Origin of the sequence: Caballeronia sp. LZ008 (genome assembly GCF_031451435.1) — a bacterium.
Lineage (GTDB): Bacteria > Pseudomonadota > Gammaproteobacteria > Burkholderiales > Burkholderiaceae > Caballeronia > Caballeronia zhejiangensis.
Map to the genome: position 1 here is coordinate 56776 of NZ_JARUXK010000003.1, position 56203 is coordinate 112978.

Below are 56203 nucleotides of genomic sequence, written 5' to 3' on the forward strand. Positions count from 1 at the left end.
GGATTCATTCTTGCCAATGCGCGCTCATATGTCCAATATATGAAAGTATGCCCCCCGATATCTTTTAGCACTGGCTCGATCGTGTTCATGCAAAAGGAAAAAGAAAATGGAGCTTCGGCATCTGCGTTATTTCCTGGCCGTGGCCGAAACCGCGAATTTCACGAAGGCCGCCGAGATGCTCGGCATCGGCCAGCCGCCTCTTTCCCAGCAAGTGAAAGCGCTGGAGCAGGAACTCGATGTCGTGTTGTTCAAGCGCACCGCGCGCGGCGCGGAACTGACGCTGGCCGGACGCGTGTTCGCCGACGAAGCGCGCCGCGTGCTCGACGACGCGCAACGCGCAGCGCGAGCGGCCCAACGCGCGGCGCGGGGTGAAACCGGACATTTGCGCGTCGGGTTCACGGGCACGGCGGCGTTCAACGAGCGCGTGTCGGCGCTGATCCGCAAATTTCGCGAAGCGTATCCCGATGCGGAACTGACGCTGCACGAAGCCGCTTCCGGCGTGCTGCTGGACGAGATCGAAGCGGGGCAGCTCGATGTCGCCATCGTTCGTCCGGAGCGTCGCGTCGCGGACGTCGTGCAGCAGCATGACTGGGACGACGAGCCGATGTTCGTCGCCTTGCCTGTCGGTCATCGGCTGGCTTCGCGCCGGCGCATCGAGTTGGCGGAACTGATCGACGAACCCTTCGTGCAAGTGCCGCGCGCGGCGGGCGGCACGCTGTTCGACGACATCGTTGCCGCATGCGCCGCGGCGGGTTTCGAGCCGCGTCTCGCGCAACCCGCGCCGCAGATGGCGTCGGCGGTGACGCTCGTGGCGGCGGGGCTCGGCATATCGATCGTGCCGAAGGCGATCACGCAGGTGCGCGTCGCGGGCGTCGTCTACCGTCCGATCGTCGCGCGAGGCTTGCGCGCGCGGCTCGCGCTGGCGTCGCGGCGCGACGATCCATCGGCGGTGGTGCGCAATTTCCTCGCGCTTGCGTAGTTCAGTTCGTCAACAGTCCGCGCGCCTGTTCGAGCAACGCGGCGGCGGCGAGAAATTCCTTGCGGCCCGCCATCGTGAGCGCGGCGATCGCCGTGTCCTTGAAAAGCTCGTCGTTCGACGTGACGAGCGCGCCCGCTTCCCCGATTCGTCCCTGACGCAGCCGATAAAACGCCAGCATCTCGAACGCCTGCGCGCGCCGATCTTTATCCGCGCCCGACGCAACCAGTTGCGCCGCGCCGACCAGTTGTGCCAGCGCGCTTTCGTAGTCTGCCCGTTCCATCGTCGCGTTTCTCCCGAATCGTTGCCAATAATTCTCGCGCGTTTTGCTTCAAACTATCGCATCCGATACCGAACCGAAACAACGAAGGAGACGACGCATGGCAGTAAGCGAAGCAGTGATGGCATTGCGTGAAGCGCTCGGCGCACAGGTCGTGGCGCTGCCCGACGAATTCGGCGACCGGCGCGTCGCCGACTGGAGCGGCATGCCCGGCGCGACGCCGCTCGCGATCATCCGTCCGCGCGATACGAATGAAGTCGCGCAGGCGCTCGCCATCTGCTCGGCGCACAAGCAGCCGGTCGTCACGCAAGGCGGATTGACCGGACTCGTCGGCGGCGCGAATCTGCTCGGCGGCGAAGTGAGCCTGAGTCTCGACCGCATGAACCGCATCGTCGAGATCGACGCAATCTCGGGGACGATGACCGTCGAAGCCGGCACGCCGCTGCAAGTCGTGCAGGAAGCGGCGAGCGCGGCGGGCTTCTACTTTCCGCTCGATCTCGGCGCGCGCGGCAGTTGTTCCATCGGCGGCAATCTCGCGACGAACGCGGGCGGCAACCGCGTCATCAAGTACGGGATGATGCGCGATCAGGTGCTCGGCGTCGAAGCGGTGCTCGCGAGCGGCGAGATCGTCGGCGGGCTCAACAAGATGATCAAGAACAACAGCGGTTACGACTTGCGCCATCTTCTGATCGGCAGCGAAGGCACGCTCGCCGTCATCACGCGGGTCGTGCTGCGCTTGCGTCCAAAGCCCACGGCGACCGCGACCGCATGGTGCGGCCTGCCCGATTTCGCCGCGGTGACGACGCTGCTCACGCGCGCGCAGGCGAGCCTCGCGCCGGGCGTGTCCGCGTTCGAAGTGATGTGGGCCGGCTATCACGATACGGTCATCGCGAATCTGAAAAACCTGCGCGCGCCGCTCGCCGATGCGCATCCGTTCTACGTGCTGCTGGAAAGCGTCGGCACCGATCCCGCGCGGCACGGCGAGGCGTTCGAGGAATTTCTCGGCGGCATGCTCGAAGCGGGCATCGTGACGGACGCGGCCATTGCATCGAACGAAGCGCACGCGCGCGATTTCTGGGCGATCCGCGATGCGCCCGGCGAATACGATCGCTTCATCCCGAACTACGCGGCGTACGACGTGAGCTTTTCGATCGCGCAAGTCGGCGATGCGGCCGCGCAATGCGAAGCGCGTCTGCGCGCGCGCTGGCCGGGCGCCATCGTGATGACCTACGGCCATCTCGGCGACGGCAACATTCACATCGTCGTGGATATTCCCGGCCGGGGAAAGCAGGATCACGACGATGTCGATGCCGTCATTTACGACGTCACGCGCGAGTTCGAAGGATCGATTTCGGCGGAGCACGGCATCGGCGTGAAGAAGCGCGAATACCTTCATCTCGCGCGCCGCGCAGCCGATATCGCGGCGATGCGCGCGATCAAGGCATCGCTCGATCCGCACGGCCTGCTCAATCCCGGCAAGGTGTTCTAGCCGCGCTTGTGCGAATGCCGGTGGTGAATGTCGGGGAAGTGCGCGTGCGAGTGCGTGATCGGCAGATGCGCGTGCGGATGCGTGTGCGGTTCGTCGCCGGAATACGGAAAGTCGTGCGTATGCCGATGATGCTCGTCATGCACATGCCGATGCGTATGTTCCAGGCGCTCGTGCGTGTGCTCGTGCTCGTGCCGTTCGCGTACGTGCAGCCACACGCCGAGCGTCATCAGCGCGGCGGCGATCCAGAACGGCATGCCCGGCGTTTGCGGCCAGATCGCGAGGGAGAGCGCGACGCCGAACACCGGCGCGACCGAGAAGTACGCGCCGGTGCGCGCCGTTCCGAGATGCCGTAACGCGATCACGAACAGCACGAGGCTCACGCCGTAGCCGCCGAAGCCCGTCGCCATCGCGGCGATGACGATAGGCGGCGCGGGCAAGTGCGCGCCCATCGCGAATGCGATGCCGAGATTCGTCGCGCCCGCGACGAGCCCTTTCGCGCAGGCGATGACCATTGCGTCGGCGGTCGAGATCTTGCGCGTCAGATTGTTGTCGATGGCCCAGCACAGGCACGCCAGGGCGATCAGGATCGCGCCGGTCGTCGCATGGGCGGCGCCCGGTTCCCACGCGAGCACGACGCCGCCCGCGACGATCGCGGCCATGCCGACAAACACGGATACATCGACGTTTTCCCGAAAGACGATCCACGCGATCGCCGCCGTCAGCACGCCTTCGAGATTGAGCAAGAGCGAGCTCGTCGCGGCGGGCGTGCTGGTCAGGCCCAGCATCAGCAAGGCCGGCCCGGCGACGCCGCCGAACGCGATCGCGCCGCACAGCCATGCGATTTCCCGAGCGCGCATGCCTTCGGTTTTTTCGCGCCAGATTCCGCGCGCGAGCAGAATCGCGCCGAGGCCGACGCCGCTGCCGAGATAGAACAGGCCCGCGACCATGAACGGCGGCATCGGGCCGAGCAGCGCTTTCGCGATGGGCGTGGTCGCGCCGAAGAGCGCGGCCGCGGTGAGGGCGACGAGAATCGCGGTGAATCGGCTTTGCATGAAGGGACCGTGGAACGCATCGTGACGTCTCGAAAGTGTAGTTCACATGGTCTGACGCCCGCCGCGCTCTCATTCTTTGCTCATTTTCGCCGCGCAGAATGCCTCCATCGACGAACAACGCAGCGCGGGAGACGAGAAATGAAGACGATCCGACATGTGATGGTGGGCGTGAAACTCCTTGGCCTCGTGACGGTGGCGCAGGCGCATCCGTTCATCGGCGTGGGCATTGTGGGCGGGCCGCTGTTCCCGGTCGCATCGAGCGCGCAGAGTGCGCCGCCGCTGCCGGTCTATGCGCACGCGACGGATTCCGGCCCCGCGCCGCTGCCGCCCGATGCGCCGCCGGTGCGGTACGCGCAACCGGCCATCGGCAATATCTCGGCGATCATGGGGCACGCGAACGCGGCAGGCGTGTGAATCGCGCTCACATGAAAGTCAAAACGATTCGTTTGTGCCGATTCGCGCGCGGCGTTAGCCTGAAACGATGAACAGCACAATCGACTACGCAGCCATCGCCGATGCCGCGCGCGATGGCTACATGAATCGCGTCATCGCGAACGTCAACGATCACGACGTCCATATCAGCGTGATGGACGCGCCGTATCGATGGCACTTTCATCCGAACTCCGACGAGACTTTCGTGGCGGTCGAAGGCACGCTCGTCATCGAGTTCGAGGAAGGCGCCGTCGAATTGCGCGCCGGGCAATTGCTGACCGTGCCCGCGGGCAAGCCGCATTGCACGCGCCCGGGCGGCGCGCGTTCGGTGAATCTGACGATCGAGAAAAAGGACACGCAAACCGTGTTCTGCGACGCGCCCGCCTAACGCGCCGCACGCGTTTCGAGATGCTCGACGAGCCGCCTCGCGGCCGGCTGCAAGGCGTCGAAGTCGCGAAAACATACGACGAAGCGGCGCTTCGCGAACGCATCGGAGAGCGGCACGGCTTCGATGCCGAGCGCCTGCCGATACGTTCCGGCGACTTCCATCGGCACGACGCTGATGCCGAGCCCCGCCGCGACGACGCGAAACGCCGCATCGAAACTCGACACGATCACGCGATACGACATCGACTTGCCCGCTTGCGCCGCCGCGCGCTGGAGCATCGTATGCACGGCGGTCGCGGGCGGCAGACCGACGTGCTCGAATTCCAGCGATTCCTCGAAGCTCACCGAACGCCGCTTCGCGAACGGATGATCCGCCGGCACCGCGAGCGCGAGCCGGTCGTGCCGATAAGCGCGATGTTGCAGCCCGTGCAGATCGACGCTGTCCCAGCACACGCCCACCGACGCCACGCCTTCGCGCAACTGCCGCACGAGATCGTTCGATAGCCGTTCTTCGACATCGACCTTGATGTTCTTGTTGGACGGCTCGCGCATGAACGACGCGATATCGTCGAGCAACGCTTCCGCAATCGCCGATGCCGACGCGCAAATGCTCACGCGCCCCATGAGACCGCCGCCGAACGCGGCGACGTCGTTGGCGATGCGTTCCATCGTGAACAGCACGCTGCGCGCGTGTTCGAGCAGCGCGATGCCCGCGGGCGTCGGTTCGACGCCGCGCCGCGAGCGCGACAACAACGGCACGCCGAGCGATGTTTCCAGTTGCGCGATGCGCTTGCTGATCGCGGATGGTTCGATATGCGCCTCGTGCGCCGCGCGCGCGATGTTCTGGTGCTCGCAGACCGTCACGAAGAGACGCAGCGTTTTCAAATCGATATCGCGCATGTGACCGGATTCCTCTGACGTTCCGAACGGGAAGCACGAGCCTTCCAAATTACCGCTTTTAGGCCATTTGCGGAATCTCTAAAGTCGAGACCATACACATAAGACCGGAGACAAAGCCATGCCCGCGTTCCCGCAGAACGCCGTAATCCGCGAAGTCGGCCTGCGCGACGGCCTGCAGAGCATTCGCACGATCGTGCCGACCGAACGCAAGATCGAATGGATCGGCGATGCCTACGCCGCCGGTCAGCGCGAAATCGAAGTCGGTTCGTTCGTGCCCGCGCGCCTTCTGCCGCAACTCGCCGATACCGCCGAACTCGTCGCCTACGCAACGACGCTGCCGGGCCTGCTGGTTTCGGTGCTCGTCCCGAATCTGAAAGGCGCGGAGCGCGCCATCGAAGCGCACGCCGATCTGATGCTCGTGCCGCTTTCCGCGAGCCGCGCGCACAGTCTCGCCAATCTGCGCAAGACGCCCGAGGAAGTCGTCGATGAAGTCGCGCGCATGCGTGCGGCGCGCGATGCGTCGGGCGCGAAGACGCTGATCGAGGGCGGCATCGGCACGGCGTTCGGCTGCACGATTCAGGGCCGCGTCGATCACGCCGATGTGCTGCGCTACATGCAGGCGCTGCTCGATGCGGGCGCGGACCGCGTGAGCATCGCCGATACGGTTGGATACGCCGGTCCGCGTGCGGTGCGCGAGCTCTTCGAGAAGGCGCGCGACATCGCCGGCGAGCGCTTCTGGTGCGGCCACTTTCACGACACGCGCGGCCTCGCGCTCGCCAATGTCTACGCCGCGCTCGAAACCGGCGTCGCGCGTTTCGATGCGACGCTCGCGGGCATCGGCGGCTGTCCGCATGCGCCGGGCGCGAGCGGCAACGCGTCGAGCGAAGACCTCGCGTTCATGCTCGCCGATATGGGCATCGAGACCGGCATCGATATTTCAGCGTTGCTGGACTTGCGCGCGAAACTCTCGCGCTGGCTCGACGGCGAAACGCTGCACGGCGCGCTCGCGCTCGCGGGCTTGCCGGTCAATCACGAATCGAAAACTGCAATCGAAGCCTGAGGACGTCATGAGTCATTCAACCCTGCCGCTCGAAGGCGTGCGCGTGATCGAGTTCACGCATATGGTGATGGGCCCGACCTGCGGCATGATCCTCGCGGATCTCGGCGCGGAAGTCATCAAGATCGAGCCGCCCGGCGGCGACAAGACGCGCAATCTGCCGGGTCTCGGCATCGGCTTCTTTCGCTCGTTCAATCGGAACAAGAAGAGCGTCGTCATCGACATCAACACGGAAGAAGGGCGTGACAGCGCGCTCGAACTGATCGGCGCATGCGATGTGCTGCTCGAAAATTTCCGCCCCGGCCTCATGACGAAGCTCGGTCTCGACTACGAAACCTTGTCGAAGGCGCATCCGAAACTGATCTACGTGTCGCACAAGGGCTTTTTGCCGGGGCCGTACGAGAAGCGTCTCGCGCTCGATGAAGTCGTGCAGATGATGGGCGGCCTCGCCTACATGACCGGTCCGGCGGGCAGGCCGCTGCGCGCGGGAACGTCGGTGAACGACATCATGGGCGGCATGTTCGGCGCGATCGGCGTGCTCGCCGCGCTGCGCGAACGCGATCTCACCGGACGCGGCCAGGAAGTGCAGAGCGCGCTCTTCGAGAACTGCGTGTTTCTCTCCGCGCAACACATGCAGCAATACGCGATGACGCGCGAAGCGCCGCCGCCGATGCCGTCGCGCGTATCGGCATGGAGCGTGTACGACGTATTCACGCTGGCCGAAGGCGAGCAGTTGTTCATCGGCGCGGTGAGCGACAAGCAATTCGTTACGCTTTGCGATGTGCTCGAACGTCCCGATCTCGCGCAAGCGCCCGAGCTCGCGACCAATGCGATGCGCGTCGCGGTGCGGCCGCAATTGCTCGCGCGGCTCGGCGAGATTCTCGCGGATCACCGCGCCCACGAGCTCGCGCCGAAGCTCGAAGCGGCCGGCATTCCCTACGCGCCGATCATGCGCCCCGAACAGTTGCTCGACGATCCGCATCTGAAAGCGAGCGGCGGACTCGTGCCGATGCAGACCGACGACGGCGGCACGACCGACGTGGTTTTGCTCCCGCTCACGATGGGCGGACGCCGCCCCGGCGTGCGGCAGCCGCTCGCGCGCGTCGGCGAGCACACGGACGAAGTGCTCGGGCAACTGACGAAACGCGTCACGGCATGAGGCATTGCGACAGGCGCATATAAAAACACGCGCCGTCGCCAACACAGGAGACAGGACAATGCAGCCCACTTTCAGCGCGGTCGCCGAGCCGCTCGCAACGCCCGACGTTCGCGTCGCCACGACGCCCGGCGCGCAAATCTCCGCGCGCATGGATCGACTGCCGATCACGCGGCATCTCTGGATGCTCGTGTTGCTCATCTCGCTCGGCGGCTTTTTCGAAATCTACGATCTGATCTTCACCGGCTATATCGCGCCGGGCATGGCGAAGAGCGGACTTTTGCAGACGACGACGCATGCGTTCTTCGGCTTCACCGGCATTGCGGGATTCATCGCGGCGACGTTCGCGGGCTTGTTCATCGGCACGTTCTTCTTCGGCTGGCTGCCGGACCGCTACGGGCGGCGCAGCGTGTTCACGTTCTCGCTGCTGTGGTACTCGATCGGCTCCGCGATCATGGCGTTCCAGACGAGCCCCGAAGGCGTGATCTTCTGGCGCTTCGTGACGGGCATCGGGGTGGGCATCGAAATCATTACGATCGACAGTTACGTGACGGAACTCGTGCCGCAGCACATGCGCGGCCGCGCGATGGCCTTCAATCAGATGGTGATGTTCGCGGCGGCGCCCGTCGCCGCGCTGCTTTCATACTGGCTCGTGCCGGAAACCGTGTTCGGTCTCGATGGATGGCGCGTCGTCGTGCTCGCCGGTTCGGTCGGCGCGGTGATCGTGTGGTTCATCCGGCGCGCGGTGCCGGAAAGCCCGCGCTGGCTCGCGATGCATGGCCGGCTCGAGGAGAGCGAACGCGTCGTCGGCGACATCGAGCGCGTGGTCGAGCGCGAATCGGGCGCCGCATTGCCGCCGCCCGCGCCTGTCGTCGAGCAGCCGGCGCATCGGCGGGCGTCGCTCGGCGAGCTGTTCGTCGCGCCGTATCGCTCGCGTCTCGTGATGCTCATCGTCTTCAACTTCTGTCAGGCGATCGGGTATTACGGCTTCGCGAACTGGGTGCCGACGCTCTTGATCGGGCAGGGCATCACCGTGACGAAGAGCCTGCTGTATTCGTTCATCATCGCGTTCGCGCTGCCGCTCGGACCGCTCTTCGCGATGTTCTACGCCGACCGCGTGCAGCGGAAGTATCTGATCGTCGGCGGTGCGCTCGTCGTGATCGCGAGCGGTCTCGCGTTCGGGCAGATGAAATCGCCCGTTGCGCTCATCGCGCTCGGCGTGCTGATCTCGCTCGCCGGCCAGACGATCTCGGTCTGCTATCACGCGTATCAGACCGAGCTTTTTCCCACGGCCGTGCGCTGCCGGGCGAGCGGAATCGTCTACTCGGCGAGCCGCGCGGGTGCGATGATGTCGGGCTTCATCATCGCGTCGCTGCTGAAGGATTTCGGCGTGCCGGGCGTGTTCATCGGCATTACGGTTTGCATGCTGCTCGTGGCGCTGGCAATCGGCCTGTTCGGTCCGAAGACCAACGGGCTGCGGCTCGAGGAGCTGAACCGGTGATCAGGTGACGCGCGCGCGTGCGTTCGAAACGCAGTGCAATCGGACATACGTTCGGGGTCGCGGCATCCTATGCTGAAGCGGGATCAATTCCTGCTGCGCGTCGCTCCAGGCGAGCGACGCGGGCTTGAGTCAAATGAACACGCAACTCAGTGAACAATGCAGGGCGCGGCTGTATCGGCTGAAGTTCGAGACGCCTCTGGAAAGCGTCGCTTTCGTGCTCGCCGATAGCCGCGAGGCCGCTTGGCGCATCGGCAAGACGGTGATGGCGGTAGTGCACGGCGTCGGCATACAGAACGTCTCGCTGCACGATATTCGATCGTTTCGCGAACTCGTGAGCGCAGGCGTCAGCGATGACCAGGACATGCGTATCTTCGAGTTGGCCGTCGCGGGCGGAAAGGTCGCCCATTGGACGCACGCGCCTTACTTCTTCACCGACGACGCCACGCTGCTCGGCAAATGGGCCGAACTGCGCGCCGATCTCGCCGCTGACATTGCGCGCACGGCGCTTCGACGCGCGAAGTAGCAGCGCTTCGAACGGGTATATCTCATGCTGGAAGCACGTCATATCCACGGCGCGTACGGGGTGTCCGGATGATACGGTCGTACAACCACAAGGGCTTCGTGCTCGAAGTCGCGATCGAAACGAGCAGCCGGCTCGTGCCGCCGCCGGGCGAATTGCGCTATCTGGCGATCGTGACGATCAGCCGTTCCGGAAGGCCGGTCACTGCGTTCTCGCCACTCCTGATCGAGAACACACGCTATTCGAATTTCGCATCCGCCGAGGACGCGCTGATGAGCGCGCACACGCAGGCGCGCACGCTGGTCGACGAATGGGTGCGGGCGGCACTATAAATTAGCGCCGCGCGACGAACCCGGATCAGGCAGCGACGCGCCGGTTCTGTTGCCCTTCCTGCGCGTCGGCAGCGGTGGCGAGCGCGTTGTCGAGTAACGCGAGTTTGCGTTGAAGCGATGCTACACGCTGACTTTGCGACGGGACGAGGTCGTACTCCGCGTCCAGTTGCGAAATCCGCATATCCCAATAGCTGGCGGGAAGGCGATCGGAAGCCGAGTTCCCTTCGACGACACTCGAGAGAATCATTTCCAGATGGAGAAGCTCGCGTTCAGCGAGCTGAGCGGGCCGCCGCTGTCGAAATGCTGGGACGGTCGTGGCATTGGCGCTTCTTTTCATGTGGCTATATCCGGCTAGATTTTACAGAGGCCTCTATTAAAGCAAGCAGCGTTCCGCAGAGGCGATTCAAGCTCCTTCAGATTGTTTCGAAATGAAACGAGCAGAACGCCCGGTCCCGTTCTGTGCGGTAGCAAACGTTTGCGCGACGGTTACATTTAGTGAAGAACTTGTTCCCGAATTTCCGAAATTTGCCGTCACAGGACGTAATTTCGTCGCCTGATTTGCCCGTCTATCTCGCGCAAAATTTTCAAAACGTCGAGATATATAGAGAAACATATCGCGTTACTCGTTGATTCGATTCATCTAAATGCGATTCGTTCCGTTCGCGGTGGGCGCGTAACCTTTACGGTCGGCATCAAGAATCGGGAAAATCGTTCGGGTACTTCGGGTAACTGAGTGATTTCGACGGCCGCTGTTCTGAGACCGTCTAAAGCGCTCGGATTAATCGCCGCGTCGGGAATAAAAACGGAGCGGCTCCCTCTCGCGAAACCGCTCCGTGTCCTCGAGATATCTGCGTGGAGATCTTCAGACCCGGGAAGCTTAGCAAAACGCCTCGGCCGCTATAAACCGCATGCGACGCAATGGACTTCTCCAGAATGCGCAGTAATAACGTCGTCGATGTGCAACAGCCATTTGGATTATCTGAGCGCCGAATCGCCGCTAAGCACTTGACCTTAAAAGATTATGAAGGGATCTGCACGCCGGTTCGCAGAATCAGCAAATGATTATTGCGCCGGATACGCGGTCACATTCAAGCGCCCGTCGCATACAGTGTGTCCCAGTTTCCCGGGCTCTTTCAGTCCCCGGAAGCTTTCGCATTAAACAGGACACAGAGAACCATGAAAAAAACCCTTCTCATCGCGGGCATTCTCGGCACCTTCGCAGCAGCAGCCCACGCTCAGAGCAGCGTCACGTTGTACGGCACGCTGGATGCCGGTCTCGTCTATACGAACAACGCCGGTGGCCATAACAATTGGCAGCAAGGCAGCGGCGCGGTTTCGGATACTTACTTCGGCCTGAAAGGCAGTGAAGATCTCGGCGGCGGGTTGCACGCGCTCTTCAAGCTGGAGAGCGGCTTCAACCTCAATAACGGCCGCTATACCGAAAACAGCACGATGTTCAACCGTCAGGCATATGTCGGCCTTCAGCACGATCAATTCGGTACGATCACGCTCGGCCGTCAATATGATTCGATGGTCGATTATCTGTCGCCGCTCGCCGAAGCAGGCGCGGGCTATGGCAATAACCTGACGGCGCATCCGTTCGACAACGACAATCTCGATCACTCGTTCTCGATCCGCAATTCGGTGAAGTATCAGAGCGCGAATTACGCGGGCTTCAAGTTCGGCGGCCTGTATGGCTTCTCGAACGACGCAGGCCAGTTCGCGAACAACCGCGCATGGAGCGCCGGCGCGTCGTACGGCAACGGCCCGCTGAACTTCGCCGCGGCCTACTTGCAGACGAACAACTCGCGCAACAACGCGAACACGGGCGGCGCGGTGTCGGCGGGTCAGGGCAACAACGCGAATCTGACGGCTGAACTGCAGCGCACGTTCGGCGCGGGCGTGAACTACACGTACGGCCCGGCGACGGTCGGCTTCGTGTGGACCAACACGCACTACGATAACCTGCTCGCCGCATCGCAAGGCGGCACGACGTTCGCGCTGCCGGGCAACTCGAACCTGCACATGAACAACTTCGAGCTGAACGGCCGCTATCTCGTGACGCCGGCATTGAGCCTCGACGCCGCGTATACGTACACGGACGGCAAGGTGACGGGCGCGAACGGCTCGGGCGATCCGAAGTGGCACACCGTTTCGCTGCAGGCTGACTACTCGCTCTCGAAGCGCACCGATGTGTACGTCGAAGGCGTGTACCAGCATGCGTCGGGCGAGCTGGGCAATGCGGGCGCCAACGTCGCGATGATCAACACGCTGTCGCCGTCGTCGACGCAGAATCAGGTCGCGGCGACCGTGGGCCTGCGTCACCGCTTCTAAGCGCAGTCGTAGGAAAAAGAACGGCCGCGATCCACAAGATCGCGGCCGTTTTGCATTGCGCGTTACTTCTTGTCCTGCTCCGAACGTTTGATGAGCTGGCCGATGTCGTGCCCCGCGCCGCCCGTGCCCGCGGCGAGCCGCGCCAGCGCGGTCGCGGCCGTATCGCGCCGCACGCCGCTTTCGGGGCGGAACTGCTTCGGCAGGGCCATATAGAAGGTCGCCCCGCCATCGGGCGCGCCTTCCGCCCATGCCTTGCCGCCATGCCGCTCGATGATGCGCCGCACGTTCGCGAGCCCGATGCCGGTGCCGTCGAACTTCTCGTTGACGTGCAGACGCTGGAACACGCCGAAGAGCTTGTCGACATAACGCATATCGAAACCGATGCCGTTGTCGCGCACGAAATAGACGACATGCCCGATCAGCTCGCCGACGCCATCGTGCGCGCCGACCTCGATCGTCGGCTCTTCGCGTTGCGCGCTGAACTTCACCGCGTTCGACATCACGTTCGCGAACGCGACATGCAGAAACACGTGATCCGCTTCGACGCGCGGCAACGCGTCCACCTTCCAATGCACGCGTGCGGACGATTGTTCGTCGATATCGTTCTGAATCACCGTATGCACCAGCGCGTGGACGTCGACCGTGTGCGGACGCAGCGCCGCGCGGCCGAGTTGCGCGAACGACAGCAGATCGTCGACGAGACGCCCGCCGAAACGCGCCGACGTCACGATGCGCTCCAGATAGCCGCGCCCGCGCTCCGACAGCTTTTCGCCGTCCATCTGCTTTAGCAGGTCCGCGAAACTCACGATATGCCGCAGCGGCGCGCGCAGATCGTGCGACACCGTGTATGAAAATCCTTCGAGTTCGTGATTCGCGCGCCCGAGTTCCGTCGCGAGCTGCGCAATTTCCTCCGCGCGCCGCAACACGATGCCGAGAACGGCGGCGCGAAATTCCAGCGCGATCTCGCGCTCGGCGGGTCGCCACGGCAGCGAGCGGCCGCGCACGACATCGGTCCAGGTATCGAAGCTCACGCGCGGCGAAAGCGACGCGGCGAGGCCCGTCAGCTTCGCGCGCGGATCGCCCGCCCATTCGATCGTCTGCACGACTTCGCGGCGAAACCAGATCACGTAATTGCGGTAGATCTTCGAGATCGACACCGCGAGAAAGCCCGCGACTTCGGGCGAATCCGCGAGCGCGGGGCAATCCTGCGAAGCGCGGTCGGACATCACGGCGTCCTCGCTCTGATTGTCGAGCCAGTCGACGAGCGCCGTGACGCTGTGCGCGCTCGGCGTCACGCCGATGAGCGACGTGCGTCCTTCGAAAATCACCGCCGCGCCCGACGAGCGCGTGAAGCCGAGCAGATCGGAGGCGTCGCTGACGAGCGCTTCGACGAAGCTGTCCGTGTTCGCCATCGACGACAGCAGCTTCGAAAGCATGCGGCGCAGTTCGAGCCGGTAATGCGCTTCGGCCTGCGTCTCCCGCGCTTCGATCTGCAGCGAGACGATCTGCGCGACGTGCTCGCACGCAGTGCGGACTTCGAACGGCGGCAGACGCGGCGTCGCGTGATGACAGGAAATGAGGCCCCAGAGCTTGTCGTCGACGAGAATCGACATGGACATCGACGCGAGTGTGCCCATGTTGCGCATGTATTGCAGATGCACGGGCGACACGCTGCGCAAGGACGCGTACGTGAGGTCGGTCGGGCGGCCCGTCGCCGGATGCAGCGCGGGCACGAGCGGCGCGGCTTCGTAGTTCGCGTTCGATATGAGCCGAATGCGATTCTTGCGATACAGCTCGCGCGCCTGCGCGGGAATGTCCGATGCCGGAAAGTGCTGCTTCAGATACGACGGATAGCCCGGCTCGACGCTTTCCGCGAGCACGTTGCCGTTGCCTTCCTCGTCGAACTGATAGACGAGCGTGCGGCCGAAACCCGTGATGCGCGCGATCTCGTTCGCGGCGAACTGGCAAATCTGCTCGACGGTGTGCATCGATTGGACATCGCTCACGAAGGAGCGCACGAGCGGATACATCGTCGAGAAGACGTCGGCGGTGTCGCGCGCCGGCTCCACTTCGACGAACAACAGCCCGTCATGCCGATGCACGACGATCGCGACGGGACCGTCCGGCGTCCATCCGTCGAGCACGACGTTGCCGACGTGGATCGCCGCGCCGTCGCGCGTGAGTTGCTTCAGTCCCGCGCTCGCACGTTCGGCCGCGTGCTGGCCGAGCACCGTCGAGAGCGCGCGGCCGAGACACGCTTCGGGCGCGATGTGCGCGAGCTGCGCGACGTTGGCGCTCGCCTGCAGGATGTGGCAATGCGCGTCGACGCTGAAGAGCACGCCGTGAGGCTGAATGCCGCCGGGAATGTGGATCGGCTCGCGCGCGCATTGCGCGTAGACCGATGCATCGAGCGAAGCGGAATCGGTGATTTCTGCGTTGGAGGTTTTGTCCATCCTCGTCCTGACAATGCGGTTCGGCTGCTCATCGCGCCGATCATCTCCGAATCATAGATGCGTTGCGCGGTCGGAAGAAAGGCCAATGTCGCTGCGGTGTTTTCTACTGGCTCGGCCGTTCACGTCGAGTCATTTCTACGCGCGTTCGCGACGCTAACAGGTACGGTGCGAGCATCTTTCTCTCGCGACTGGTCATGCGCGCCCGACGCATGAAACGTTCCGCTCCGTGCGCTGATAACATGCGGGGCCAACCTACGCGGCCGGCGCCGAGGAGACATGATTTGAACCGCACACGCGTCGCCGCGACGGTGCTATCGACCGCGATCGCCTGCATCGTTGCCGAACGCGACGCCGCCGCGCAGTCGTATCGCGATGTCGCGCCGATTGCGCCGCCCGCCGAGCAGCGTCCGCGCGCGTCGCCGTCGCCGCCCGAGCCGAGCGACGACTCGCACAGAATCGCGCTTCAGGATCTGCGCGGCATCGCGTTCGTGCGTGCGGATGCTACATCAGATGCGACGCAATCGGGCGCGAACGGCGCGATAACATCGGCGGGCGCGCCTTTTCTCACGCCCGATTTTCTCGACAGCTTCTCCGCCGATCTCCACAAGCCGCTGACCTTCGCGCGTCTCGCGGAAATCCGGCGCGCCGTCGTGCAACGTTATCGCGCGGCGGGCCAGCCGCTCGTCGATGTGTACGTGCCCGAGCAGGACGTGAGCAATGGCGTCGTGAAGATCGCCATCGCGGAGTTTCGCGCGGGGCGCGTGATGCCGAAGGGCAACCGCCATTTCTCCGATGCGCTGCTCGCCCGCGAGATGCCGCTCGCGCGCGGCGAGCCGATCCGCGAAGCCGATGTCGCCGCGGGACTCGCGTTGCTCAACGCGAATCCGTATCGGCGCGTGGACGTGATTTATGCGCCCGGCACCGCGCCCGATACGACCGACGTCGTGCTGCAAACCGAAGACCGCTTTCCGTTCCGCATTTACGGCGGCTATAACAACGACGGCGTGCGCGACCTCGGCCGCGATCGCATTCTCGCGGGATTCGATTACGGCAATCTGTTCGGCATCGATGCGCGCATCGGCTATCAGATGACCGCGAGTAACGATCTGTTGAGCGGCAATCCGGATATCGAAGGGCGGCCCGATCGTCCGCGCTACATCGCGCACGCGTTCAATGCCGTTGCGCCGTTGCCGTGGCTCGATCGCATCGAGTTGTTCGGCGTGTTCGCGCAAAGCACGCCGCGTTTGCCCGACAGTTACGGACAAACGGGTCTCAGCGCGCAGCTCAGTTTTCGTTACGACTGGCGTCTGCCGCCGCTCGACAACGCGGGCGCGTGGCAACAGCAAGTGCAGCTCGGCTACGACTTCAAGCGCTCGAACAACGATCTCGAGTTCGGCGGCTTTCAGGTGTTCAATGCGAACACGCATATCCATCAGTTCGTGATCGCCTACGATCTTTCGAATAGCGATGCATCGGGCGATACGCATCTGAACGCAGCGCTCTTCGCGAGTCCCGGTTACTTCGACAGCAACAGCAACGACGAAGCCTACGATGCCGCTCGTCTCGGCGCGAAGCCGCGCTATCAGTACATGCAGTTGTCGGCGCAGCGTGACATGCCGCTCGGCAAGTCGGGATTCTCGATATCGGCGCGCGGATTGTTGCAGTGGACGGGCAGCACGCTATTGCCGAGCGAGGAACTCGGACTTGGCGGCGATGCCACCGTGCGCGGCTACGAGCCGTATTCCGCGCAGGGCGATCGCGGATGGAACCTGCAAACCGAATTGCGTGCGCCGGCGATATCGGCGGGAAGCGCGGGACTCGCGGGACTCGCGGGATTGGCGGCGATGCAGCCGTTCGTGTTCTTCGATGCGGGTCACGTGTGGAATCGCATCGCGGAATTCGGCGAAGTGAACAATGCTTCGCTGGCGAGCGTCGGTGTGGGCGTGCGTGTGCAGGTCGGAAGGTTCGTCAGCTTTCGCGGAACGTATGGGTTTCCGTTGAAGGCGGTCGTGCCGAACGGATCGAAGGCGCCGGTGGGGGAGATATTCCTCGTGATCGGAAGCTGACGATCCGCTCGGCACGCCCCTCAAGGCTGCGCCTGCTGCCACTGCAAAACGGGATGCGTCGCGCCGGTAGGCATCGCCCAGACGCCGCCCGACGGAATGCCCCAATCGAGGAAATTCGACGCATTGCTCATCTGCGCGGTCGTGAGCCCGTTCGCGTCCGGCGGCGTCGTGCCCGAGTTCGAACCGGCCGCGCTCGTGCGGATCGTCGTCTCCTTGTTCCAGTAGACGTTGTTGTGAATCGCGCCCTCGTTGTACGCCGCGATACCGCCGTATGCGTCGCCCGGAGGCCCGCCGCCGCCGACTTGCCCCACGGCGAAGGACTCGTTGATGACACCCGTCGCGCCGTTGTCGAACACGAGCCCGCCGCCGCCGAAGCCGCCCACGCCGCCCGTCGCATACGACTGCGTGATCAGTCCGTTGTTGTACGCGACGAGCCCGGCGGTCTGGCCGTGATTTCCGGCGTACGTCGTGCCGGTCGCATACGACTGCACGATGGTGCCGTTATTCACGCCGACGAGCCCGCCCGCAGGAATCTGATAGCCGACATCCGCCGTGCTCGACGAGCGCTCGATGATCCCGTTGTTCACGCCGACGAGCCCGCCCGCGCCCGCGCCGCCGAAGCCGTTCTGTCCGACGCCGCCCGTCGTGTTGACGTACGTGACGAGGCCGTCGTTCTGGCCCGCGAGCAAACCGTACGCGCCCGACGCGTAGCCGCCCGTGCTCGAGTTCGTGAGATTCAGATCGCGCACGACGCCGTTCGCGCCGATCACGCCGAACAGGCCCTGACGGTCGTCGTTGAGATTGGGCGTCGACGCGAGCCTGTCGATCGTGTGGCCGAAGCCGTCGAACTGTCCGGTGAACGGCGTCGTCTTGGAGCCGATCGCCGTGAAATAGTTCGGATACGACGTCGCGCTCGCGTCGATATCCTTGCCGAGCGCGTAGTTGCCCGCGAGATCCTGCGTCACGTTCGAGAGATCCGCGAGATTGTTCACGAGCCGGTACGCGGTCGCCTGCGTGCGCACGCCGCTGTACGGCGCGGCGGTCCATCCGCTGTTCGTGAGCAGCGTGCCCGGCGCATAGCTGCCGTTCATGTCGTAAAGCGCGCTGACGATGCCGCCGCTCTTCGACCAGTCGATCGTGCCGCTGTTCGCCACGCCGCCGCCGTTGTCGATGCCGCCCGAATCCGCGCGCAGCGTGAGATTGCCGTTGCCCGTGTTGCCGATGGTCGCGCCCGCGCCGATGGCCACGCTGTGCGCCGCGCCGAGCGTCAGCGACGCGTTGCCGTTCCACTGGACGTTGCCGCCGACGTTCAGATCGCCGGTGCTCGCTTCGACATCCACCGATGTGCCGTTGGCAAGGCCGCGCGCGAGGGAATCCGCGTTCGCCTGATCGACGGTGAACGACGGCGCGCCGAGTTTCCATGTACGCGCCGTCACGTTCGCGCCCGCGACATCGAGCGTATTCGCGCGCGTTTCGACCGTGCCGCCGCTGCCGTCTGCGTTCGTCGCGGCGAGCGTGCCGTTCGCGTGGACCGCGCCCTGATCGGCGACGAGCCAGACGTGGCCATCGCGCGTCGCGGTGCCGGTCGCGCGGATCGCGCTGCTGTTGCCGGCGAGCGCGTACACGTTGCCATCGGCGGCTTGGAGACTCGCCTGCGCCGCCCGAATCACGCCGCCGTTCATCGCCGTGCCGCCGCTGCCAGTCTGCACGAAAACCTGCTGTCCACCGGATGAATCCTGCAGAAGCACCTGATTGCCGCTCGCGATTTCGACCGTGCCCTGCGGCGCGTTGATGCTGCCGCCATTCACCGCCGCCGTGCGCGACACGAGGAACACGTCGCCGCCGCTCGATCCGATCGTGCCCAGATTGATGACCATGCCGTTGCCGCCGCCCGAAAGCGTGAGCGGGCCGCCCTGCATGAACGCATCGTTGCCGATGTCGAGCGCCGACGCAACGAAGCGCCCGCCCGTCGCGACGACGCCGCCCGGCCCGACCAGCACGCCCTGCGGATTGACGAGATACACGCTGCCCGTCGCGTTGAGCTGGCCGAGAATGACCGAAGCATTGCCGCCGGTCACGCGATTGAGCGTCGCGCCGCTGCCGTTGTTGAACGTGACCTGCCTTCCGCTGCCGATGGAAAAGCTGTTCCAGTCGATGACACCGCGCGTCGTCGTCTGATTGATGGTGAGCGTCGAACCGGTGCCGCCGCCGCTGATCGCGCCGCTGCCCGCGACGAACTGGCCGCCGGCGGGCAGCGGCGGCGCGGCATCGGCGATGCTCGCGCAAGTCAGGCCCGCGACGATCGGCACGAGGATCGCGAGCGGGCGCAGGCGCGCACGACGAATCGCGGTTTGAGAAACAAGCGGACGAATGCTGCGCTGCATGGCGACCTCCAGTCGGTGTCGATTGTTGTCATCGTTTTTGGCCGCTGACGGTGTAGCCGCTTTTCAGCCCGGCGATTGGGGACATCGGCGGGAGGCGCGAACATCGACGTGCGAGCAGGCGCGCCGATGGTATCGCCGCGCCCTGAGCGCCAATGTGGGGTTCCGCACATTCCGCCAGCGCAAAAAAATGTCCGTGCCCGCGCGCGAGACGCGCCAAGGCACGCGCGCGGCGCGGCACGGAAATTGATCGGAGGAACGCGTTACTGCGACGGCTTTCGTCCGCTCGACAGCTCGATCCAGCACTCGTGATAGATGCGCTGCACGAGCACGCTTTCGTAGTCGAGATCCTCGCCTTCGAGAATGCGTTCGATGTCGCTGCGCGAGGCGTCGGCGTCAAGCATCGTCGAGAAGCGCGCGGCGAGCGCGTGCGCCGCCACCGAAAGCCGCGCGGTCTCGATCCAGTCGGCCGCGCGATGATGCCGGTCGAGCCAGCGATGCGCGGCGCGCACCTGAAACGACGTATCGGGCCATTCGCCTTCGATGTAGTACGCGCCGAGCAATCCGCACGTGAGCCAGCAGAGCAGATGCACGCGGTCATCGGGGCCGAGGGGATAGCGCACTTGACTCATGATGGCGGCATCGGAATGCCACGTCGGAATGACGCATCGACGATAGCACGCCGCGCGTGCGCCGGACACGCGCGGGCGCGTATGGTCCGGCGCGTCGTGCATGTCGCTTCGGGCAGCCGACGCCTTCAGATCGTGACGGTCACGACGAGCCCGCGCGGCGCGGCATCCGCGAGTTCGATCGTCGCGCCGATGCGCGCCGCGATCGTGCCGACGATCGAGAGCCCGAGGCCCGAGCCGTTCGCGTCGCCGCCGAGCACGCGATAGAACGGATCGAAGACGCGCGCGCGTTCCTCGGGCGCGATGCCCGGCCCGCTGTCCGCCACGCGAATCCACGGCCGCGCATTCGAAACGCCCGCCGCGAGATCGACGCGGCCGGCCGCCGGCGTATAGCGAATCGCGTTGTCGACGAGATTTTTCACCATGATGGTGAGATCGGCTTGCGGCGCGTGGATGAACACGTCGTCGCTCGTCGATACGCCGATGTCGATGTCCTTCGTCTCCGCGAGCGGCATCAGATCTTCGAGAACATTGCGGAAGACGTCCTGCACGCGCAAACGCGCGGTATCGGCGTCGGTGCGTTGCTGCAGGCGCGCGAGCGTCAACAGTTGATGCAGCAGCGAGCGCGTGCGCGCAAGGCCGCGCCGCAGCGCGTCGAGCCGTTCGCGCGCGCTGTCGGGCAACTCGGCGGCGTCGAGGCGCTCGGCCTGCAGCGACAGCGCGGTCAGCGGCGAGCGCAGTTCATGCGCGGCATCGGCGACGAAGCGGCGCTGCAGCGCCACCGACGCCTCCACGCGCGCGAGCAGCCGGTTGATCGCGACGACGAAGGGCGCGATCTCGCTCGGCAGCGCGTCGCGGGAAAGCGCGGAGAGATCGTGTTCGGGCCGTGTGTCGAGACTCGCCGACAGCGCGCTCAACGGCCGGAACTGGCGGCGCACGATCAGATGCAGCGCCGCGAGCAGCACGAGCGCGAGCGCGGCGAAGGGCATCACGGTGGCGAGCGCGCCGTTGCGGGCGATCTCGTCGCGGCCCGCCGTCTGCTGGCCGATCACGACGCGCGTGCCGTCATCGAGCGTCTTCACGACGAGTCGCCAGCGCGTGCCTTGGACGATGGCGTTCTGCAGGCCGTCGCGCAGATCGGACGCGACCGGCAGCGGCGCTCGCTCGCCGATCGTCTGGATGACGAGCTTCGACTCAGGATCCGCGCCGTCGACGCGGCCGAGCGCTTCACGCTGCATCGTCGCGAGCGTGCGCGGCGTGACGAGCGCGGCGACCTGCTTCAACTGGCCGTCCTGCAATTCGTTGGCCTCGTGGAAAGCCGTCTGGAACGCGATGACGCCGCCCGCCGCCGCGATCGCGACGATCAGCGCCGACAGCCAGGCCGACAGCCTGAACTGAAGCGAACGCGTCATGGCTGCTTCGAGACCATCCAGCCGACGCCGCGCACGTTCTTGATGGCCGTGGCGCCGAGCTTCTTGCGCAGCGAATGGATCAGGAATTCGACGGCGTTGCTTTCCACTTCCTCGTTCCAGCCGTAGATGCGGTCTTCGATTTCCGCGCGCGAGAGAATCGCGCCGGGGCGGATCATCAGCGCTTGCAGCAGCGCGAATTCGCGGCTGGAAAGTCGGATCGCGATGTCGCCGGAGGTGGCTTCGCGCGTGGCCGGATCGAGCGTGAGCACGCCGTTCGACATGATCGGCGCGGCCTGCCCGCCGCGGCGGCGGATCACCGCGCGCATGCGCGCTTTGAGCTCGGAGATGTCGAAGGGCTTGATGAGGTAATCGTCGGCGCCTTCGTCGAGTCCGCGAATGCGTTCATCGACGGAATCGCGCGCGGTGACGATGATGAGCGGCACGTGATTCGCCCCGCTGCGCACGGCGCGCAGCACCGCGAAGCCATCGGCGCCGGGCAAGCCGAGATCGAGCAGGATCGCGTCGTAGACGTGCGTGGTGAGCGTCGTGAGCGCGAGCTTGCCGTCGCGCACCCAGTCGACCGCGTAGCCGCCGTCGCGCAGTTCGTTCTGAACCGATTCGCCGATCATGCGATCGTCTTCGACGAGCAATACCCTCATGGCGTGTCTCCGGGCAGTCATGGCGTCCGACGGCGGCGCGCGGGGGCTGGGGCGAGCGTGTGATTCATCTTGCGGCGTCTTGGCGTTCGGGAAAGCCGCAAGATTAGAAGACGAAAGCTTAGGAAATGCTTAGGAATTTTCTGTCCGCGTTTAATACGCGGACAGCGATTTCATCGATTCGACCGTCAGAACGCGTGCCGCAACGCGACGCGCGCGACGAACTGCTCCGAATTCGACGACACACCCTGCGTGCCGGGAATGAACGCCTGATCCATCACCGAACCGGTCGAACTGCCCGCGATCTTCTGATAGACGCCCTGCACGTACACGTCGGTGCGCTTGGAGAGGAAGTAATCCGCCATCAGACCGGCCGAATGGATGTGCGGCTTCACGGTGCCGGCGGTCGAGTCGTACGTTTCCATCGAATAGACGTACTGACCGCCGACGAAGAACGCCGGCGTGAACTGATACTTCCCGTTCACTTCGAAGTTCTGATAGCGCAGGTTGTTGAGCGTGTTGCCCGCCGATGCCAGCGACCCGCCGATATAGCCGTTCGTCACCGGATCGCGATAACTCGAGTTCGTGTACGCGAAGCCCGCCGTCGCCTTGCCGAACGTGTAGTTCACGCCCGCGCCGAAAATCTGCATGCGCTGCGCGATGAAGCTCGCGTCGTTCGTGGCGATTGCGCCGTTCGCGTTCATGCCGACGCCATCCGCGCGCAAGTAAGCCGCGCCGATCAGAAGGCCGCTGTTCGCATACGACGCGCCGATGCTGTACTGCCGGTTGTTCGCGAAGTTCGTGTCGTTGCTGAAGCTGTACGTGCCGCCGAACCTGAAGCCGCCGAACGACGGGCTCGCGTACTTGACCGTGTTGTTCACGCGGAACGAGTTGTCGGTGTTGTCGTTGTCGAACGGATGCGCGAAGAGATAGCCGGCGAAGTTGCCGTTGGCCGTCGTCGGCGCGAGATAGTCGACCACCGAATCGTACTGACGGCCGAGCGTGACCGAGCCGAGACGGTTATCGGTGACGCCGACGTAGGCCTGCCGCCCGAACATGCGTCCGCCCTGGCCCGCCGCGCCGTTGCTCAAATTGATGCCGCTTTCGAGCTGGAACACGGCCTTCGTGCCGCCGCCCAGATCTTCGACGCCGCGCAGGCCCCAGCGGCTTCCCGACGCATAGCCGCTCGTCAGCTCATAGACACGATTCCCGCCGACATTGCTCGTGTAGTCGAAGCCTTCATCGAGGACGCCAAACAGGGTGACACTGCTTTGAGCATGAGCTGAAGTCACGATACAGGCGAGCGAGGCGAGGGCGATTACTTTGATTCTCATGAAAGTCTCAAGTCTTTTACTTATTCGTCAAGAAGTCCTAGCCATGAGGCTCGGCGAGGACGGCGAGCGACGGATTGTGCGCGATTAAAGGGACGCCGCAAAAGGATTTAGTCGAACAGCGAGCGCGAGTTTTTTGAATGTTTTTCCAGCGAATTCTTCGCTTGTCGTTGCAGCGCGAGGCACGAAAGAATGGCCCGCAAATGCGTTGCCTTGTCGCAGCGGTCGTCCGATTTCCCGGCGGCCGGGCGTCGTGGCGCGCAGCGATCAAGGAAACCGCCACATGAAGCCAGAACGCAATTTTGTGAACGGACGTTTCATCGAGCCCGTGAGCGATGACGTCACCGCCGTCCTGAATCCCGCGACCGAAGAGGTGCTGGGCCACGTTCACAATGCGTCGCGCGAGCAGGCGCTGCTCGCCGTCGATCAGGCCGCCGACGCGCAACGTCTGTGGCGCGCGATGCCTGCCGCGGAGCGCGGCGCGCATATGCAGCGCCTCGCGGATGCCATCGTCGAAGCCTCCGCCGATATCGGCGCGGCGCTCGCGGCCGAGTCCGGCAAGAGCCTGCTCGACGCGACCAACGAAGCCGTCTACGCCGCGCAGATCACGCGCTATCACGCGGAATGGGCGCGCCGCATCGAAGGCGAAGTCATTCCGAGCGATACGCCGAACGAAAATCTCGTGCTGCATCGCGAGCCGATCGGCGTTGTCGCGTGCCTGATTCCGTTCAACTTCCCCATCTACACGCTGATGCGCAAGGTCGCGCCGGCGCTGATCGCGGGCAACACGGTCGTCGTGCGTCCGAGCAACAACACGCCGCTGTCGGCGTTCGAACTGGCGCGCGCCGTCGAGCGTGCGGCCTTGCCCGCCGGCGTCATCAATGTGCTCGCGATGGATCACGCGACCGCCGGGGTCGTCTGCACGCATCCGAAGGTCGGCATGATTACCTTGACGGGCAGCGTCAACGCGGGCCGCGAGGTGCTCGAATACTGCAAGGCGAACATCGCTAAACCTTCGCTGGAACTGGGCGGCAAGACGCCCGCGATCGTCGAGCCGGACGCCGATCTGCAGAAGGCCGCGCGCGAACTCGTCGCATCGAAGCTCACGCACAGCGGTCAGCTTTGCACGGCGATCGAACGCGTCTATGTGCACGAGCGCATCCACGACGAATTCGTCGGCCTGCTGCGCGAGCAGATGAAGGCGAAGGCGATCGGCGATCGCTACGAGGACGCGAGCCACATGGGTCCGCTCGTGAACAAGGCATCGCGCGACGGCATTCACGCGATGGTCCGCCGCGCGATCGAAGCGGGCGCCACGCTGGAAACCGGCGGCGAAGTGCCGGATCGCAAGGGCTTTTTCTATCCGCCGACGCTGCTGTCGAACTGCCGTCAGGACATGGAAATCGTGCAGGAAGAGACGTTCGGCCCGGTGCTCGCGGTGCTGAAGTACGCGACGATCGACGAAGCGATCGCGATGGCGAACGATCATCAGTTCGGCCTTTCGTCGGTGCTCTACACCGAGAACTACCGCACGGCGATGAAGGTCGCGAATTCGATCGAAGCGGGCGAGTTGTACATCAACCGCACGCCCGCCGATCCGTATCAAGGTTTTCACGCCGGCTGGAAGCGCTCCGGCATCGGCGGCGACGACGGCAAGCACGGCATGCTCGAGTTCACGCAGACGCGTCTCGTCGTCATGAAGTACTGATTCTCGCGGCCGTTTCCGGCCGCATTCCTTTTCTCACCCTCTACAAAAACATAGTGAAGGCCCAGCCGCGCGGCGTCCGCACGCCGCGCGCCGCTGCCCTTCGAGGAGCACGCCTGTGTCATCGAATCCCGCTCAATCCGGCCAAAGCGTGGCGACGCCGCGCGAAGGCACGCGCGCCGACCGCTATATCCAGCTCGCGCTGCTCGTCATCGCCGCCGGCGCCATCTATCCGATTCTGTATCTGCGGCAGGTGTATCAGCCGACGATGCTCGAAGTCTTCCATATCACCGAAGCGCAACTCGGCTATCTCTACTCCGCGCTCGGCACGATCTTCCTCGTGTGCTATTTGCCGAGCGGCTGGCTCGCGGATCGCGTCGCGCCGCGCCTGCTCATCAGCTTCTCGCTGATCGCGACGGGCGCGCTCGGGCTGTGGTATTCCACCGCGCCGTCGTTCGCCTCGCTGATCGTGATCTTCGGCGGATGGGGCCTGACGACCGGCCTCACGTTCTGGGCGGCGATCATCAAGCGCGTGCAGACGATCGCCGCCGCCGACGAGCAAGGCCGCTTCTTCGGCTTTCTCGACGGCGGGCGCGGCCTGATCGAAGCGCTGCTCGCGACAATCGCGATCGGGCTGTTCGCCTGGGTCACGCAGACGCGCGGCGATTCGACGGTCGCGGGCTTCCGGCTCGTCGTCTACATGTACGCGTTCCTGTGCATCGGGCTCGGCGTCGTGCTCGGCCTCGTGCGCGATCCGCAAGGCGCGCAGGCGGCGGCTGCGGCGAAGCGCGAAAAGCGCAATGTGCTGCGCGATCTCATATCGCTGATGAAGAATCCGCAACTCGCGCTGCTTTCCGCGATCGTCTTCTGCGGCTATCAGGTCTTCTGGTCGACTTACAGTTTCTCCGCTTATCTGCATGAGAAGGAGATCGGGCTGTCGGTGGTTCTGGCCGGCTTCATCACGACGCTGAAACTCTGGATGCGCCCGATCGGCGGCATCGGCGGCGGCTTTCTCGGCGATCGCTTCTCGAAGACGACCGTGCTCATCGTCGCGCTCTTCTCCGCATCCGCCGCGCTCATCGTGCTGATGGCCGCGCCCGGCATTTCGAGCCATGTGCTCGTCGCGGTGCTCGTGCTGTTCATCGGCGTGATGACGTACGCGATTCGCGGGCTTTACTGGTCGCTGCTCGATCAATGCAAGGTGCCCGCCGAAACGATGGGCCTCGCGATCGGCCTCGTGTCCGTCGTCGGCTATTCGCCCGATGCGGTGCTGCCGCTCATCAACGGCTATCTGACGCAGAACTATCCGGGCGTGTACGGATATCAACTGTACTTCGGTTATATCGCCTTCATGTCCGCGCTCGGCGGCGTGGCGGCCATCATGTTCAAACTTCGACTCAGGAAGCTGGGAGCGCAACAGTGAAGATCGCCGCACTGGAAACACATATCGTCGCCGTGCCGCCGCCGCATATCGGCGGCATGTACTGGATTTTCGTGAAGCTGCGCACGGACTGCGGCATCGAGGGCGTCGGCGAGATTTATTCGGCGACGTTCCATCCGAAAGCGATGGCGCCGATCATCGAAGACGTGTTCGAGCGCTATCTGCTCGGTCACGATCCGCATCATGTCGAGCGCTTCTATCGCGAGGCGTATTCGAGCGGCTTCACGCAGCGCCCCGATCTCACGATGATGGGCGTCGTCAGCGGCCTCGAAATGGCGTGCTGGGACATCATCGGCAAGGCGGCGGGCAAGCCCGTCTACGAACTGCTCGGCGGACGCGTGCATGAACGTCTGCGTTCGTACACGTATCTCTATCCGAAGAACGCGCGCGGCGAATACGACTACGACGATCCCGATCTCGCCGCCGAATGCGCCGCGCACAACGTCGCGCTCGGCTTCACGGCCGTCAAGTTCGATCCGGCCGGCCCGTACACCGCGTATTCGGGGCATCAGATTTCGCTCGAAGTGATGGACCGCTGCGAGACGTTCTGCCGCAAGGTGCGCGAGGCGGTCGGCAGCAAGGCCGATCTGCTGTTCGGCACGCATGGTCAGATGGTGCCGTCGTCGGCGATCCGTCTTGCGCAGCGCCTCGAGCAGTTCGATCCGCTGTGGTTCGAGGAACCGGTGCCGCCGGGACAGGAAGACGCGATGGCGCAAGTCGCCGCGAAAACCAGCATTCCGATCGCGGCCGGCGAGCGCCTCACGACGAAGTACGAGTTCTTCAAGCTGCTCGAAGCGAAAGCCGCGTCGATCCTGCAATTCAACGTGGGACGCGTCGGCGGTCTGCTCGAAGCGAAGAAGATCGCGAGTCTCGCCGAGGTGTACTACGCGCAGATCGCGCCGCATCTTTACAACGGTCCGGTCGGCGCGGCGGCGAGCATTCAGATCGCCGCGTGCTCGCCGAATTTCCTGATTCAGGAAAGCATCGAGACGTGGGGCGGATTCCACGCGGAAGTGCTCAAGACGAAGATTCGCTGGGAAGACGGCTACATCATTCCGTCGACGGAGCCGGGCCTCGGCGTCGAACTGAACATGGACGTCGTGCGCGCGCATACGCCGTACACGGGCGAGCGTCTGCATCTGCAGATGGCCGCGAAGCCCGCCGACGTGAAAGATCTCGCGCCCGCCAAGGGCTGAACGGAAAAGCAGAAAACATGGAATTCGATTACATCATCGTAGGTGCGGGATCGGCGGGCTGCGTGCTCGCCAATCGTCTCACCGAGTCCGGCGAGCATTCGGTGCTGCTGCTCGAAGCGGGCGGCAAGGACGATTCGTTCTGGTTCAAGGTGCCGGTCGGCTTCACGAAGACCTACTACAACCCGCAATACAACTGGATGTACTACAGCGAGCCGGAAGCGCAACTGAAGGACCGCTCGCTGTATTGCCCGCGCGGCAAGGTGCAGGGCGGCTCCGGCTCGATCAACGCGATGATCTACGTGCGCGGCCAGCCGCACGATTTCGACGACTGGGCGCGCGCCGGCAACGCGGGCTGGGGCTATCGGGACGTGCTGCCGTATTTCCGCCGCCTCGAATCGCACTGGGCCGGCGACACGCCGTATCACGGCGCGAACGGCAAGATCAGCATTTCGTCGATGAAAGAGGGCGCGCACGCGATCTGCGGCACGTTCCTCGAAGGCGCGCGGCAAGCGGGCTTTCCCGTGACCGGCGACATCAACGGCCCCGATTACGAAGGCGCGACCGTGTATGACATCAACGCGCGCAATGGCGAGCGTTCGTCGAGCAGCTTCGAGTATCTGCATCCGGTGCTCGGGCGCAAGAATCTGCGCGTGGAGCGCAATGTCAGCGTGAGCCGCGTGACGTTCGACGGCAAGCGCGCGACCGGCGTCATCGCCACGCGCAACGGCGAATCGCTGCAGTTCCGCGCGAAGCGCGAGGTGATTCTGTCGGCGGGCGCGGTCGATACGCCGAAGCTCATGCAGCTTTCCGGTCTCGGCGACGCGGCGCTGCTCGCGAAGCACGGCATTCCGGTCGTGCACGAGTTGCCGGCGGTCGGCAAGAATCTGCAGGATCACTTGTGCGTGAGCTTCTACTATCGCGCGACGGTGCCGACGCTGAACGACGAACTCTCCTCGCTCTTCGGCAAGGTCAAGGCGGCGATGCGGTATCTGACATCGCGCAAGGGCCCGCTCTCGATGAGCGTGAACCAGTCGGGCGGCTTCTTCAAAGGCGATGACGACGAGAAAGAGCCGAACCTGCAGCTCTATTTCAATCCGCTTTCCTATCGGATTCCGAAGAGCAGCAAGGCGCAGCTCGAACCCGAGCCGTATTCGGGCTTCCTGCTGTGCTTCAATCCGTGCCGTCCGACGAGCCGCGGATCGATCGAAATCGCGTCGAACCGCGTGGAAGATGCCGCGAAGATCAGCATCAACGCGCTGACGACGCCGAAGGACATCCGCGAAGCGGTGCAGGGCAGCAAGCTCGTGCGCAAGATCATGAGTTCGGCCGCGCTGCAGGCGATTACGGCAGAAGAGATTTCGCCGGGACCGCAAGTCGAAAGCGATGCCGACATGCTCGAGTATTTCCGCGAGCAGTCGGGCTCGATCTATCACCTGTGCGGTTCCTGCGCGATGGGACCGGACGCGCGCACCGCGGTCGTCGACGAGCGCCTGCGCGTGCATGGCATGCAAGGCCTGCGCATCGTCGATGCGTCGATCTTTCCGAACATCACGTCGGGCAATCTCAACGCGCCGGTGATGATGGTCGCGGAGAAAGGCGCGGACATGATTCTCGACGATGCCCGCACAGTCATCGAACAGGTGTCGGCGCCTGCGGAGCCTGCCGCGATCGCGTGATGCACGCGGGCGCGAGACATGAAACGTCTTCGCGCCCCGAAGCGGCATAATTTGCCTCGATTCGTAAAATGTCGCCCAAGAGCGATACGTTCCGGCGCGGATACGTGTTCAATGCGCCCGTCGAACGCCAGGAAGAGGAGACGGAATTGAAGCGAAAAATGCCTGCCCTGAATGCGCTCAGGGCTTTCGAAGTCGCCGGGCACACCGGCAGCTTCACGCGCGCGGCGGAAATGCTGCATGTGACGCAAAGCGCGGTGAGCCGGCAGGTGCGTCAGCTCGAAACGCAGCTCGGCGAACCGCTGCTGTTGCGCCGCCATCATTATCTGGAGTTGTCGGCGACGGGGCGGCTCTTGCTGCAGGCGCTCAGAATGTCGTTCGATCGCATCGAACTCACGGTGCGCAGCATTCAGGAAAAGACTCATCTGACGCGCTTGCGCGTCAATGCGCCGCCTACCTTCGCGCGCCGCTGGCTGATGCCGCGGCTGCAATCGCTGCGCGCCGCCGCGCCGGAACTCGAAATCACGCTGACTACGCGCCTGAAGGACGATCTCGTCGAATCGGGCGCACTCGACTGCGCCATCCGCTTCGGCAATGGCGAATGGGACGGCCTCGACAATGAGTTGCTGATGAACGAGCGGCATATCGCCGTGTGCTCGCCCGCGCTGCTCGCCGAGTGCGATACGACCGGCATCGATCTGAACGCGTTCACGCTGCTGCATGTGCTCGCGGCGAGCGATCAGCGCTATCTGACGTGGCAGCACTGGCTCAAGGCGGCGAACATCGACAATGTCGATACGCGCGGCGGCTACGAGTTCGATCTGCTCGACAACGCGATTCGCGCGGCCACCGACGGCCTCGGCGTCACGATCGCCGATCGCCACATGATCGGGCACGAGTTGCGGCAGGGGACGCTCGTGCCGATCGTCGATGTCGAAGTGGACGGGCATCAGTCTTACTGGCTTGTGACGCGCACCGGCCAGGACGACGCGCCGCAAGTCGCGCTGTTTCGTGAATGGCTGCGCGGCGAGATCGGGAAACAGACGCAGGCGCTCGGCGGCAAGCGTAGCGCGTTCGTCTGAAGGAGCCGACCGTGCGGCGCTTGCCATCTCTGACCGCGTTGCGCTTTTTTGAGGAAAGCGCGCGCCATATGAGCTTCAACAAGTCGGCGGCGGCGTTGTGCGTGACGCCGGGCGCGGTCAGCCGTCAAATTCGCCTGCTCGAAGATGCGCTCGGCACGAAGCTTTTCGATCGCGATCACAAGGGCATCCGGCTCACGAAGCAGGGCGCCGAATTGCTTGCTTGCCTGTCGGAGGCGTTCGATTCGATCGAGCGCGTCACGCGTTCGCTTTCCAACGTGCAACGCAGCGAGCGCAAGCGTCTGACCGTGATCGCGCCGCCGACTTTCGCGACGCGCTGGCTCTCGCCGCGACTGGGTTCGCTAATGGACGCCGTGCCCGACATCGATCTCTCGGTTCGAACCGATGCCGTCGAAGACCGTCAGTGCGGCATTCGCTTCGGATACGAGGCGCGGGCGGATCATCGGTCGGAGCTGCTGTTCATCGAGCGGCATGTGCTCGTCGGCGCGATGAAGTTGGCGGGGCAGCCGGTCGAAGCGCTGCTGAAGCGGCTGCCCGCGCTGCATGTGCTGCACAACGATGCGCGGCTCACGCTCTGGCCCAACTGGCTCGATGCCGCCGGTTTGCCGCGCGCGTTCGGCGAGAACGGCATCGAGTTCTCGACACTCGATCAGGCGATTCACGCGGCGCGCGCGGGATCGGGGCTGGCGGTCGTCGATCGCAACATGATCGCGGATGAACTGCACGACGGGTCGCTGGTTCTGCTGTCGCCGGTGGAGGCTACAGGGCCTTACGGATATTGGCTGGATATCGCGCCTTCGTTCGCCGGGGCGGATTCCGTGCAGGCGTTCGCGGAATGGCTGCGCGGGGAGGGAGCGAAGGCGGCGCGGGATTGAGTGCGCGGCCTTCGCCTTCGCGTTACGTGCAATCGAGTTCGGCGGATCCTGGCTCGTCGATCCGATATCGGCACTCATCGACTCGCTTCTCAAGGGTGAAGTCCCGCGTTTCCTTGTTGGCGTAGACGCACTGAACGGTCACTGAGCGGCCGTGATCGTAGACGTAGCCGAGTTTCCAATAGCCCCGCTTGGCATCGCCATGATCCGCAATGAGCCGGACGTGTTCTTCCGGCTTTCCGTCGAAGGCCGCGACGTATTGGAGATGCGTGCCCGGCAACGCAGGACACGCGATCGCTTCCGCCTTCGCGAGTCCGCTGACGCTTGCGGCGAGGAGCAATGTCGTCAGACAGGCGAGCGTCTTACTCGACGACATAGAATTTGTCTCCGTTGTTGACGTCGGAGCCTTGGCCCCAGCGCAAGATGCGCGGTCCAATGGGCTTGGGCGGATGCGCGTATTGGTCATATACCGTTACGCCGACGGGACTCTGACTGACATAGATTGCAGCGTGCCCGTGGAAGTGTCGGTGATTGTCGAATGTGGCGATGACGGTCCCCTCAACGATGTGCGGGTTGTTTTTAACAGCAGCTCCTTTTTTCCATGCAATCGTGGCCGGCAGCGACGGACATACTTGCTTGACATAGGAGACGCATCCGCCGCAATAGTCCGGGTGGCCAGTGCGACCATCGGGTGGCGCATCGTCGTAAGGACCGTGTGCGGATCCTGGGGCGCATACCCAAGTGTTCAGCCGCGCCGAGGGTGAGTTCTTGTAGTTTGAACTGATATAGCTCATGGCGAAAACGATCGAGATGTTCAGAATGACGAGACTGTCAAATGACAGGAAAATCTCTGTCGGCAATGACGCGAGTCAACGTCCCGCTTCGCGCCTTGTCCTCTCGGCGCTCACCTCAAAGGTAACAACTATGTCGGACGGCCTCGACGCGTTTATTCCGAATCTGCCATGAAACGCGGCAACGTTTCCGTTGCCGCGCGTTACTGCACCTGGCCTCACCCCCCACTCGCCTCACTCAACGTCAGATGCTTCGTCTCCGGCGCCCACGCGATCGACACGATCATCCCGACGAGCAACACCGCCGCAAGCGCGAGCATCGTCATCTGCACGCCGGCCTGCGCGATCCCGATAGGCAAAAGAAACGTCCCCACCGCCGATCCCAACCTGCTGCACGCGATCGACAGTCCCACACCGCACGCCCGCGCCTCGGTCGGAAAGCACTCCGGCGGAAACACGCCGACGAGATTCGAGAATGCCGACATCGTCAGCGTGAAGACGCCGAACGCAACGATCATCCCCACATTCGCCGACGACGGCAGCACGCTCAACGCAAACAGCGACAGGCAGCACACCGCGAACGACCCGATCAGGAACGAGCGCCGCGACAGCTTGATGGTCAGCCAGATGCCGATCAGCGCGCCGAGCACGAGAAAGCCATTGAGCAGCAGATCGGCGCCCGATCCTTCGGGCAGACGGATCGCCGTGAGAATGCTCGGCAGGAACGTGTAGATCGCAAAGTACGGAATCACGAGGCACACGAAAAACGCGCAATTGAAGATCGTGCGGCGAATCAGATCCGGCTTGAAGAGCCGCGCGAAGCCGCCCTTGCCCGCGAAATGCTCGCCCGTATCGGCTTCGAGCGTGACGTTCGGGCCGAAGTGCTTGCGCACGATGCGCATCGCTTCATCGACGCGGCCTTTGCCGAGCAGCCAGCGCGGCGATTCCGGCGTGCCCACGCGCATGATGAGCACCAGAAACGCCGGCACGCCGGCGGAGGCCAGCAGCCAGCGCCACGCATCGGGCGTCGCGTCGGCGTAATGCATGCCGAGCACGTTCGCGATCACATAGCCGATCGTCCAGATCACGCTGAACGAGCCGAGCAGCACGCCGCGATGCTTGCGCGGCGAGAACTCCGCGAGAATCGCATGACCGACCGCGAAATCGCCGCCCATGCCGAAGCCGATCAGCACGCGCAAGCCGACGAGCATCGCGGGCGTCGTCGCATAGAACTGCGCGAACGCGGCCGCCGTGATGATGATGAAGCTCAACAGGAAAATCTTCTGACGTCCGAGCTTGTCCGAAAGCCAGCCGAACACGAGACTGCCGAGAAAAATGCCGATCAGCGCGGATGAACCGAGCAGGCCCATCCAGAACGCGTCGAGCGGAATCTGTTTGTTGAGCGACGACAGCGCGTAACCGATCGTGCCGAGCGCATAACCTTCGGTGAAGTGCGCGCCGAACGTGAGGCCCGCGATCTTGATGTGGAAACGGTTCAGCGGCACATCGTCGAGCGCGACGCGATTGCGCGTCGTATCGAAGGGCGCGGCGGCGCCCGGGGCGAGCGGCTGCGCGCTCAGGCTTTGCATGTCCAAGAGTATCTCCTCCACCTCGAGTGGAGCGGCGCATCGACGCCGCAAGAAAACCGCGCACGCGATAGCGTTATGTTTCGTGCATGCGCGGTATGGCGATGATTCAGCGGCCGAGTCCGGCCATCATCATGTACTTGAGTTCCGTGTATTCATCGAGTCCGTACTTGGAACCTTCGCGGCCCAGTCCCGACTGCTTCACGCCGCCGAACGGCGCGACTTCCGTCGAGATGATGCCTTCGTTGATGCCGACCATGCCGCTCTCCAGCGCCTCCGCGACACGCCACGCGCGGCCCAGATCGCGCGTGTAGAAGTACGCGGAAAGGCCGTACGGCGTGTCGTTCGCGGCGGCGATGACGTCTTCTTCCGTCGCGAAGCGGAAGCACGCGGCGACCGGACCGAAGGTTTCCTCATCGGCGATGAGCATCGAAGGCGTGGCGTCCGCGAGCACCGTCGGCTCGTAGAACGTGCCGCCGAGCGCGTGCGGCTTGCCACCCGTCAGCACCTTCGCGCCTTTGCTCACGGCATCGGCGACATGGGCTTGCACCTTCGTCAGCGCGGCTTCGTTGATGAGCGGCCCCTGATCGAACTCGCCTTCGAGCCCGTTGCCGACGCGCAGCTTGTGCACCGCGCGCGTCAGCGTTTGCGTGAAGGCATCGTAGACGCCGTCCTGCACGTAGAAGCGGTTCACGCACACGCACGTCTGCCCGGTATTGCGGAACTTCGACGCGATCGCGCCTTGCACGGCGGCGTCGATATCGGCGTCGTCGAACACGATGAAGGGCGCGTTGCCGCCGAGTTCCAGCGACAGCTTCTTCAACGTATCCGCCGATTGCTTCGCGAGCAGCTTGCCGACGCGCGTCGAGCCGGTGAACGAGAGCTTGCGCACATCGGGCGATGCGGTCAGCGTCTCGCCGATGGCGACCGCATCGCCCGACACGACGTTGAACACGCCTGCCGGAATGCCTGCTTGCTCCGCGAGCACCGCCAGCGCGAGCGCGGACAGCGGCGTTTCCTCGGACGGCTTCAGCACCATCGTGCAGCCCGCGGCCAGCGCGGGACCGGCTTTGCGCGTGATCATCGCGAGCGGGAAATTCCACGGCGTGATGGCGGCGACGACGCCGACCGGCTCGCGCGTCACGACGATCTTCGCGTTCGGCTTCGGACTCGGGATGATGTCGCCGTAGCTGCGCTTCGCTTCTTCCGCGAACCATTCGAAGAAACTCGCCGCGTACGCGACTTCACCGAGCGCTTCGGCAAGCGGCTTGCCTTGTTCGCGAGTCAGCAGTTCGGCGAGCGTGTTGCGATTGGCGAGCATCAGTTCGCCCCAACGCTTCACGCGCGCGCTGCGTTCCTTCGCGGTCAGCGCGCGCCATGCGGGGAAGGCGCGCTTCGCGGCATCGATCGCCTGCTGCGCTTCGGCACGACCGCCGCGCGCGACGTTCGCGATGGACTCGCCCGTCGCCGGATTGCGCACGGGATACGTGCTCGCGCTTTCGCGCCATGTGCCGTCGATGTAGTGATTCGTCCGCATCAGATCGATCATGCCGCGCGCTCCATCGCTTGTTCGAACACGCCTTGCGCCGCACGCGCCTCGCGCGCGATGCGCCGCCCCGCCGTGTAGTCGTTGATGAGATCGCACGGCGTGTAGTTGCGCTCCAGCTCGTGCAGTTCGTCGTCGTCGAGCTTCGTGTCCAGCGCGGCGAGGGCGCTGTCGAATTGCGCCGGCGAATCCGCGCCGACGAGCATGGACGCAATCCCGGGACGGCTCAACACCCACGCCTGCGCGATCTGCGCGGCCGGCACGCCGCGCCGCGCCGCGACGCGCGCGACCGATGCCGCGATGTCCTGCGACGCGCGATCGCCATACATTTGCGCGGTGAAGAAATCGGTCTGGTTGCGCGTGGATTTCGCGTCGGATGTGAGCAGGCCGCGCGCGAGCGGACTGAACACGGACACGCCGACGCCCTGATCGATGCAGTACGGAATCATCTCGCGCTCTTCCTCGCGATACGCGACGTTCAACTGCAACTGCATGTTGATCGGCTTGTGCCAGCCGTGGCGCTCGCACGCCTGCATGATCTTGGCGAACTGCCACGTATACATCGTCGATACGCCGATGTAACGCGCCTTGCCCGCGCGCACGATGTCGTCGAGCGCGTGCATCGTTTCTTCGACGGGCGTGTTCACGTCGAAGTAATGCAGCATGTAGATATCGACGTAGTCCATGCCGAGACGCTTCAGGGAGCCGTCGATGCCGTCCATGATGTGCTTGCGCGAGTGGCCGCCCGCGTTCGGATGGCTCGCCATGTCGTAGCCGACCTTCGTCGTCACGACGACTTCCTCGCGCGCAACGAGCCGCTTCAGAATGCGGCCGACGACTTCCTCGCCGACGCCCGTCGAATAGAAATCCGCCAGGTCGATGAAGTTCACGCCGTGGTCGAGCGCGTGCTTCACGATCGGCTCGCTTTGCGCTTCATCGAAAATCCACGGCTTCCATTGCGGCGTGCCCATGTTCATCGTGCCGAGGCACAGGCGCGAAACCTTCAGGCCGGACTGGCCGAGACGCACATATTCCATTGTCGAAAACTCCTTACTTCTTCGGCGTGTAGAACGGATTCGACACATCGCGCGCGGCCTTGAACACGGCTTCCTTGCGCGGCAGGCCTTCCATCGCGGCGATGATCGCGTTACGGCACGCGCGATAGTTGTTCTCGAATACGGCGTCGAGATCGTCGGTTTTCGGATTGACCCAGTTCGCCGACACGACGACCCAGTCGTTCTCCGCTTCCGGCGGCAGCGTGCCGTTTTCGAGCGATTCGGCGACCGCCTTCGCGATGCCCGCCTGCGATGCGCCCCACGTCGCGTTGCCGTGGAAATCGCCGTCGATCTGCGCCTTGTTGACATAGAGCGTGAGCGGCTTGGTCGGCACGCCCGGCTGCGCGATCACGACGAACGGCGCGTGCCCGGCGGACGGCGTCGCGAGCGCGGTCGCGAAAGCCTGACCGGCCGGGCCGTTGCGCGGGCCGACCAGCACGTTGATGTGCGCGAGATTGACGCCCGGCCCTTCGAAGCCTTCGCCGATGAACAGATTCTTTTCCATTGACTCCTTCCTTGTGTCCGCGTGATGTGTGCAGTTCAACCACCGTTGCGGTGGATGTGAGGCATTCTGCGGCGGGCGTCGCGCGGGGAGGAATCGACGATTTTTGAGGACCGGATTGATGAAAGCTCAACTCGGGAATCACCCGTAGGCGGGATAAGCGTCCCATAAGCTTCCAGCGCCCAAAATGTGAGTTTGTTCTGAATGCGGATTATTCCGGCGTGAGCGCGCCGCCGGGTCCGCTGACGCACATGTCTTCCATCGATCGCATCTCCCCGCTTCCCGTCACCGATGTCGCGTGGCGCTACTACGATCTCGCCAAATCGCGCGTGCAGATCCACGAACCGCCCGCGCCCGGCGAAGTCTTTCTGTGGCTGGTGCCGAGCGAATTCCGCTTCGCATCGGCATCGAATATCGGGAACTGGCTCAGTCCCGCCGAACGAAAACGCACGCGGCTGCATCCGAATTCCGCGCTCGGGCGGCGCTTTTCCGTCGCGCGCGCGACGCTGCGGCTCGTGCTTTCGCACATGTTCCATTGCGAGCCACACGAAGTGGGCGTCGAGGACGAACCGGACGATCGCATCGTCGTGACGCATCCGCATGACGACGGCCCGGTTCACGTCGATGTCGCGTATTCGGGCATCTGGATCGTGGTCGCGGTGGCATCGGCGAGAATAGGGCTTGGCTTGACGGTCGAATCGACGGGCGCGCATGACGCTGCCGCCAGACAATCGATGTGGGACGAAGCGGCGCGCATCGGCAAGTCGCGTGCGCAGCGCGGCGACACAGACGCCGACACAGACGCCGACTGGCACGGACTCACCTTGCCGATGCCCGGCGGCATCTGCGGCGTGCTCGTCCTGGACAAGCCCGTCGCGCGCGTGCAGGCGTTCGGCTGGGAACGGCCGCTCGAAGCGGAGGGCAACGCAGCCGCGTCCTGAGCCCGCGAGCGCCGTGTAATCACGGATCGGGATCGGGAGAAAACAGGACATCATGGAATACACGGCGCTCGCACAACGCCACGCGGCCGCGATCATCGCGATCGCGCTCTTCGCCGGCCCGGCGCTCGCAGCGGTCGCGTGGGCCTTCGCCGCGCGCGGACGGCGCGCTTCCGGCGCGGCCGTCGCGGTTACGGCGGGCATCGTCAGCGCGACGGGCGCGGCGGTGTTCATCGCCATCGCGACGCGCATCGCGCATGGCACAGCGTTTTCATCGGCGGATCAGCGCATGGTCGACGCTCTGCGCGACGGCACGCCCGCATTCGCCGCGCGAGGATTCGCCGCGCTCACGCATCTCGGCGATCCCTGGTTCCTCACGCTGCTGTCGGCGCTCATGTGCGCGTGGCTGCTGCTGACGCGGCGCTTCGGTCTCGCCGTCTATTTCGCCGCGGTCACGAGCGCGGGCGGCCTGCTCAATCAGGCGCTCAAGTCGATGATGCGCCGCGACCGTCCCACCGGCGCGACCGTGCCGTTGCCCGAAAGCTTCGCGTTCCCGAGCGGACATACGTTCGGCTCGATCGTCTGCTACGGCATGTGCGCCTATGTGCTGCTGCGCCTCGCGCCGACGCGCCGCGATCCGCTCATCGTCGCGCTCGCGTGCTTCATCGTGCTGACGATCGGCGTGAGCCGCGTGGTGATGGGCGTGCATTTTCCCGGCGATGTGGTCGGCGGTTTCGCGTCGGGCGGCGCGTGGCTCGCGGCGTGCATCGGCGCGGCGGAATTCGTGCGGCGACGTAGCCGGACGCTTTAGGATTAGTTCGATTGTTCCGCGCATCTGTAGACGTTAGTTTCAGACCTTTTGCGAGGCTGAAACGATGCTCGAATCGAAAGCGTATGGCGCGGTGGCCATGGCCCTGGTGCTGATCGGTCTGAACGGATGTTCGGCCTTCGTCAAGGATCCCGATCCGCAGGAATACATGAGCCGCGTAAAGGTCGGCATGACGCGCGCGGAAGTCGAGGACAGTCTCGGCCCGCCTGACGGAAACTGGGGACCGTGGCATTCGCTGTGCACCGAATACGCGTTCAAGAAGCACGGCACCGACCGCTGGTCCGTGTATTACAACAATCAGAATCGCGTGGTCTATACGGAGCACGCGGGCTGCAACGTCAAGCGGGCGAAGGAAGTCGGCCTGCGCTGAACGCCAGAAAAGACAAACCCCACGCGCCGTGGGGTTTGTCGTTTTATGAGCCTGAAATTCGACGCGTCAGTTCGCCGTCGGCCGCCATTTCAACAGACGCTGCTCGACCGCCGTCAGCAGATAATCCGCCGCGAGCGCGACGACCGCGAGCACGATCATCGCCGCGAACACGCCGCTCGCGTTGAACGCGCCCTGCGCGGTCGAGATCAGCAAGCCGATGCCCTGCTTCGATCCGAGAAACTCGCCGACGACCGCGCCGACCAGCGCGAAGCCGAAGCTGACGTGCAGGCTCGCGAGAATCCACGAAAGCGCCGACGGAATCACGACCGAGGTCGTCACCTGGCGTCGCGATGCGCCGAGAATCTGCGCGTTCGCGATCATGTAACGGTCGGCTTCGCGCACGCCCTGGAACGCGTTCGCGAACACGACGAAAAACACCATCACGACGGCGAGCGCGACCTTCGACGCCATGCCGAGACCCAGCGCGATCACGAACACCGAGCCGAGCACGACGCGCGGAATCGAATTGGCGATCTTGATGTAGATGCTGAACACATCCGACAGCAGCTTGTTGCGGCCCAACACGATGCCGCAGAAAATGCCGCCGGCCGAACCGATCAGAAAGCCGAGAATCGTCTCTTCGAGCGTCACCCAGACTTGCGTGAGCAGCGGTCCTTGCGACGTGCCGTCGACGAACCATTCGACGATCTGATCGAAGATCGCGGACGGCATCGAGAAGAAGAACGGATCGATCCAGTGCAGGCGCGCCGAGAGTTCCCAGCCGCCGAGCACGAACACGAGCACCGCGATACGCAGCCCGATGACGAGCGCATTGCGCTGCCTGATGCGCTTTTGCGCTTCGCGTTCGACTTGCGCGAGCGTGCCGGGATCGATGCCCGAGGGCATCGTTTGTTGAGGCGTGGACATAGTGATGTTCCTTTGAGGCGGGTTCAACCGATCTGCACTTCTTCGCGCAGGTCGTGCCAGATATCGCGCGAAATTTCGATGAAGCGCGGGTGATAGCGAATCTCCGACGTGATGCGAGGACGCGGCAGGTCGATCTCGTAGACCTTCTTGAGCGTCGCGGGGCGCGCGGTCAGCACGAACACGCGATCCGCGAGCGCGATCGCTTCTTCGAGATCGTGCGTGACGAACACGACCGAGCCCGCATTCGCCGACCAGAGCTGCAGCAATTCGTCCTGCATCAGCGTGCGCGTCTGCATGTCGAGCGCGGAGAACGGCTCGTCCATCAACAGGATTTCGGGCTTGTTGATGAACGTCTGCGCGAGCGCGACGCGCTTTCGCATGCCGCCCGACAACTGATGCGGATAGTGCTTGCCGAACTTGTCGAGACCGACGCGGCGCAGCCACGACTGCGCTTCGTCGTAAGCGGCGGACTTCGAGCGGCCGCGATACAGCGGGCCGGCTGCGACGTTGTCGAGCACCGAGCGCCAAGGAAACACGGCATCGGCCTGAAAGACGAAGCCGATGCGGGGATCGATGCCATCGACCGGCTGGCCCATCACGCGCACTTCGCCCGTCGTCGGCTTGAGCAGACCGGTAATCATGCTGAGCGTCGTGGATTTGCCGCAGCCGGTCGGCCCGACGATCGCGACGAATTCGCCCTTCGCGACCGACATGCTGAAATCGCGCAGCGCGACCGTCGCCTTGCCGTCCGGCGAGATGAAGCGGCACGATACATGGCGCAGTTCGATCGCGGGTTGATTCGATTGATTCATCGTGAAAGCCTCACTTCGACGCGGTCGCCGTGCCCGACACGTACTCGTTCGAATACGTGCGCGCGAGATCGATATGCTTGCCCTTCACCGACGGATTGAACGCGGCGAGCACCTTCAGAACGGTTTCGGGACCGTCGGCGGGCATCTTGCCGTCCTTCGTGAACATCGGCAGCGAGGCTTTCAGCGCGCCCACGTACAGGTCCTTGTTCTTCGCGTAATAGTCCTTCGGCATCTTCTCGGTGATTTCTTCGGCGCTATGCGTCGCGATGAAATTCAGCGTCTTCGCAAACGCGCGCGCGAGCTTCGCGGCTTCGGGCTTGTGCGCCTCGGCCCACGCGCGCTGCACGTAGAAGCTCGACGCCGGATACGTGCCGCCGAGCGCGGCGCGCGTGCCTTCGAGCGTGCGCATGTCGACGAGCACCTTCGCCTCGCCGGTCTTGAGCAACTGCGAGACGGTCGGCTCGGTCGTCATGCCCGCATCGATGCGCTCCTGCTTGATCGCTGCGATGAAGCTCGCGTCCGCGCCCACCGGCAGCAGCGTGTATTCCTTCGACGTGACGCCCGCGCGCTGCGCGAGATACTGCGTCAGAAAGCTCGTCGACGAGCCGAGGCCGGTCACGCCGAGCGTCTTGCCTTTCACGTCGGCCATGCTCTTGATCTTGTCGGCCTGCTTCGTCGAGACCAATTCGACTTCGCCCGGCACCTGACCGAAGATCACGAGCGCCTGGACTTCCTTGCCCTTGCTTTGCAGATCGATGGTGTGATCGTAGAAGCCGACGACGCCTTGCACCGCGCCGGCCAGCAATTCGTTCTCGGCATCGACGCCCGCGGGTTGCGACAGGATCTCGACGTCGAGCCCTTCGTCCTTGAAATAGCCGAGTTGCTCGGTGAGCTTCGCGGGCAGATAGATGATCTTGGTTGCGCCGCCGACCATGATCGAAATCTTTTCGGCGTGAGCGGATACGGAAGCGGCGGCGAGGGCGAAAGCGATACCGGACACAGCAGCGATCTGGCGCAGAGTACGCATCAGGAGTCTCCTTAATGTGGGCCGTGAAGTTGGGAATGGCCCGCTTTTTCAGTTGTGCGGCGATTATAGGAACGCGAAACCTTCTGCCAGCTTTCTGCGACGATGCGAAATCATGGGTGTTAACCCGATGCTTCATCGTTCGTCGAAGCCAATACAATCGCGCCACCATGAAACTGCTGTTGATCGAAGACAATCCGACGCTTTCGCTCTGGCTCGCGAAGATGCTGGAACAGGAGTCGTTCACGCTCGAAACCGTGCAGGATGGCGAATCCGCCGATCAGCTCCTGCGCGCAAATCTGTACGACGTCGTGTTGCTCGACCTGAACCTTCCGCGTCTTTCCGGCAAGAACGTGCTGCGCCGCATGCGTCAACGCGGCGACGCAACGCCGGTGATGATCCTCACGGCGAGCGGTTCCATCGACGAGAAGGTGGAGTTGCTCGGCGCGGGCGCGGACGATTACCTGGTGAAGCCTTTCGAAGTGCGAGAGCTCGTCGCGCGCGTGAAGGTGATGATCCGGCGGCGCAGTTCGTCGACGGCGAACGAGGTGTCGTGCGGCGATCTCGTGTTCGATATCGACACGCGCCAGTTCACGCTCAAAGGCGCGCCGCTCAACGTGACGCCGCGCGAACGCAGCGTGCTCGAAGCGCTGATCCTGCGTCTCGGCAAGACGGTGTCGAAGGCGTCGCTGCTCGATACGATCTTCACGCACGAAGACAGCCCGAGCGAAGACGCGCTCGAAATCTACGTCTCGCGGCTGCGCAAGAAGCTCGATGGCAGTTCGGCGGCGATCGTCACGCTGCGTGGTCTCGGCTATCTGCTGCGCAAAAAGGACGATGACCAATAGCCTGCGCGTCCGTCTTCTATGGTGGCTGCTCGTGCCGCTCGCGATCTACGTGTTCGTGACAGGCAAAGCCGCCTACGACAACGCGCGCCACACCGCCGATCTCGTGCAGGAGAACACGCTGCTTGCATCGGCGCGGATGATCGCGGGCGAGGTCGAATGGTCGGACGGACGCTTGCTCGTCGATATTCCGCCGGCCGCGCTCGAAGTGTTCGCGTCGCCGCAGGGCGATCAGGTGTTCTACAACGTGAGCGTCGACGATGGCCGTCTGCTCGCTGGCGTGCCCGATTTCCCGACGCGCGACGCCGCCGGCCACGACGCGCCCGATTACTACGACGCCGATCTCCACGGCAAACCGATACGCGCCGTCGGCTTCGTGCGCCAGATGTACGACAACGGCGCGATTCGCCGCGTGCTGGTGTCGGTCGGCAAGACGCAGGCTTCGCGCGATGCGATGGTGCGCGAGCTATGGCGTCCGCAGCTCGTGCGGCAGATCGAGATGGTGTTGCTGGCCGTGGCGCTCGCCTGCATCGGACTGACGTTCGAGCTGCGGCCGCTTCTGAAGGTGAAGAAAGAAGTGATGGACCGCGATCCGATGCAGCTCGAGCCGCTGCGCGTGGAGCGCTTGCATACGGAGTTGCGGCCGATCGTCGATGCGATCAATCAGTGCATCGCGCGGCTCGGGCTTCAGGTCGCGGCGCAGCGGCGTTTCATCGCGGATGCGGCGCATCAGTTGCGCACGCCGCTCACGCTGCTGGAGACGCAATTGCAGTTCGCGCGGCAGCATCGCGCGATGGAGCCGTCGCTGAATGAAACGCTCGCGGCGATGCAGCGAAGCAATCGTTCGATGGTCGGTCTCACCAACAAGCTGTTGCTGCTCGCGCAGGCCGAAGCCGCGGACTACGCGCAACTCGCGCGGCAGAAGGTGGATCTTGCCGCCATCGCGCAGGACGTGATCGAGGATCTGGCGATGTTCGCGCAGAAGCGCGAGATCGATCTCGGCGCGGAGCTGGTTGAATCGGCGTGGATCATCGGCCATGAAGGATTGTTGTCGGCGCTCGTGTACAACGTCGTCGAGAATGCGATTCGCTATACGCAGCCGGGCGGGCACGTGACCGTTGCCGTCATGCGCGATGCGCAACGCGTGACGCTCACCGTCATCGACGATGGCCCCGGTATTCCCGCCGAAGCGCGCAGTCGCGTGTTCGAGCCGTTTTATCGCGCATCGGCGGATACGGAAGGAACCGGCCTCGGACTCGCGATTGCGAAGGAGATCGTGCAGGCGCATCGCGGGCAGATCGTGCTGGCGCAGCGCGAGCATCCGGATCGTGGGGTGGTCGTGACGGTGCGCTTCACGCATCTTTCGTAAATGCTATGGAATGACCAAACGAATTTCACCGCTGCTTTGAAAATATACTTCTCGTTTGCAGCGAAACTATCGCAGCGGAGAAGAACATGAGACGGATCGGCGCGTGCCTATTCGCATTATTGTTAGCAATGCTGCTTGGCGCATGCGGCGGAGGCGACGGCGCATCCGATGCCGTGAATGCATCCGCGAAAGATGCCCAGATGAATGGGACGAACAAGGGTTTCGCATTATCGACGGTCATCTGGAAGCAGTTTCCGATCAACGTGTGCTGGGATCTGAGCAACGCCGATTTCGCGATGTACGCCAATCAACGCAGTTGGAGTCAGCTCGCGGTTCAGCAAAGCTGGGAGGCGCATTCGGGCGTCGTATTCGCGGGATGGCAGCAATGCACCAACGCGCCGAACTATTACGGCATTCGAATATCGGTCGAGGATAGCGCCAAGACGGGACCGCATACGCAAGGTCTGGGAACGCAGATCAACAATGTCGCCGGCGGCATGGTCTTCAACTTCACGTTCAGAAACTGGAGTACGAGTTGCATCGGACGCGAGGAGTATTGTGTTCGCGCCATCGCCGCGCACGAGTTCGGTCATGCGCTGGGATTCGCGCATGAGCAGAATCGGCCGGACACGCCATCGACGACATGCAAGGAGCCCGCGCAAGGCACTTACGGCGACACGATGATCGGCGCGTGGGATCTGGCGTCGATCATGAATTACTGCAATCCGCAATGGAACGGTAACGGACAATTGAGCGCGACGGATATCGCGATGGCGCAGATGTTTTATGGGGCACCGGCCGTCACGCAGACCGTCGCGGCGCAGACGGCGCGCTGAAAGCCGACGGGTCGCCAGAAAATCCGGCGGTTTGCGGGCTTCGATTTTGGATCCAAAATCCTTGATTCAATTTTGACATGGGCGCACAATCACCCCCACGCCGCACCCAACGCTGCCGACGGAGCCCCCATGACCGACCGAGCCAATGCCGTTGCGAACCCCTATGCCGCGAGCGACAGCCCGCGGGTCTCATCGAAAACCAGCCGTGCAGTCACCGCCGCCGTCGTCGGCAATATCCTCGAATGGTTCGATTTCGGCACGTACGCGTTCCTCGCGACCGTCATCGCCAAAGTGATGTTCCCCACCGGCGACGACTTCGCCGCCATGCTCGGCACATTCGGCGCATTCGGCCTGGGCTTCGCGGCGCGTCCGCTCGGCGCGATCATCTTCGGCTGGCTCGGCGACAAGAAAGGCCGCAAGTGGACGCTCACCTTCGTCATGCCGCTCATGGCCGCCGCGACGCTCTTCATGGCGCTGCTGCCGTCGTATGCGGCCATCGGCATATGGGCGCCGATCCTGCTCGTCGCGGCGCGCATGCTGCAAGGCATTTCCGTCGGCGGCGAGCTGGGCAACGCGGTCGCGTTTCTCGTCGAATGGGCGCCGCCGAACAAGCGCGGCTTCTACGGCAGCTTCCAGCAATGCAGCACCCTCGGCGGCATGCTGCTCGGCTCGGGCGCGGCCGCGCTCATGACGACGCTGCTCTCGCCTCAAGCGATGCTCGATTGGGGCTGGCGCGTGCCGTTCATCATCGGTGCGATCGTGATCGGGCCGATCGGCTGGATCATCAGAAAGCGCAGCGAGGAGACGCCCGCGTATCAAAGCGCAAGCGACGAAGCGCCGAAGACCAAAGGCCGCGCGCCCGCGCTGCTCGGTCTGCAGGCGTGCGGGCTCGTGATCGTGTGGACGGTCTCGCTCTACGTGCTGCTCAACTATCTGCCGTCGTTCACGACGAAATACGTCGGCATGCATCCGTCGACGGCGCTTTGGCTCAACACGGCGGGCCTCATCGCGATGACCGCGTCGATTCCGTTCTGGGGCGCGGCGTCGGATCGCTTCGGCCGCAAGCCGATCTATGCGATCGGCTGCATCGCGTTTCTCGTGCTGCCGTATCCGATCTTTCACTTGATGCTCACGTACAAGTCGGCGGCGATCGTCGGCGCGGTGCAGGTGCTGGGCGGCGTCGTCATCGGCATATTTTCGGGTGTGGGGCCGGCCGTGCTCTCCGAACTTTTCCCGACGAAAATCCGCACGACGTGGATGTCGATCGGCTACGGCATCGCCAACGCGGTGTTCGGCGGTTTCGCGCCGATGATCTCCATCGCGCTCATCAAGGCAACCGGCTCGCCGCTTTCGCCCGCGTATTTCGTGATGCTCGCGGCGTTGCTTTCGACGATCACGGTCGCCACCATCAAGGAGACGGCGCACGCGCCGCTGCAATAAACATGCGCTGGAATCGCACGCTCACCGTAGTGAACTGCCACGCCGAAGGCGAAGTCGGCAATGTCGTGACCGGCGGCGTCTTCGACGTGCCCGGCGCCACGATGTTCGACAAGATGATGCACCTCGAAGAAGTGCGCGACGACTTGCGGCGCATCTGCATCTTCGAGCCGCGCGGCTCGGCGAATCAGACCGTCAACTTCATCTTGCCCGCGACCGATCCGCGCGCGCAGATGGGCTACGTGATCGCGGAATCGACCGAATATCCGGCGATGTCCGGCTCGAACACGATGTGCGTCGCGACCGTGCTGCTCGAAACCGGCATCTTGCCGATGACCGAGCCCGTCACCGAACTCGTGCTCGAAGCGCCCGCGGGCCTCATCCATCTGCGCTGCTCGTGCGCGAACGGCAAGGTCACGAAGGTCGAGTTCACGAACCAGCCCGCGTTCGCGAATCATCTCGACAAGACGATCGAGGTCGAAGGCATCGGCAGTTTGACCGTCGATGTCGGCTATGGCGGCATGACGTATGTGATCGTCGATGCGGAGAAACTCGGCTTTCGCATCACGCCCGATGAAGCGCGCGAACTGTGCGAGCTGGGGCAAGTCATCAAGGCCGCGGCGGGGGCGCAGTTGCCTTCGCCGCATCCGCTCAATCCGCTCATCAAGGGCATCACGATGACCGAGTTCGTCGGCCCGATTTCGCGCGAGAACGGCGTGCTGAAATCGCGCAACACGGTGATCGTGTCGCCGGGACGCTGCGATCGTTCGCCGTGCGGCACGGGCACGTCCGCGCGGCTCGCCGTCATGCACGCGAAAGGGCTGATCGATGTCGGCGAGACGTTTCTGCACGAGTCGATCATCGGATCGGTGTTCGAAAGCCGCATCGAGTCCACGACGCGTCTAGGCGATGTTCCCGCCGTCGTGCCCGTCGTCGCGGGACAGGCGTGGATCACGGCGATCTCGCAGGTCGGCGTCGATCCGACCGATTGCTTCCAGACCGGCTTCACGCTCGCCGACACATGGTGCGAAGCCGTCGACGACAAGCTCATCAAATCGCGCGTGAGTTCGCAACGTGGCGAGTGAAGACATGACGGACGTCATCGTGATCGGCGCGGGCATCGTAGGACTCGCATGCGCGTGGGCCGCGCTGCGCGAGGGCGCGCGCGTGACGCTCGTCGATCGCGATTTCGAAGGCGATCGCGCATCGCACGGCAATGCGGGCGGCATCGCGGTGACGGAGAGCACGCCGATCGTCGTGCACGGCATGTTCACGAAGGCCGCGAAATGGCTGATGGACCCGCTCGGGCCGCTCGCGCTCGACTGGAAGCATGTGCCGAAGGCGCTGCCGTGGTTCATGGCGTTTCGCCGCGCGAGCGAGCCGGCGCGCTTTCGGGCGATCTCGCATGCGCTTTCGCTGCTCAACAACCGCGTCTACGACGACATCCTGCCGATGTTCGACGATATCGGCGCAAGCGCGATGCTGTATCGGCGGGGCGCGCTCACGGTCTATGAAACCGATGCAGCCTTCGCCGCCGATCAGCCCGAATGGTCCTTCAAGCGCGAACTCGGCGCGCGCTGGCACGCGTTGAGCGCGCAGCAAGTGCGCGAATGCGAGCCGTCGCTCGCGCCGGTCTTCAGGCATGGCGTGTTCCTCGACGACTGGTCGCATATCGGCGATCCGCGCCGCATCGTCACGCTATTGCGCGAGCGCGTGCGTGCGCTCGGCGCGCGCTTCGTGACGGGCATCGCGCGCGCCATCGACGCGCCGGAATCCGTCGTGCTCGACGACGGCACGCGCGTCAACGGACGACGCATCGTGATCGCGGCGGGCGCATGGTCGGCGGCGCTCGCGAGGTCGATCGGCGATAGCGTGTTGCTCGAAAGCGAACGCGGCTACAACGCGACGCTGCCAAAGCACGGCGTCGCACTGACGCGCGAAGTGATCTTCGCGGAGCGCAAGTTCGTTGCGACGCCGCTCGATATTGGCTTGCGCATCGGCGGCGCGGCGGAGTTCGCGGGCATCGACGCGCCGCCGAACTATCGTCGCAGCGACGCGTTGCTCGAACTGGGCAAGCGCTTCATCGAAGGCATCGACGATACGGACGCCGTGAAATGGATGGGCCATCGCCCCGCGACGCCCGACTCGCTGCCGGTGATCGGCGCATCGCCGCGCATGCCGTCGGTCGTCCATGCATTCGGGCACGGTCATCTCGGCCTCACGCAATCGGCGACGACCGCCGCGCTCGTCGCCGATGTACTCGCGGGACGCACGCCGCGCGTGCCGCTCACGCCTTACTCGATCGCACGTTTCTAGATTGGAGGAGCAAACATGCAAGTGAACTGGAAAGGCGTATTCCCCGCCGTGACGACGAAGCTCAAGCAGGACGGCTCGCTCGATCGTGACGCTATCGTGAACGGCCTGAACCGTCTGATCGACAACGGCGTCCGCGGCGTCGTGATGATGGGCATGGTCGGCGAGAACGCGCAGCTCACGCCCGAGGAAAAGCGCACGGTGCTGAAGATCGCGGTCGAAACCGTGAACGGGCGCGTGCCTGTGATCTCGGGACTGGCGGAACTGAACACGGCCAACGCGATGCAGTTCGCGAAAGACGCGGAAGCCATCGGCGTGCAAGGGCTGATGGTGTTTCCGGGCCTCACGTATCGATCGGACGATCGCGAGACCGTCGAATACTATCGGTCGATTGCGCGCTCGACGAAGCTCGGGCTCATGATCTACAACAATCCGCGCGGCTATGGCGTCGACATGCGGCCGGACTTGCTCGCGCAACTCGCGGATGAACCCAACGTCGTCGCGATCAAGGAAGAGACCTACGACACGACGCGCGTCACCGATCTCTACGCGCGCTTCGGCGACCGCTTCGTCGTGTTCTGCGGCGTCGACGATCTGATCGTGGAATCCGTCGCGCTCGGCGTGAAGGGCTGGGTTTCCGGCATGGCCAACGCGATGCCGAAGGAATCCGTCGATCTGCTGAATTACGCGGTCAACGGCGAATACGACAAGGCGCGCGCGCTCTATCGCGCGTTGATCGACTTGTTCCATCTCGACACGCACGTCAAGCTCGTGCAGTACATCAAGCTCGCGGAGAACATCACGGCGGGTTATCCGGAGTACGTGAAAGCGCCGCGCCTCTTGCTCGAAGGCGCGGAACGGCAGCGGACCATCGAGATCGTCGAGAAGGCGATCGCCAACGTGCGGGCGCTCGCGCAATGAAATCGACGTTCTTCTGCATCGACGGACACACATGCGGCAATCCGGTGCGCGTCGTCGCGGGCGGCGCGCCGCCGCTCGAAGGCGCGAACATGATCGAACGGCGCGCGCACTTCCTGCGCGAGTTCGACTGGATACGCACCGCGCTCATGTTCGAGCCGCGCGGCCACGAAGTGATGTCCGGCAGCATTCTCTATCCGCCGACGCGCGCCGACTGCGATCTCGCGATTCTCTTCATCGAAGTGAGCGGATGCCTGCCGATGTGCGGGCACGGCACCATCGGCACGGTGACGACGGCCATCGAAAACGGACTCGTGCGGCCGCGCGAGCCGGGCGTGCTGCGGCTCGACACGCCCGCCGGTCTCGTGATCGCGCGTTACAGGATGAACGGCGAGCATGTCGATTCGGTGCAGCTCGTCAACGTGCCTTCGTTTCTGCATTCGCAAGACTTGTCCGTCGACGTCGAGGGCCTGGGCGAGATTCGTTTCGATGTCGCGTGTGGCGGCAACTTCTACGCGATCGTCGAGCCGCAGCGCGACTACGAAGGGCTGCACGCGCTGAAGCCATCGGACATTCAGCGTCTGAGTCCGATCCTGCGTCAGAAGGCGAACGAAAAGTACGCGTTCGTGCATCCGGAAAACGATGCGATACGCGGCCTCAGTCACGTCATGTGGACGGGCGAGCCGACGGTGGAAGGCGCGAGCGCGCGCAACGCGGTGTTCTACGGCGACAAAGCCATCGACCGCTCGCCGTGCGGCACGGGCACGTCGGCGCGCATGGCGCAGCGTGTCGCGAAAGGGCAGTTGAAGATCGGCGAGCGCTTCGTGCATGAAAGCATCATCGGCACCTTGTTCGAAGGCGTGCCGATGGAAGCGGCGCGCGTCGGCGAATACGATGCGATCGTGCCGGCCATCGAAGGATGGGCGCGCGTGACGGGCCACAACACGATTTTCGTCGATGACCGCGATCCGCTCGCGCACGGATTCCTGCTGAAATAACGGAGAAAACGCATGCTGATTCTGAAGAACGCCCGCGTGCTCGACGCCGACCACGAACGCGACGACGGCCGCTATTCCATCGTCATCGACGGCGATGCGATCCGCGAAGTCACGCGCGAACCGGTCGAGGCGAGCGGCGCGCAAGTGATCGATGTCGGCGGCAAGACGGTGATGCCCGGCATGATCGATTGCCATGTGCATGTCATTGCATCGGTCGCGCATCTCGGCAACAACAGCCGTCTGCCGAACACGTTCGCCGTGCTGCGCGCCGTGCCGATCCTCGCGGGCATGCTCGATCGCGGCTTCACGACCGTGCGCGATGCGGGCGGCGCGGACTATGCGCTGTCGCGCGCGATCGAAGACGGCGTGATCGCGGGGCCGCGCTTGTTCGTCGCGGGCAAGGCGCTTTCGCAGACGGGCGGCCACGGCGATTTTCGCGAGCGCTTCGACAACGCCGATCCGGACCCGTGCGGCTGCAATCGCAACATGGGCGCGATCGGGCGCGTGGTCGACGGCGTCGACGAAATGCGCAAGGCCGTGCGCGAGGAGATGCGCGCGGGTGCGAATCACATCAAGATCATGGGATCGGGCGGCGTGGCTTCGCCGACCGATCCCATCGGCAATCTGCAATTCTCCGTCGACGAAGTGAAGGCCGCCGTCGAAGAAGCGGAATCGCATCAGACGTATGTGATGGCGCATGCGTACACCGCGAAGGCGATTGCGCGTGTCGTGAAGCTCGGCGTGCGCACGATCGAGCACGGCAATCTGATCGATGAAGATGCCGCGCGCGTGATGGCCGAACACGGCGCCTACGCGGTGCCGACGCTCGTCACCTATGACGCGATGTCAAAGGTCGGCGCGCAAATGGGCCTCGCGCAAGACACGCTCGACAAGAATGAATCGGTGCGCAAGCGCGGTCTCGAAGCGCTCGCGATGCTGCACGAACGCGGCGTGAAGATCGGCCTCGGGAGCGATCTGTTCGGCGACATGCATCAGTATCAAAGCGATGAGTTGTCGATACGCGCGAATATCGTCGGCGCGTTCGAGGCGATTCGTCAGGCGACGGCCATCGGCGCGGAGATCGTCAACATGAAGGGCAAGCTCGGCGTCGTCGCGGCGGGCGCGTACGCGGATTTGCTCGTCGTCGATGGCGATCCGCTGAAGGATATTCGCGTGCTGACAGGGCAGGGCGAGCGCATCGCGGGCGTGATGAAAAACGGTGCGTGGGTACGCGAGAAGTTGCTGTGAACACGCGTGTTACGATGCCGCACCTTCACGCCTAAGCCGATAAAACATGTCTCCGGTCGCCGCCAAATCCCTTCGAAAAGAGAGCGACTCCACGCACAGGATCGTGCGCACGACGACGGTCGAACTCGTCACGACCGCGATCCGGCAACGCATTCTGTCGGGCGATCTCGCGCCGGGCGAAGTGCTGCGCCAGGAAGCGCTCGCCGATGAACTCGGCGTGAGCCGCGTGCCGATCCGCGAAGCGATCACGCGGCTTACCGGAGAAGGGTTGCTGACGAAGGTGCCGCACAAGGGCGCGTATGTCGCGGAGCTGTCGATCGAAGAAGTGCAGGAGACGTTCGAAATCCGCATTCGGCTGGAGCCGTGGCTCTTTTCGCAGGCGATCCCGCATATTACCGATGCCGAGATCGCGAAAGCCGAGAAGCTCGTCGCCGAAATGGATACCGCCGATTCGGGCGTCTGGGGCCAGTTGAACTGGCGTCTGCACGAGACGCTTTATCTGCCGGCGCGGCGCGACATCACATTGCAGATGCTGCGCGTGCTGCACGATCGCAGCGACCGCTATTTCCGCTTTCAGGTGGTGCAGGTGCCGATCCGCGAGCAGTCGCACGAAGAGCACATGAACCTGATAGACGCATGCAAGAAGCGCGATGCGAAGCTCGGCGCGAAGCTGCTGGAACAGCACGTCAAGACGGCGGCGCAGCAGATCATCTCGGTCGTGGAGACGATCATGTCGCGTCAGGGTTGAGGACGAGCCGCACGCTCGCCGCATCGCGCGCATCGATTTCGATGTGAGCATCGCCGGCGGCGGCGATGTGCGCGAACGCGGTTTCATCGACCATCACGACGGGCACGTTCGACGCATAGAGTTCGTTCGCGACGATCGCGCCGATCGACAGAATCAGATCGCGCTCCGCGAGCACGATGCCCGCGGGCCCGGTGCCGTTGCGCAACGCTTCGGCGAGCACGCTGCTGCTCGAACTCGATCCGCGCGCACGCGGCATCACGAGAATGCGCGACGCGAGACTTTGGCCGTGACCGGGATGCGTCGCATCGACGATCAGGCCGCGCTCAGCGTCGTAACCGCCCCAGAAGCTGAGCGGCGGCAACGCGATTCCCGACGCGCGCGCGTGGCCCGGAACGAGCGTGACGGCCTCAAACGTGTTCATCGATGCACACCTTTCCTTCGAACGCCGATCGCACGCATTCGCTCATGCTCCCGAACGCGACCGTCACGCCGATATTCGCCGGCGCGTAATGCGCCCATTTGCCCGAGTTGGTCATCACGAGGCCGCTCACCTGCTTCATCACCGGCGTGATGTACGTACAGGTATCGACGACGATCTGCACGCCGCGTGCCGCGAGCTTCTGCGCAATGCCTTCTTCCTCGAGTTGCCACAGCACGAAGCGGCTCGTGTTCACGTAGATATCGCAGCGCGGCGCGCCGTCGTGACGCCCCATGAGCGCGGCAAGCGTGCGAAATTCATCGACGGAAAAGTGCGGCGTGCCGAGGCTCACCGCGGCGAGCGCATCGCCGGGTTTCGCGTGCGACCAACGCGCGCGCACGTCGTGAAGATCGGCTGCGCTGACGGCAATCGTGCGTTCTGGCGCGCGGTCCTGAAGCGCGGCATCGAGCGTGGCGGCTTCCGGCGTGATGCCGACCGCATGGAACAGCGCCACCGATCCGCTCGATGCCGCCGCCGCGCCGAGCGCTTTGAGTTCGTCTTCGGTGGTGTCGCCGGGCAGGCCGGTGATCGCGGCGACCGTCGCGCCGGCAATGCCGCCGAGCAGAAAGCCGAGCGCGGCGAAATCGGCATCGCGATGCGGCGACGCGCGCAGATCGGGCGCGGCGATCACGATGCGCGCCGCGCGATTCGCCGTCACATGCAGGCCCGCGTCCGGCACGCGCGCGGTGATGGCGGCGGCGAGATCGAGGAAATCGCCGTAACGGCTCGTGCGCGCGCCGAGCACGGAGTTCGCGAAAACGATCGCATTCGATTCGGCCCACGCGATCTGATCGCCCAGCTTCGGACGATGCTTCAATTGATACGGCGCGCAGGTGAAGCTGGCTTCGCATCCGAGCTCGAGATGCGCCTGCATGAGCCGCTTGCCCGCGCTCGCGATACCGGCGTCGCCGCGAAAGAGTTCCGGGTGAATGAGATCGAGCGAGCCGACATTGAGCGTGGTCGGCACGGCGACCTTCGCGCCGCTCGCGACGAAGCGCTCGACGAAATCGAGACTCGCCGCGCCGTGATACAGACAGCCGTCGATATGCGCGCCCGAGATATCGATGAGCGCATCGGCATCCATGACGCGCGCCGTCGCCGCGACGATACGCATCGCGAGCGCGAGGCCATCGCCGAAATCGCCGTTGAGCATGGCGGTGTCGCGTGGGGAAAGTGTGAGCATCGGATTCGCTGACGCAGCGCGGAGGGATGTCAGCGCAGTCTACCCGAAGCGGGTGGCGCGGCGCGTTCGCGCGTCTGGCCTACTGGCAACATTGCAAAACTTCTAAATGCGGAGGCGGGCAGTCATGGGCGTATTGAGCGGGATAAAGGTTCTGGAATTCGAGGCGATCGGTCCTGCGCCGTTCGGCTGCATGTTGCTCGCCGATATGGGCGCGGACGTGTTGCGTATCGATCGGGCCGTCGCGCCCGGCGATCTCGGTCCGAAGGTCAGCGGCAAGCACAAGAATCTGACAGGGCGCGGCCGGCGCTCGGTCACGCTCGATCTGAAAAAGCGCGAATCGGCCGATGCCGCGCTCGAACTGATGTCGAAGGCGGATGTCGTCATCGAAGGATTCCGTCCGGGCACGATGGAGCGTCTCGGCCTCGGCCCGGACGCCGCGCTCGCGCGCAATTCGAAGCTCGTCTACGGACGCATGACCGGTTGGGGACAGACGGGGCCGCTCGCGCAAAGCGCCGGGCACGATCTGAACTACGTCGCGTTGTCGGGCGTGCTGTCGGGAATCGGCCGCGCGGGCGAAGCGCCGGTGCCGCCGCTCAATCTCGTCGGCGATTATGGCGGCGGCGGCATGCTGCTCGCGCTCGGCGTCGTGGCGGCGCTTCTCAACGTGCAGCGCGGCGGCGCGGGTCAGGTCGTCGATGCCGCGATGATCGAAGGCGCCGCGCAACTCGGCACGACCGTCTGGGGCTTGATCGCATCGGGCAACTGGCGCGAGACGCGCGAAAGCAATCTGCTCGATGGCGGCACGCCGTGGTACGACAGCTATCGCACCCGCGACGGGCATTACATGTCGGTCGGTGCAGTGGAGGCGCGCTTCTATGCGGAACTGCTGCAGAAGCTCGGGCTCGCCGATGCGGGTTTGCCAGCGCAGCACGATCGCGCCGGATGGCCCGTGCTGAAGGCGCGGTTCACGGCGGCTTTTGCCGAGCGCACGCGCGACGAATGGTGCCGCGTGTTCGATGGCAGCGATGCGTGCGTCGCGCCCGTGCTCGGCTTCTCGGAAGCGCCGGCGCACGCGCATCATCGGGCGCGCGGAAGCTTCGTCGAGTTCGATGGCGTCGTACAGCCCGCGCCCGCGCCGCGCTTTTCCGCGACGCCATCCGCGATCTCGCGCCCCGCGCCGCAACGCGGCGAAGGCGGGCGCGATGCACTTCGGGATTGGGGGTTGAACGACGCGGAACTGACGCGTTTGCGCGCGAGCGGATTGGGATTCAACGCGGAAGATTGATCGGCGGGACGAGCGGCCGCGTGGAGCGCGGCCGCTGTGGCAGGATTACCTTTGTCCGAATCGCCGGACGAAGCAATAGAAAATCCACGGATGAATCTTCAGCATCGCCATGACGATCGACAGTTTCGGCCGACTGTCCGAATACATGCCGAGCAAATGCGCCATGCGCAACTTTTCTGACACGCTGCGCAAAATCGGCTTCGCGGAACCGTAAGTCGGCGCCTTCATCGCCGCCTGAAACGCAATCGTGCGATACGCATAGATGTACTTCAACCGGAACAGCAGACGCCGGTAATTCGGTATAGGCATCGACGCCGTGAGTCTCTCCACGCGATCGACAATCGCAAAGAGATCCACGATCTTCGGATTGAAACGCGTCGAAATTCCCGCTTCCCGATACATATACGCGTACAAGGTATCGGGCATCAGCCGCACGATTTTCGACTTCCCGAGCGTCTGGACCGAGACGACGATATCCTCGTAAATCAGTCCGGTCGGATGTTCCACGGCGAGAAAAATCGAACGGCGCACGAGTTTGTTGCAGCAATACGCCTGCAAGGACAAATCGAGGATTTTCTCGACCGCCTGCACGCCGCTGATAACGGCGTCGCCCGTCTCGATGCGGTAATTGACCTTGCCATCCGGCGTCAGATTCTCGGCGGCGAAGACCACGACGTCTGCATTGTGCTTGTCGGCTTCCTGGATGACACGGCGAATGGTGTCGTGATGAATGTGATCGTCACTGTCGACGCACAAAACGTATTCGCCACGCGCCGCCATTGCGGCGATTTTGCGGGTTTCGGCCAGTCCTTTGTTCTTGAGATTCTTGATGAG

General features: G+C 64.1%; 53 protein-coding genes and 1 pseudogene (1 of these 54 cut by a window edge). 31 read left to right on the forward strand and 23 right to left on the reverse strand.

Going from position 1 to position 56203, the window contains the following annotated elements:
• Positions 1-106: 106 nt before the first annotated feature.
• Positions 107-979: a LysR family transcriptional regulator gene (locus QCE49_RS19385; RefSeq protein ID WP_008347225.1), complete on the forward strand. Its 873-nt coding sequence runs from the start codon at positions 107-109 to the stop codon at positions 977-979.
• A gap of 1 nt (position 980) precedes the next feature.
• Here QCE49_RS19385 and QCE49_RS19390 read toward each other — a convergent pair whose 3' ends face one another.
• Positions 981-1259, reverse strand: coding sequence for a hypothetical protein (locus tag QCE49_RS19390; RefSeq protein ID WP_008347227.1), 279 nt, complete (start codon positions 1257-1259; stop codon positions 981-983).
• Positions 1260-1356: 97 nt separating this feature from the next.
• On the opposite strand from QCE49_RS19390, the gene QCE49_RS19395 reads away from it, so the two are divergent.
• A complete protein-coding gene (locus QCE49_RS19395) occupies positions 1357-2745 on the forward strand; it encodes an FAD-binding oxidoreductase (protein WP_250436985.1) in 1389 nt (462 codons plus the stop codon).
• On the opposite strand, the gene QCE49_RS19400 is transcribed toward QCE49_RS19395, so the two are convergent.
• A complete protein-coding gene (locus QCE49_RS19400) occupies positions 2742-3797 on the reverse strand; it encodes a DMT family transporter (RefSeq protein WP_250458084.1) in 1056 nt (351 codons plus the stop codon). The genes QCE49_RS19395 and QCE49_RS19400 overlap by 4 nt on opposite strands.
• Positions 3798-3935: 138 nt before the next feature.
• Between QCE49_RS19400 and QCE49_RS19405 the strand changes: the two genes are divergently transcribed.
• Together QCE49_RS19405 and QCE49_RS19410 are read left to right on the forward strand one after the other, a co-directional pair.
• Complete coding sequence (locus tag QCE49_RS19405) at positions 3936-4211, forward strand: hypothetical protein (RefSeq protein WP_008347233.1); 276 nt, start codon at positions 3936-3938, stop codon at positions 4209-4211.
• 67 nt (positions 4212-4278) lie between these two features.
• Positions 4279-4617, forward strand: a complete 339-nt coding sequence (locus QCE49_RS19410; protein ID WP_008347234.1) for a cupin domain-containing protein — start codon at positions 4279-4281, stop codon at positions 4615-4617.
• Here the strand turns inward: QCE49_RS19410 and QCE49_RS19415 are convergent.
• A complete protein-coding gene (locus tag QCE49_RS19415; RefSeq protein WP_008347237.1) occupies positions 4614-5516 on the reverse strand; it encodes a LysR family transcriptional regulator in 903 nt (300 codons plus the stop codon). The genes QCE49_RS19410 and QCE49_RS19415 overlap by 4 nt on opposite strands.
• A 118-nt stretch (positions 5517-5634) precedes the next feature.
• Between QCE49_RS19415 and QCE49_RS19420 the strand changes: the two genes are divergently transcribed.
• The 5 genes from QCE49_RS19420 to QCE49_RS19440 all read left to right on the forward strand — a co-directional run bounded on the left by QCE49_RS19420 (position 5635) and on the right by QCE49_RS19440 (position 10082).
• Entirely contained in the window at positions 5635-6576 is a 942-nt protein-coding gene (locus QCE49_RS19420; protein WP_250458083.1) for a hydroxymethylglutaryl-CoA lyase, read from the forward strand.
• A gap of 7 nt (positions 6577-6583) precedes the next feature.
• A complete protein-coding gene (locus QCE49_RS19425) occupies positions 6584-7732 on the forward strand; it encodes a CaiB/BaiF CoA-transferase family protein (RefSeq protein ID WP_250458082.1) in 1149 nt (382 codons plus the stop codon).
• Positions 7733-7790: 58 nt separating this feature from the next.
• Positions 7791-9230 (forward strand): MFS transporter, encoded by a 1440-nt coding sequence (locus QCE49_RS19430; protein WP_250458081.1) that lies wholly within the window; start codon positions 7791-7793, stop codon positions 9228-9230.
• A 133-nt stretch (positions 9231-9363) separates the two neighbouring features.
• Positions 9364-9753: a hypothetical protein gene (locus tag QCE49_RS19435; RefSeq protein WP_008347245.1), complete on the forward strand. Its 390-nt coding sequence runs from the start codon at positions 9364-9366 to the stop codon at positions 9751-9753.
• A gap of 68 nt (positions 9754-9821) precedes the next feature.
• Positions 9822-10082: a hypothetical protein gene (locus tag QCE49_RS19440; RefSeq protein WP_008347246.1), complete on the forward strand. Its 261-nt coding sequence runs from the start codon at positions 9822-9824 to the stop codon at positions 10080-10082.
• A gap of 25 nt (positions 10083-10107) precedes the next feature.
• Here the strand turns inward: QCE49_RS19440 and QCE49_RS19445 are convergent, their stop codons facing one another.
• Positions 10108-10419 carry a hypothetical protein gene (locus QCE49_RS19445; protein WP_075583514.1) on the reverse strand — a complete coding sequence of 104 codons (312 nt, stop codon included), beginning with the start codon at positions 10417-10419 and terminating at the stop codon, positions 10108-10110.
• 839 nt (positions 10420-11258) lie between these two features.
• On the opposite strand from QCE49_RS19445, the gene QCE49_RS19450 reads away from it, so the two are divergent.
• Entirely contained in the window at positions 11259-12416 is a 1158-nt protein-coding gene (locus QCE49_RS19450) for a porin (protein ID WP_008347250.1), read from the forward strand.
• 62 nt (positions 12417-12478) lie between these two features.
• Here QCE49_RS19450 and QCE49_RS19455 read toward each other — a convergent pair whose 3' ends face one another.
• Positions 12479-14869, reverse strand: coding sequence for an ATP-binding protein (locus tag QCE49_RS19455; protein WP_250458080.1), 2391 nt, complete (start codon positions 14867-14869; stop codon positions 12479-12481).
• A 281-nt stretch (positions 14870-15150) separates the two neighbouring features.
• On the opposite strand from QCE49_RS19455, the gene QCE49_RS19460 reads away from it, so the two are divergent.
• On the forward strand, positions 15151-16935 hold the full coding sequence (locus QCE49_RS19460) for a ShlB/FhaC/HecB family hemolysin secretion/activation protein (RefSeq protein ID WP_250458079.1): 1785 nt from the start codon (positions 15151-15153) through the stop codon (positions 16933-16935).
• A 20-nt stretch (positions 16936-16955) separates the two neighbouring features.
• Here QCE49_RS19460 and QCE49_RS19465 read toward each other — a convergent pair whose 3' ends face one another.
• The 5 genes from QCE49_RS19465 to QCE49_RS19485 form a co-directional block, all read right to left on the reverse strand.
• Positions 16956-19319: a filamentous hemagglutinin N-terminal domain-containing protein gene (locus QCE49_RS19465; protein ID WP_250458078.1), complete on the reverse strand. Its 2364-nt coding sequence runs from the start codon at positions 19317-19319 to the stop codon at positions 16956-16958.
• A gap of 260 nt (positions 19320-19579) precedes the next feature.
• Positions 19580-20050, reverse strand: coding sequence for a hypothetical protein (locus QCE49_RS19470; RefSeq protein ID WP_250458077.1), 471 nt, complete (start codon positions 20048-20050; stop codon positions 19580-19582).
• Positions 20051-20073: 23 nt separating this feature from the next.
• On the reverse strand, positions 20074-21357 hold the full coding sequence (locus tag QCE49_RS19475; RefSeq protein ID WP_008347260.1) for an ATP-binding protein: 1284 nt from the start codon (positions 21355-21357) through the stop codon (positions 20074-20076).
• Positions 21354-22016: a response regulator transcription factor gene (locus QCE49_RS19480; protein WP_250458076.1), complete on the reverse strand. Its 663-nt coding sequence runs from the start codon at positions 22014-22016 to the stop codon at positions 21354-21356. The genes QCE49_RS19475 and QCE49_RS19480 overlap by 4 nt, the downstream gene beginning before the upstream one ends.
• 185 nt (positions 22017-22201) lie before the next feature.
• Positions 22202-23347, reverse strand: coding sequence for a porin (locus tag QCE49_RS19485; protein ID WP_175982058.1), 1146 nt, complete (start codon positions 23345-23347; stop codon positions 22202-22204).
• Positions 23348-23627: 280 nt separating this feature from the next.
• On the opposite strand from QCE49_RS19485, the gene aldA reads away from it, so the two are divergent.
• The 6 genes from aldA to QCE49_RS19515 all read left to right on the forward strand — a co-directional run bounded on the left by aldA (position 23628) and on the right by QCE49_RS19515 (position 31334).
• A complete protein-coding gene (gene aldA / locus QCE49_RS19490; protein ID WP_250458075.1) occupies positions 23628-25052 on the forward strand; it encodes an aldehyde dehydrogenase in 1425 nt (474 codons plus the stop codon).
• 115 nt (positions 25053-25167) lie between these two features.
• Positions 25168-26472 carry a nitrate/nitrite transporter gene (locus tag QCE49_RS19495; protein ID WP_008347266.1) on the forward strand — a complete coding sequence of 435 codons (1305 nt, stop codon included), beginning with the start codon at positions 25168-25170 and terminating at the stop codon, positions 26470-26472.
• The gene (locus QCE49_RS19500) at positions 26469-27686 is read left to right on the forward strand and encodes a mandelate racemase/muconate lactonizing enzyme family protein (protein ID WP_250458074.1); all 1218 of its coding nucleotides are present in this window, start codon (positions 26469-26471) and stop codon (positions 27684-27686) included. Before QCE49_RS19495 ends, QCE49_RS19500 begins: the two co-directional genes overlap by 4 nt.
• Positions 27687-27703: 17 nt before the next feature.
• Positions 27704-29362: a GMC family oxidoreductase gene (locus tag QCE49_RS19505; RefSeq protein WP_175982056.1), complete on the forward strand. Its 1659-nt coding sequence runs from the start codon at positions 27704-27706 to the stop codon at positions 29360-29362.
• Between the two features lie 158 nt (positions 29363-29520).
• Positions 29521-30441: a LysR substrate-binding domain-containing protein gene (locus QCE49_RS19510; protein WP_033535896.1), complete on the forward strand. Its 921-nt coding sequence runs from the start codon at positions 29521-29523 to the stop codon at positions 30439-30441.
• Positions 30442-30452: 11 nt separating this feature from the next.
• Positions 30453-31334: a LysR substrate-binding domain-containing protein gene (locus QCE49_RS19515; RefSeq protein ID WP_250458073.1), complete on the forward strand. Its 882-nt coding sequence runs from the start codon at positions 30453-30455 to the stop codon at positions 31332-31334.
• A gap of 22 nt (positions 31335-31356) precedes the next feature.
• Here QCE49_RS19515 and QCE49_RS19520 read toward each other — a convergent pair whose 3' ends face one another.
• The 6 genes from QCE49_RS19520 to fae form a co-directional block, all read right to left on the reverse strand.
• The gene (locus QCE49_RS19520) at positions 31357-31707 is read right to left on the reverse strand and encodes an STY0301 family protein (protein WP_008347274.1); all 351 of its coding nucleotides are present in this window, start codon (positions 31705-31707) and stop codon (positions 31357-31359) included.
• Complete coding sequence (locus QCE49_RS19525; RefSeq protein WP_075583513.1) at positions 31694-32125, reverse strand: BPSL0067 family protein; 432 nt, start codon at positions 32123-32125, stop codon at positions 31694-31696. Before QCE49_RS19525 ends, QCE49_RS19520 begins: the two co-directional genes overlap by 14 nt.
• A 215-nt stretch (positions 32126-32340) precedes the next feature.
• Positions 32341-33711, reverse strand: coding sequence for an MFS transporter (locus QCE49_RS19530; RefSeq protein ID WP_008347276.1), 1371 nt, complete (start codon positions 33709-33711; stop codon positions 32341-32343).
• Positions 33712-33817: 106 nt separating this feature from the next.
• Positions 33818-35257, reverse strand: coding sequence for an NAD-dependent succinate-semialdehyde dehydrogenase (locus tag QCE49_RS19535; RefSeq protein WP_008347278.1), 1440 nt, complete (start codon positions 35255-35257; stop codon positions 33818-33820).
• Positions 35254-36291 carry an aldo/keto reductase gene (locus QCE49_RS19540; protein ID WP_008347280.1) on the reverse strand — a complete coding sequence of 346 codons (1038 nt, stop codon included), beginning with the start codon at positions 36289-36291 and terminating at the stop codon, positions 35254-35256. Before QCE49_RS19540 ends, QCE49_RS19535 begins: the two co-directional genes overlap by 4 nt.
• A gap of 13 nt (positions 36292-36304) precedes the next feature.
• Positions 36305-36814, reverse strand: coding sequence for a formaldehyde-activating enzyme (fae, locus tag QCE49_RS19545; protein ID WP_008347281.1), 510 nt, complete (start codon positions 36812-36814; stop codon positions 36305-36307).
• 248 nt (positions 36815-37062) lie between these two features.
• Between fae and QCE49_RS19550 the strand changes: the two genes are divergently transcribed.
• The 3 genes from QCE49_RS19550 to QCE49_RS19560 all read left to right on the forward strand — a co-directional run bounded on the left by QCE49_RS19550 (position 37063) and on the right by QCE49_RS19560 (position 38948).
• Entirely contained in the window at positions 37063-37752 is a 690-nt protein-coding gene (locus QCE49_RS19550; protein WP_250441164.1) for a hypothetical protein, read from the forward strand.
• Between the two features lie 52 nt (positions 37753-37804).
• Positions 37805-38560: a phosphatase PAP2 family protein gene (locus QCE49_RS19555; RefSeq protein WP_008347285.1), complete on the forward strand. Its 756-nt coding sequence runs from the start codon at positions 37805-37807 to the stop codon at positions 38558-38560.
• A gap of 64 nt (positions 38561-38624) precedes the next feature.
• Positions 38625-38948 carry an outer membrane protein assembly factor BamE gene (locus tag QCE49_RS19560; RefSeq protein WP_008347287.1) on the forward strand — a complete coding sequence of 108 codons (324 nt, stop codon included), beginning with the start codon at positions 38625-38627 and terminating at the stop codon, positions 38946-38948.
• Positions 38949-39014: 66 nt separating this feature from the next.
• Here the strand turns inward: QCE49_RS19560 and QCE49_RS19565 are convergent, their stop codons facing one another.
• From QCE49_RS19565 to QCE49_RS19575, 3 genes are read right to left on the reverse strand one after another with little or no spacing between them, the layout of a single operon-like run.
• Positions 39015-39875, reverse strand: coding sequence for an ABC transporter permease (locus QCE49_RS19565; RefSeq protein WP_008347288.1), 861 nt, complete (start codon positions 39873-39875; stop codon positions 39015-39017).
• A 23-nt stretch (positions 39876-39898) separates the two neighbouring features.
• A complete protein-coding gene (locus QCE49_RS19570; protein ID WP_008347290.1) occupies positions 39899-40687 on the reverse strand; it encodes an ABC transporter ATP-binding protein in 789 nt (262 codons plus the stop codon).
• A 10-nt stretch (positions 40688-40697) separates the two neighbouring features.
• Positions 40698-41714, reverse strand: a complete 1017-nt coding sequence (locus QCE49_RS19575) for an ABC transporter substrate-binding protein (protein WP_008347292.1) — start codon at positions 41712-41714, stop codon at positions 40698-40700.
• Between the two features lie 167 nt (positions 41715-41881).
• Between QCE49_RS19575 and QCE49_RS19580 the strand changes: the two genes are divergently transcribed.
• From QCE49_RS19580 to QCE49_RS19625, 10 genes are all read left to right on the forward strand, one after another.
• On the forward strand, positions 41882-42559 hold the full coding sequence (locus QCE49_RS19580; RefSeq protein ID WP_008347294.1) for a response regulator transcription factor: 678 nt from the start codon (positions 41882-41884) through the stop codon (positions 42557-42559).
• Positions 42549-43925, forward strand: coding sequence for a sensor histidine kinase (locus QCE49_RS19585; RefSeq protein ID WP_008347296.1), 1377 nt, complete (start codon positions 42549-42551; stop codon positions 43923-43925). The genes QCE49_RS19580 and QCE49_RS19585 overlap by 11 nt, the downstream gene beginning before the upstream one ends.
• A gap of 200 nt (positions 43926-44125) precedes the next feature.
• Positions 44126-44761, forward strand: a complete 636-nt coding sequence (locus tag QCE49_RS19590; RefSeq protein ID WP_250458072.1) for a M12 family metallopeptidase — start codon at positions 44126-44128, stop codon at positions 44759-44761.
• Between the two features lie 129 nt (positions 44762-44890).
• The gene (locus tag QCE49_RS19595) at positions 44891-46201 is read left to right on the forward strand and encodes an MFS transporter (protein ID WP_008347300.1); all 1311 of its coding nucleotides are present in this window, start codon (positions 44891-44893) and stop codon (positions 46199-46201) included.
• Between the two features lie 2 nt (positions 46202-46203).
• Entirely contained in the window at positions 46204-47283 is a 1080-nt protein-coding gene (locus tag QCE49_RS19600) for a proline racemase family protein (protein WP_250458071.1), read from the forward strand.
• Positions 47284-47287: 4 nt separating this feature from the next.
• Positions 47288-48514, forward strand: a complete 1227-nt coding sequence (locus QCE49_RS19605; RefSeq protein ID WP_250458070.1) for an FAD-binding oxidoreductase — start codon at positions 47288-47290, stop codon at positions 48512-48514.
• A gap of 15 nt (positions 48515-48529) precedes the next feature.
• Entirely contained in the window at positions 48530-49432 is a 903-nt protein-coding gene (locus QCE49_RS19610) for a dihydrodipicolinate synthase family protein (protein WP_250458069.1), read from the forward strand.
• A complete protein-coding gene (locus QCE49_RS19615; RefSeq protein WP_250458068.1) occupies positions 49429-50427 on the forward strand; it encodes a 4-hydroxyproline epimerase in 999 nt (332 codons plus the stop codon). The genes QCE49_RS19610 and QCE49_RS19615 overlap by 4 nt, the downstream gene beginning before the upstream one ends.
• Positions 50428-50439: 12 nt before the next feature.
• Entirely contained in the window at positions 50440-51675 is a 1236-nt protein-coding gene (locus tag QCE49_RS19620; RefSeq protein WP_250458067.1) for an amidohydrolase family protein, read from the forward strand.
• 46 nt (positions 51676-51721) lie between these two features.
• Positions 51722-52423, forward strand: a complete 702-nt coding sequence (locus QCE49_RS19625; protein WP_175982040.1) for a GntR family transcriptional regulator — start codon at positions 51722-51724, stop codon at positions 52421-52423.
• Here the strand turns inward: QCE49_RS19625 and QCE49_RS19630 are convergent.
• Together QCE49_RS19630 and QCE49_RS19635 are read right to left on the reverse strand one after the other, a co-directional pair.
• Positions 52404-52844, reverse strand: a complete 441-nt coding sequence (locus tag QCE49_RS19630) for an aconitase X swivel domain-containing protein (protein ID WP_250458066.1) — start codon at positions 52842-52844, stop codon at positions 52404-52406. The two genes, QCE49_RS19625 and QCE49_RS19630, sit on opposite strands and share 20 nt — an antisense overlap.
• Positions 52831-54084: an aconitase X catalytic domain-containing protein gene (locus QCE49_RS19635; RefSeq protein WP_250458065.1), complete on the reverse strand. Its 1254-nt coding sequence runs from the start codon at positions 54082-54084 to the stop codon at positions 52831-52833. The genes QCE49_RS19630 and QCE49_RS19635 overlap by 14 nt, the downstream gene beginning before the upstream one ends.
• A gap of 124 nt (positions 54085-54208) precedes the next feature.
• Between QCE49_RS19635 and QCE49_RS19640 the strand changes: the two genes are divergently transcribed.
• Entirely contained in the window at positions 54209-55369 is a 1161-nt protein-coding gene (locus QCE49_RS19640; protein WP_175982038.1) for a CaiB/BaiF CoA-transferase family protein, read from the forward strand.
• A gap of 45 nt (positions 55370-55414) precedes the next feature.
• Here QCE49_RS19640 and QCE49_RS19645 read toward each other — a convergent pair whose 3' ends face one another.
• Both QCE49_RS19645 and QCE49_RS19650 read right to left on the reverse strand, forming a co-directional pair.
• Positions 55415-55876, reverse strand: a complete 462-nt coding sequence (locus tag QCE49_RS19645) for a hypothetical protein (RefSeq protein ID WP_244256264.1) — start codon at positions 55874-55876, stop codon at positions 55415-55417.
• A gap of 72 nt (positions 55877-55948) precedes the next feature.
• Positions 55949-56203: pseudogene (locus QCE49_RS19650) on the reverse strand (glycosyltransferase family 2 protein) (its annotated part continues 195 nt past the right edge of the window); the annotation flags it as partial.

What these genes read in the sequence shown, in the direction of transcription:
- QCE49_RS19480 (WP_250458076.1), bottom strand. Translation starts at nt 22,016, where the DNA reads ATGAGGGTATTGCTCGTCGAAGACGATCGCATGATCGGCGAATCGGTT.
- QCE49_RS19635 (WP_250458065.1), bottom strand. Translation starts at nt 54,084, where the DNA reads ATGCTCACACTTTCCCCACGCGACACCGCCATGCTCAACGGCGATTTC.
- QCE49_RS19435 (WP_008347245.1), top strand. Translation starts at nt 9,364, where the DNA reads ATGAACACGCAACTCAGTGAACAATGCAGGGCGCGGCTGTATCGGCTG.
- QCE49_RS19390 (WP_008347227.1), bottom strand. Translation starts at nt 1,259, where the DNA reads ATGGAACGGGCAGACTACGAAAGCGCGCTGGCACAACTGGTCGGCGCG.
- QCE49_RS19630 (WP_250458066.1), bottom strand. Translation starts at nt 52,844, where the DNA reads ATGAACACGTTTGAGGCCGTCACGCTCGTTCCGGGCCACGCGCGCGCG.
- QCE49_RS19600 (WP_250458071.1), top strand. Translation starts at nt 46,204, where the DNA reads ATGCGCTGGAATCGCACGCTCACCGTAGTGAACTGCCACGCCGAAGGC.
- aldA (WP_250458075.1), top strand. Translation starts at nt 23,628, where the DNA reads ATGAAGCCAGAACGCAATTTTGTGAACGGACGTTTCATCGAGCCCGTG.
- QCE49_RS19450 (WP_008347250.1), top strand. Translation starts at nt 11,259, where the DNA reads ATGAAAAAAACCCTTCTCATCGCGGGCATTCTCGGCACCTTCGCAGCA.
- QCE49_RS19590 (WP_250458072.1), top strand. Translation starts at nt 44,126, where the DNA reads ATGAATGGGACGAACAAGGGTTTCGCATTATCGACGGTCATCTGGAAG.
- QCE49_RS19620 (WP_250458067.1), top strand. Translation starts at nt 50,440, where the DNA reads ATGCTGATTCTGAAGAACGCCCGCGTGCTCGACGCCGACCACGAACGC.
- QCE49_RS19425 (WP_250458082.1), top strand. Translation starts at nt 6,584, where the DNA reads ATGAGTCATTCAACCCTGCCGCTCGAAGGCGTGCGCGTGATCGAGTTC.
- QCE49_RS19605 (WP_250458070.1), top strand. Translation starts at nt 47,288, where the DNA reads ATGACGGACGTCATCGTGATCGGCGCGGGCATCGTAGGACTCGCATGC.
- QCE49_RS19565 (WP_008347288.1), bottom strand. Translation starts at nt 39,875, where the DNA reads ATGTCCACGCCTCAACAAACGATGCCCTCGGGCATCGATCCCGGCACG.
- QCE49_RS19505 (WP_175982056.1), top strand. Translation starts at nt 27,704, where the DNA reads ATGGAATTCGATTACATCATCGTAGGTGCGGGATCGGCGGGCTGCGTG.
- QCE49_RS19405 (WP_008347233.1), top strand. Translation starts at nt 3,936, where the DNA reads ATGAAGACGATCCGACATGTGATGGTGGGCGTGAAACTCCTTGGCCTC.
- QCE49_RS19640 (WP_175982038.1), top strand. Translation starts at nt 54,209, where the DNA reads ATGGGCGTATTGAGCGGGATAAAGGTTCTGGAATTCGAGGCGATCGGT.
- QCE49_RS19470 (WP_250458077.1), bottom strand. Translation starts at nt 20,050, where the DNA reads ATGCACGACGCGCCGGACCATACGCGCCCGCGCGTGTCCGGCGCACGC.
- QCE49_RS19400 (WP_250458084.1), bottom strand. Translation starts at nt 3,797, where the DNA reads ATGCAAAGCCGATTCACCGCGATTCTCGTCGCCCTCACCGCGGCCGCG.
- fae (WP_008347281.1), bottom strand. Translation starts at nt 36,814, where the DNA reads ATGGAAAAGAATCTGTTCATCGGCGAAGGCTTCGAAGGGCCGGGCGTC.
- QCE49_RS19410 (WP_008347234.1), top strand. Translation starts at nt 4,279, where the DNA reads ATGAACAGCACAATCGACTACGCAGCCATCGCCGATGCCGCGCGCGAT.
- QCE49_RS19540 (WP_008347280.1), bottom strand. Translation starts at nt 36,291, where the DNA reads ATGGAATATGTGCGTCTCGGCCAGTCCGGCCTGAAGGTTTCGCGCCTG.
- QCE49_RS19585 (WP_008347296.1), top strand. Translation starts at nt 42,549, where the DNA reads ATGACCAATAGCCTGCGCGTCCGTCTTCTATGGTGGCTGCTCGTGCCG.
- QCE49_RS19625 (WP_175982040.1), top strand. Translation starts at nt 51,722, where the DNA reads ATGTCTCCGGTCGCCGCCAAATCCCTTCGAAAAGAGAGCGACTCCACG.
- QCE49_RS19455 (WP_250458080.1), bottom strand. Translation starts at nt 14,869, where the DNA reads ATGGACAAAACCTCCAACGCAGAAATCACCGATTCCGCTTCGCTCGAT.
- QCE49_RS19465 (WP_250458078.1), bottom strand. Translation starts at nt 19,319, where the DNA reads ATGCAGCGCAGCATTCGTCCGCTTGTTTCTCAAACCGCGATTCGTCGT.
- QCE49_RS19560 (WP_008347287.1), top strand. Translation starts at nt 38,625, where the DNA reads ATGCTCGAATCGAAAGCGTATGGCGCGGTGGCCATGGCCCTGGTGCTG.
- QCE49_RS19440 (WP_008347246.1), top strand. Translation starts at nt 9,822, where the DNA reads ATGATACGGTCGTACAACCACAAGGGCTTCGTGCTCGAAGTCGCGATC.
- QCE49_RS19570 (WP_008347290.1), bottom strand. Translation starts at nt 40,687, where the DNA reads ATGAATCAATCGAATCAACCCGCGATCGAACTGCGCCATGTATCGTGC.
- QCE49_RS19610 (WP_250458069.1), top strand. Translation starts at nt 48,530, where the DNA reads ATGCAAGTGAACTGGAAAGGCGTATTCCCCGCCGTGACGACGAAGCTC.
- QCE49_RS19475 (WP_008347260.1), bottom strand. Translation starts at nt 21,357, where the DNA reads ATGACGCGTTCGCTTCAGTTCAGGCTGTCGGCCTGGCTGTCGGCGCTG.
- QCE49_RS19580 (WP_008347294.1), top strand. Translation starts at nt 41,882, where the DNA reads ATGAAACTGCTGTTGATCGAAGACAATCCGACGCTTTCGCTCTGGCTC.
- QCE49_RS19385 (WP_008347225.1), top strand. Translation starts at nt 107, where the DNA reads ATGGAGCTTCGGCATCTGCGTTATTTCCTGGCCGTGGCCGAAACCGCG.
- QCE49_RS19445 (WP_075583514.1), bottom strand. Translation starts at nt 10,419, where the DNA reads ATGAAAAGAAGCGCCAATGCCACGACCGTCCCAGCATTTCGACAGCGG.
- QCE49_RS19575 (WP_008347292.1), bottom strand. Translation starts at nt 41,714, where the DNA reads ATGCGTACTCTGCGCCAGATCGCTGCTGTGTCCGGTATCGCTTTCGCC.
- QCE49_RS19615 (WP_250458068.1), top strand. Translation starts at nt 49,429, where the DNA reads ATGAAATCGACGTTCTTCTGCATCGACGGACACACATGCGGCAATCCG.
- QCE49_RS19555 (WP_008347285.1), top strand. Translation starts at nt 37,805, where the DNA reads ATGGAATACACGGCGCTCGCACAACGCCACGCGGCCGCGATCATCGCG.
- QCE49_RS19430 (WP_250458081.1), top strand. Translation starts at nt 7,791, where the DNA reads ATGCAGCCCACTTTCAGCGCGGTCGCCGAGCCGCTCGCAACGCCCGAC.
- QCE49_RS19520 (WP_008347274.1), bottom strand. Translation starts at nt 31,707, where the DNA reads ATGTCGTCGAGTAAGACGCTCGCCTGTCTGACGACATTGCTCCTCGCC.
- QCE49_RS19595 (WP_008347300.1), top strand. Translation starts at nt 44,891, where the DNA reads ATGACCGACCGAGCCAATGCCGTTGCGAACCCCTATGCCGCGAGCGAC.
- QCE49_RS19550 (WP_250441164.1), top strand. Translation starts at nt 37,063, where the DNA reads ATGTCTTCCATCGATCGCATCTCCCCGCTTCCCGTCACCGATGTCGCG.
- QCE49_RS19415 (WP_008347237.1), bottom strand. Translation starts at nt 5,516, where the DNA reads ATGCGCGATATCGATTTGAAAACGCTGCGTCTCTTCGTGACGGTCTGC.
- QCE49_RS19485 (WP_175982058.1), bottom strand. Translation starts at nt 23,347, where the DNA reads ATGAGAATCAAAGTAATCGCCCTCGCCTCGCTCGCCTGTATCGTGACT.
- QCE49_RS19535 (WP_008347278.1), bottom strand. Translation starts at nt 35,257, where the DNA reads ATGATCGATCTGATGCGGACGAATCACTACATCGACGGCACATGGCGC.
- QCE49_RS19530 (WP_008347276.1), bottom strand. Translation starts at nt 33,711, where the DNA reads ATGCAAAGCCTGAGCGCGCAGCCGCTCGCCCCGGGCGCCGCCGCGCCC.
- QCE49_RS19525 (WP_075583513.1), bottom strand. Translation starts at nt 32,125, where the DNA reads ATGAGCTATATCAGTTCAAACTACAAGAACTCACCCTCGGCGCGGCTG.
- QCE49_RS19395 (WP_250436985.1), top strand. Translation starts at nt 1,357, where the DNA reads ATGGCAGTAAGCGAAGCAGTGATGGCATTGCGTGAAGCGCTCGGCGCA.
- QCE49_RS19420 (WP_250458083.1), top strand. Translation starts at nt 5,635, where the DNA reads ATGCCCGCGTTCCCGCAGAACGCCGTAATCCGCGAAGTCGGCCTGCGC.
- QCE49_RS19510 (WP_033535896.1), top strand. Translation starts at nt 29,521, where the DNA reads ATGCCTGCCCTGAATGCGCTCAGGGCTTTCGAAGTCGCCGGGCACACC.